The organism is Aliihoeflea sp. 40Bstr573, assembly GCF_024105655.1.
In the GTDB taxonomy this organism is placed as follows: Bacteria; Pseudomonadota; Alphaproteobacteria; order Rhizobiales; family Rhizobiaceae; genus Aliihoeflea.
In genome coordinates this window covers 1-53,933 of record NZ_JAAAMH010000019.1, presented here as the reverse complement: position 1 = coordinate 53,933, position 53,933 = coordinate 1, and the positions used below count along the sequence as shown (strand labels likewise).

The window sequence follows — 53,933 nt, the reverse complement described above, 5'->3', positions numbered from 1 at the left end:
AAATGCTCGGCGGAGCGTTTGCCGCCAGTCGTCTTCGTATTCATGTTCGTTCCTTCGTCTTCGACGAGAACCGAACACTCCTTAAATCACACCCTCAACTCTGTGCCATAGGCGCTGATCCCGAACACGCAACCCGTTCACGCTTGCCCGGCTGCTTTGCAAGCAGTTTCGTGACCACACCTACAGGACTAGCCACGACATAATCGTGAGCGGCACACCACTTCATTACACTGTCGCAGCGTTGCCGCACACGCGACGCCGTCTCTGGCTTGGACAGCCAGATTGGCTTGAGTACTTCTGCAAAATCCACGGCCCGCCCCGATCCGACCCCATTCGAAGGGTTCGGCACGATGGAAGAAAATCGGGTATCGCACGGGGTATCGTCGCGGGTATCACAAAATGACGCGCAGTCCGCCGCGTCGCAGAAGGCCGTCAAGCGCCGCGGCGCGGGGCCCTATCTCGTCCAGTCTGGAAGGAGCTACCCTTTTTCAGATTAAGCTGCCCAAGGAGATCGGCGGCGGGCGCGGATCGCGACCCGTCCGGATCAGTCTGGGACCGATACCCAAACAGCGCGCCCGTATGTACGCCGATCGGCTGGCGTCGATCGCGCGAGTCGAGTTCGACAAATTGGCAACGGTGCAAAATATGAGTGGTGTCGATTCCGAAGCGCCCTTCGATTTAGACCGCAAGACGCACGACGCGTATCTCGCTCGGATTGGCGCCCCCCACTTCGAACCTGATCTCCTGTTTCCAGGCGACAATCCGGTAGCGCAGATTGCCGGAGCTTTGCGCATGGCTTTGCGCACGCTTGAGGCCGGTGCCGTCGAAAACTCACCACTCGGCCACTGCAACGGAGAGCTTCTTCTCGTCGCTGAAAACCGAGCGGACAGCCCGCAAGGTCTACAGGACGAGGGATGACGCCAGGGCCGATGTGTTCGACTACAGCGAGCGCTTCTACAATCCCCGGCGACGGCACTCGACACTGGGCTATATGAGCCCCGTCGAGTTCGAGGACAAAGCTATGCTAGCTTAACCTGGAGTCCGAAAAACCGGCAGCAGACCAGAAGTCCTTAAGTCTGCAGGAGGCGGCCTCGATGCGCCAACGGCCCTTGTAGCGGACCTAATCGTAGTCGATAGGAATCTTCCGGTTCGCGCTCAGGAATGACGGCCTCGGCACCTTTAGCATTTAGACGCCTGCGCAGCGCGTTGGCATCGTAGCCCTTATCTGCGACCAGGCAGCGCACCCTCCCGCCTTGGCTAGTCGGCGACGAATTCCGTGACAAAGACGCTGGGGGCCCTGCTTTTCCAAGCGATCGTCTGGAACACAACGAAACGTGGATTGTCAACTGGCCGAGCATGAAGATCTCGTGGTGCTGAAAGTGCCAGTCCTTCGGGATAGATGCCGACACCGAGGCCGCCGCGGATCAGGCCGAACTGCGCCTGTATGTTGGCGGTCTCGAAGGCCCGCTCCACCGCTAGGCCCTCTCCGCCGAACAACTCGTCGAGATAGAGGTTGTAGTCTCCCCATTCCGCTTGATCTCCGGTTACCAGCCGTGCTTCGGCAATATCAGACAACGCGGGAGCGTCCATCCTCATCAGGGGATTGTCGGGGCGCGCCACAAGGAACAGCCTTTCCGGTTTCAGCGCCCGCGTGCGGAAATCGGGATGCTCGAATCGGCCCAGCATGTAGCCGAGATCGATCTCGCCATTCGCCAGTGCCTGTTTCTGGGCCGCGCTGCGCATATAGGCCAGCGTGACGTGAACGTCTGGCCGCGCCGCTCGGAATCGCGCCACATGCGCGGGAACGGTTTCCGCCCCGGCGAAGGTCATGTAACCGACACTGATCGATCCAGACTTGCCCTGTGCGATGCGCCGCGCGCGGCGAACGGATTCGTCGTACTCGCCGACCAGATGGATGTTGTCCCTGTAAAATGCGCTGCCGGCTGCCGTCAGCCGGACATATCTCGTTGTGCGATCGAGCAGCCGCACCGAGAGCGCATGCTCCAGTTTCTGGATGCGCCGCGTGACCGCCGACTGGTCGATGTTCAGGCGCGATGCGCAGTTGCGGAAATTAAGTTCCTCCGCCAGCACGAGGAAGGTGTGGACGACATCAAGTCCAGCGGCGTTGGGCATGGATGCGCTCGCAAATTCAATTGATGCCTGAATCACATCAATCCATGTCGAGATGTCAATTCTCCATGCCTCGCGTCTTTGCGAATATTTCCGGAAGACGGCCCGGCGGCTGCGCATAAATCCTGTCAAAAAACATGGAGAACTGACGATGACCGACCTGAACTCCAAGGAAGTCGACCGCAAACTGAGCGAGGCGTTCGACATCGCCGCCAGCCTTTATCGCGAGCGGGGCTTTCAGCGCCGCCTCGGATTCGGGAAGCGCCCCGCTCTGATCAGCGTGGACCTTGCCAATGCCTGGACGCGCCCCGGAAATCCGTTCACCTGCGACCAAGAGAAGATGGACAACGAGATCATCCCGGCCATGCAGCGCCTTCTCGAGGCCTGCCGCGCCCATGGACATCCGGTGATCCATGTGACGACCGCCTTCGAGATTGTTGACGAGAACGCAACATTCACCGACATGGGCATCTGGAACGCCAAGATTCCGGCCAGCGTTCTCGACCTTTCGAAGCCCGAACTATGGGCGATCGACAGCCGCATCGCTCCCAGGCAGGGCGAATACACGTTGATGAAGAAGCGGGCGTCGGCTTTCCACGGCACCGAACTCGCCGGCATCCTGCGCGCCAACGACATCGATACGATCCTAGTAACCGGCGTCACCGCGTGCTGTTGTGTGCGCCAGACGATCTGCGATGGCTTGGCGGATGGTTTCCGGCCGATCGCCGTAAGGGAAGCGATTGGCGACCGCATACCCGGAGCCGTCGCCTGGAACCTGTTCGACATCGACGCGAAGTTCGGCGACGTCTGTTCTACCGACGAATGCGTCACCTATCTGGAAACGGTCGGCAGGAACGCCTGATCGACGGCTCCCGCCGACAGCGGAACGTCGCGCACCCTGCCGGGTCGCGCGACGTTCCGCTGTGGATATCGAGCAAGCATGCGCAAGCTCAGGAAAGGAGGCAATGCTCCGCAGCGTCAGGCCGCGTCCTTCTCCCGTTCCTCAGCCCGCCTGTAGGCAAGGATCGCGGCTGCCAAATCCTCAAGCGACGCGCCGACCGACTTGAAGAGCGTGATCTCGGTATCGGCCAAGCGGCCGAGGTGGCGGCCATGGGCGAAGTCGCTCAACTCAGCCCGGATATCCTCGTGCGCCAGAACGCCCGATTGCAGCGGTGCCACGACGTCGCCGGCCTCGACCGTTGCACCCGCGCGCGTATCGACGAACAGTGATGCGCGCCTGATTGCCTCGTCGTCCGCCTCGCGCATCCCCGGCGTGAAGCCCCCGACGAGGTCGAGATGGACCCCCTCACGAAGCCACTCGCCCCGGACCAGCGGAGACGTGCTGAGTGTCGCGCAGCTAACGATGTCGGCGGCCGCTACTTCACCGGCGAGATCATCCACGGCAGTCGCGGAAAGTCCTTCATTGCGCAATGTAGCGGCGAGCTTTTCAGCATTGGTCAGGCTGCGGCCCCACACGCGGATATTCTCGATCGGCCGGACAGCCGAATGGGCATGCGCCAGGTTGGCGGCGACCCTGCCGGTTCCTACCAGCAGCAGGCGTTTTGCATCCTGACGCGCGAGATATTTCGCTGCGAGCGCCGAGGCGCCGGCGGTGCGCCGCGCCGTCAGTTCCCCACCGTCCACGAGGGCCAGCGGCAGACCGGTTTTCGCGGAGCTCAGGAGGTACGTCGCCATCACGGCCGGCAGGTCCCGTCGGCCGTTACCGGGAAAGACGTTCGCGATTTTTACTCCGAGGAACTCCGACGTCCACGCCGGCATCAGCAGCATCGTCGCATCGGGTTCGCTGGAAACGTGGACATTATGGTGATGTCGGACTGGCGTAACGCACCCGGTCCTGAAAATCTCCTCAAGTGCCTCGATCACGGAGGGCCAGTCGAGCAGGTCTCGCACCTCGGCACCGCTCAGCAATTTCATCGTCAACTCCAGTCAGCAATGGGTAGGGTACCGTGGCGCGGTATGTGAATGGCCACGGGGAGAATGCGCTGCCGCTACGCCGGCGTGAAGGATGTGATTGCTGGCGGATGTTGGCGCAAGTTCTCGCGCAGCTCTTCCGTGATCCGCATATCCGGTATTCCGGCTCCGGGCGCGACCGTCATGGCCGAATCGAGCAGAAGCTTCGTGTAAGGATGAACAGGAGCGGAGAATATCGCCTCGGAAACGTTCAGTTCGACGATCCGGCCAAGATACATGACTGCTACCCGGCTTGCCATGTGCTCAATCACCGACAGGTTGTGACTGACCATGACATAGGTCAGGTCGAACTCTTTGCGCAGGTCGAGAAGCAGATTGAGAACCTGCGACTGGACCGATACGTCGAGAGCCGAAGTCGGCTCGTCGCAGATCAGGATATCAGGTTTGAGAATCAGCGCGCGAGCGATCGCGACACGCTGGCGCTGCCCTCCCGAAAGCTGGTTTGGATAGGCGTCGAAGATGCGGCTGGAGAGCCCCACCACGTCGAGCGCCTCGCGCGCCGCCTTCGCTTGCTCCACCGAGGTACCGATGCCGTGGACCTTGAGCGGCTGGCTGATGATGCGGCCGATGGATTGGCGCGGATTCAGGGAGGCGTATGGATCCTGGAAGACGAACTGGATGCGACGTGCGATATCGCGGCGCGACTGCTCCGAAATCGACCTGCCGTCGAGTTCGACCGTACCCGATGTCGGCGTCAGTAGCCCCATCATAATTTTCGATATCGTCGTCTTTCCGGAGCCGGATTCACCGACGATGCCGACGATCTCCCCACGGTGAATCTTGAGCGAGACGTCGTCGAGGGCGCGCACGCTCCTGCGTCCCCAGAACCCGCTTGCCGCGCGATAGAAATGGGAAATGTTGGAGACGTTGAGAACGACTTCAGGCATGGACTTGTTCTCCCTGAGCCATTTTCGCGTGCGCCGCGCTCGTTTGCGCCGGCAGGATACACCGATAGCGGTGAGCCGCCTCGTGCCCTTTCAGTTCGATCTCTTCCATGCATGAGGGCATCGCATAGGGGCAGCGTTCCCTAAAGTGGCAGCCTTTCAGGCCGCCTATCAGCGGTGGCACGGTGCCGGGAATCGAAGGCAGGTGCTGCATCCGTGGATGGTCCGGGCTGGGAATGCAGGCGATGAGGCCCTGCGTGTAGGGATGCAGGGGATTGCCGAAGATCTCGTCGGCGGTGCCATCTTCCACTATCTGACCCGCATACATGACGGCAATTCTGTCAGCGATGCGAGACACTATGCCCAGATCGTGCGTGATGAGCACGAGCCCCATCTCAAACTCCTGTTGCAGGTCGCGCAACAGTCTCAGCAACTCGGCCTGGATGGTAACGTCCAATGCCGTCGTCGGCTCGTCGGCGATCATAAGATCAGGGCTGCACATCAGTGCCATTGCGATCATCACGCGCTGCCGCAATCCGCCGGAAAGCTCGTGCGGAAACTGCCCCAGACGTTCTCTGGCGTTGGTGATCCCCACCTTATTGAGGAGAAACGCCGCGCGTTCCCTGGCTTCGGCCAGAGACACGCGGCTATGAGCGCGCATCACGTCGGTAAGCTGCTGACCGATGGTGAAGACCGGGTTCAGGGACGTCATCGGCTCCTGGAAGATCATCGAGATGCGGTTGCCGCGCAGACGGCGCATGCCACTCTCTCCAAGGGTCGTCATGTCGGTTCCGTCGAACATCATTCGCTCCGCGCGACGCTTGGCGCGCTTCGGCATGAGGCCCATCAGGGACAGCGCCGTTATCGACTTGCCGCAACCAGACTCGCCGACGATGCAGAAGGTTTCGCCCTTGGCGACGCGCAGACTGACATTTTGCACCGCCTTTAGCGGACCGGCTGCCGTGTCGATCGTGACATTGAGCTTTTCTATATCGAGCAGCATGGAATCCATCAGTTTCTGGCCTCCGGAGCGGTAACGTCGCGCAGGCCGTCGCCAAGCAAATTGGTCCCCAGTACGAGTGCGAAGAGGAGGACTCCCGGGATCGTGATCAGCCAAGGATCGAACAGGATAAAGGACTTTCCTTCGGCGATCATCAGTCCCCAGGAAGGCAACGGTGCCGGCACGCCCAAGCCAAGGAACGACAAGGCGGCTTCCAGAACGATGGCTTGCGCCATTTCCAGCGTTGCGACCACCACCAGACTGTTCATGAGGTTGGGCAGTATCTCGTAACGCAACGTCTGGAAGACGGAGCAGCCCTGCACCTGCGAGGCCGTCACAAAATCCGCGTTGCGAATCTGCTGCGTAGCCGCTCGAATGACCAGTGCGAAGCGGTCCCACAATAGAAGACCAAGCACCGTCATCACAATCATCAGCGAGGATCCAGCAAGCGCCACGACGGCCAGAGCGACGAGGATAACCGGCATCGACAGCCGGGCCGTAATGATGAATGTGATGACTGTGTCGACCTTGCCTCCGAAGTAGCCGGCGAGAATACCAAGCGTAGTTCCGATAACGCCTGAGATCAGTGCCGTGCCGACACCAATCAGCAGGGATACCTGCGCGCCGTAGAGGAGGCGCGAGAGGTAATCGCGCCCCAGATGGTCGGTGCCCAGCGGATGCTCCCAGCTACCACCGTCCATCCAGACTGGCGGGACGATGCGGACAAGCAGGTTCTGCTCGTAAGGATTGAATGGCGCGATGAACGGTGCAAGCACCGCCATGATCAGGATGATTCCAAGGATCGTTCCGCCGAGGATGAGACCGGTGTGGGTCAGCCAGCGCCTGTAGTTGCGCCGCGGCGGCGCAATATCGGCCAAGCGATACTCAAGTGTTTGGTCGCTCATGCGTCGCGAATCCTTGGATCGAGCCAGGCGTTGATGATGTCGGCGACCAGGGTCAGCACGACGTAAAACATTGAGAAACACAGCACGAGTGCCTGGATTGTCGGCAAATCGCTTCGCAGGATGCTTTCCCAGACGAGCCGCCCGGCACCGTGAATGGCGAAGACGCTCTCAACCACGACGGAGCCCGCCAGCATAAAACCGAACTGGGCGGCTGCGAGGCTCACCACTGGCAACAGCGCATTTCGGAGCGCGTAGCTGGACAGGATCTTCGACGAAGGAATTCCCATGGCACGTGCAGTGCGGATGAAGTCGGTTTCAAGTGCCGCGATCATGCCCGATCGGGTCAGCCGCATTATGGCGGGTGCCGCAAAGTAGCCGAGCACAATCGTCGGCAGGATCATATGCCGCCACGTCTCGCCGCCCGATGTCGGCAGGATGGGGAACGTGACGCTGAAGAGAATGATGAGAAGCAGGGCGAACCAGAAAGTCGGCATCGCCTGCCCCACGACCGCGAACAGAAGTGCGACGCGATCGACGATGCTGTTCGGCCAGCGGCCGGCAGCAATGCCGAGCGGGATGGCGAGGAGCAGCGCGAAGCAAAGCGCAAGCACGCCGAGCAGCATCGTGGCCTGGAAGCGTTCGATGAGGATAGAGGTCACCGGCTGGTTGAAATAGATGCTCTGCCCGAGGTCACCCTGCAATACGCGCCCGAGCCAGGACGCGTACTGCAGAACGAGGGGACGGTCGAAGCCGTATACGGACCGGATGCGTTCGGCGTCCGCGGCCGTACCACCTTCACCGGCGATGCTAGCCGCGGGATCCCCCGCCGTGAACACGAGCGCGAAGGCGACAAAGGATACGAACAGCATCAGTATCACGGCCGAAGCCAACCGACGCAACGTGTACTGGAGCATGGGGCGCTTCCGTCACTATTTCCAGCTTGCGCTGTAGATTTGCACGAACTCGTCCGGCTGAAGCGACAGTTCGAGATCGGCATTCTGCGCGGTGAAGACGCTGTAGGTCCAAAGCGGCACCCAGTAGGCTTCGTCGGCGATTATCTCCAGTGCATCCGCGTAGAGTTCCGCCCGGCGATCACGGTCCATCGAGGTGTCAGCCTCCTGGAGTATCTTGATCAGTTCCGGGTTCTTCACCACGTCGTCGCCCGTGCCGCCAAAAAACTGGCTCGTGCTAAGACCGACATCGCCCACGCCGTAGGATCCCCAGTTGAGGAGGAACAGCGGAGCACGGTTCTCACGCCAAGTTGTGACGGCAGATCCGTATTGCTGGGGATTCAGGTTGAGCGTGATACCGACGCGGGCAAGGTCGGCCGCGATTGCCTCGGCTTGCACGGTCGGCAGGCTTGCGATCATCAGGTCCATCGTAAACCCGGACTCGTATCCGGCTTCGGCAAGCAGGGCGCGCGCCTTGTCCGGATCGTATTCATATTCCGTGACATCTGTGGCGCAGCCGAATTGGATCGGATTGCAGGCCGAGTTGATGATCTGGGAGGCGCCGCCTACGAGAGCGTCCTTGATGGCGGTGCGGTTAATGGCATGATTGATCGCCCGGCGAACTCGAGCATCGGCGATCGGCGTGTCGCCGCCATTGAACTGCGGATTGAAGCTCATATAGGCAAAGCGCATGATCTCGGCGCTCTTGACCTCCAGTGAAGGCTGGCGCTCCAGATTCGCGGCATCGTCCGGGGGCACGCGCCAGATCCAGTCGAGGCTGCCGTTCAGCAGTTCAGCATACTGAGTGTTGGCTTCCGGGAGAATACGCACGACGATGCGGTCTATAGATGGCATCCCCTTGGGACTGTCCTCGAAGTAATCCTCGAATTTTTCCAACACGAAACGGACGCCCTGCGTCTGCTCGACGAGTTTGTAAGGACCGCTTCCGATCGGCTTGGTCGCCATGCCGCTTGGGCCGGCTTCCTCGTAATAGGCCTTCGGATAGATCGGCAGATTACCCGCCAGCATCTCCAGAGCCAGCGGATAAGGATGCGTCATCTTCAGCCTGACGGTGTTCTCATCCACCTTCTCCACGGAATCGATCCACTCGACCGCGATCTGATATCGGGCATTGTATTCCGGCGACGACACGAGGTTGAGCGTGTAGGCAACGTCGTCAGCCGTCAGCGTCTCACCATTATGGAATTTCACACCCTGGCGGATTTTGAACTCGATGACGTCGTCCGAGATCAGTTCGTAGGATTCGGCGAGCTCGGGCTCGAATTCGCCGGTCTCAAGGTTTTTGGAGACAAGGTTGTCGTAGAGAAGGCGCGCAAGGATGAGGCCCTCACGTCCCGATTCCTGGTAGTTGTCGAGCGTGGCGATCTCGTTCGTGAATGCCACATTCAAGGTGTTGTCGTCTTTACCGGCGTTGGCCGCGCCCGCCCAGCAGGCGGTTGCGACAAGGGTGCTGATGAGCAATCTGCGTATCATGATATTCCCCTTCTTTGTTGCCGCCTTTCGGACCGAGGCGGGCAATCGAGACAGCTATTGACGTGTCTTGTGACAGGACTATAATATGAGAAATTATTTTTCCAATAGGAAATTTTGAGTGGCTGCAGTGGGACGCGCTCATGGACAACTCGCAGTCCGGGAGTCCGGCAAGATAGACGGCTCCTTCGGATTGCGCTTGCGTCGGCTCCGGCTGGGGCAGGCCCTAACTATGCAGCAAGTGGCCGAACGCTCCGGTCTCGCCGCGTCGACGATCTCTAAGGTCGAGAATAATCAGATATCGCCGTCCTACGAGAATCTGCTGCGGCTGGCCGATGGACTTGGGGTCGATGTCGCCGAACTGTTCAATCAGCAGTCGAATGCCATGGCTTCGGGCCGGCGAAGCGTCACGCGTCGCGGCGAGGGTGTGAAGCACGACTCTCCTCAATATGACTATGAGATGCTGTGTGCCGACTTATCCAAAAAGCATTTCATACCGCTGATTACCGTGATCAAGGGCCGGCCGACCGGCACGCCTCCGGAACTTCTTCGGCATGCAGGCGAGGAATTCGTCTATGTGTTGTCTGGCTCGGTTGACGTCTATACGGATCAGTACAAGCCGCTCAGCCTGACGAGCGGCGACAGCTGTTATTTCGACAGCAATATGGGACATGCCCTGGTATCCACCAGCGAGGAGGAGGCCCAGGTCATCTGGGTCTGCTCCCGCGTGACCGCTCCCTTGTCCGAATGAAGTCGTAAGAGCGCTTTCCCCACGGATCCTAATGTCGGCGCGCGCCGCGCGTCTGCGATCTGCGTGCGCGACAAGCCTGACAATCGGATAAGAAATAAATTTGACAAAAGGAAAAATTCTGCCTAGTTTGGCCGCTTCTGCTTCATTGGGGGTTGCTGGCTGTCATGTCTCGTTCCCGGTTACACGGAACCAGCGCCGGCAAGGCCTCGGCTTTCGATTTTCTCGATCGCAACGCAACGGCGCTTGGCGAGCTTAGCGACGCATTATTTTATTTCGCCGAGCCGAGCCTCGAGGAGCACCAGTCGTCCGCCCTTCTCGCGGAGCTTCTGGAAGAAGAAGGCTTCGTGGTGGAAAGGGGAATCTCCGGCTTTCCAACCGGCTTCATGGCCGTCCGGGGAGAAGGCGGTCCGGTCATAGCCCTGCATGCCGAGTATGACGCCTGCCCGCAGAATTCTCAGCGGCCCGGTGTCCTTCACCGCGAGGAGATGGTCGAAGGCGCTCCCGGCCATTGCGAGGGCCACAACGGCAACGGCGCCGTGATGGTGGCTGCTGCGATTGCAGTGAAGCGCGCCATGGACGAGGGCCATGTCCAAGGCACGCTCAAGGTTTTTGGTGCTCCCGCCGAGGAACTGACGCTCAGTCGCCCCTATTTTGTCCGTGACGGATATTTCGACGACGTGGACGCCGCTTTTCACAACCATATCGGCGCCGAGTTCTCGACCGAGTACGGGCTGGCGCAGATTTCCGCCCTGTCGGCCGATTTCGAGTTCGCGGGTACGTCCGCCCATGCCGGCATCTCGCCATGGGAAGGGTGCGACGCACTCGATGCCGTCGTCCTGATGGATGCCGGGATCGCACAGTATCGCGAGCACATGAAGCCGCAGATGCGCGCTCACAGGGTCATTACGAACGGCGGCGAGCAGCCCAATGTGATTCCGAACCGCGCATCTGCCTGGTGGTGCTTCCGCGACCCGACGGCGTCCGGCGTCCGGGAGGTGTTCGAGCGCGCCAAACGGATCGGCCAGGGTGCGGCGATGATGACCGACACCGAACTGACGATAAGGCTCCGCAGCGCGGTGTGGCCCGTCCGTTGCAATGAAACGCTGGCTCGGCTTCTCCAGTCGAACATGGACATCGTCGGCATGCCGGCATGGACTGAAGAAGAGCAGGCGTTCGCCAAGTCGCTGCAGGAGACGATCGGCAAGCCCAGCATCGGGCTGAATGCCGAGATCAACCCGCTTCGAGGACCGCGGTTCGAGCCACTCGCCGCCTCGAATGATTGCGGTGACATCTCGTGGAAGGTGCCCATGGGACGAGTATGGTGGCCGGGAACGGTGCCGGGCACCGTCTTTCATCACTGGAGCGGCGGCGTGCCGCTGACGACGTCGATCACCCATCGCGGGGCGCTCGCCGGCGCGAAGGTACTCGCCGGAGCCGTCATCGACTGCATGGGCGACCCAGCCGTTGTCGAGGACGCGCAGCGCACTTTCCGCAAGGAGATCGCCGACACCCAATACGAGCCTCTGGTTCCCGCCTCGCACCGTCCGGACATCGCCACGCATCGCGGCCTCACGGCGAAATACGGGCCGCTGCAAGAACCCTTCTACCGGACGACGAAGCCGGTGTTTTCGTGACATCGAACCTGCTGCCATGACCGGTCCCGCCAGCAACGCAAAGCATACCCTCATCATTGGCGCCGGCATCGTTGGCGTCGCCTGCGCGCTCGCCCTGCAGGAGCGTGGTCGCAAGGTCACTTTGATCGACAGGCAGGATGCCGGCACTGCGACATCGTTCGGCAATGCCGGCTGCTTCGCCACCGCCGAGATCACACCGATCTCCATGCCCGGCCTGCCGCTGAAAGTCCCGGGCATGCTCCTTGATCCGCTTGGGCCGCTGGCTATCCGCTGGCGACACCTTCCCCACCTGGCGCCCTGGCTGTTGCGGTTCATCTTGGCTGGCCGACGCGCCCGCGTCGACGAGATTACCGCCTCTCTCTCGACGCTAATGAAACGTGTCTGGAGCGACTACGATCCGCTCCTGCGGGGCGCGGCACTGGACCATCTCGTTCGTCGAAACGGCGCGCTCTTCGTCTATTCGAGCGAAAAGGCACTCGCGGCAAGCGCCTATGAATGGCGCCTACGCGCTGAAAATGGCGTACGCATGGAACAGGTCGACCGCGAGCAGATCGCCGACCTGGAGCCAGCCCTGTCGAGCCGTTTTGCCAGCGGCTACTTCGTTACCGACTGGGCGCACACGGTCGACCCGTTCGAGATCGTGACCGGGCTCTTCTCGCACTTCACCGCGAGGGGCGGCGCCTTCCTGCGGGACGAGGTCACCGGCTTTGACTTTGCCGGCGAACGACCGTCATCGGCCCGCCTCTCGAGGGGCGAACCGGTCGCGTTCGACGAGGTCGTTATCTGCGGCGGCGCCTGGTCAAGGAAGCTGGCGGCGGCCCTCGGCTCCCGAGTCCCGCTCGAAACGGAGCGCGGCTACAACACGACCCTTCCCGAGCCCGGCGTCCTGCTTTCGCGGCCGGTCTGCGTCGCAGAGCAGAGCTATGTCATGACGCCGATGTCGATGGGGCTGCGGGTCGGCGGGACAGTCGAACTGGCCGGCCTCGAGGCGCTGCCGGATTTCACCCGGGCGCGCAAGCTCGTCACCCTGTGCAAGGACGCCTTGCCCGGTGTCGATGATGCGGGCGGCAAGGAGTGGATGGGATTTCGGCCTTCCATGCCCGACTCGATGCCCGTCATTGGCCGATCCCCGAGCCATGCCAATGCGTATTTCGCGTTCGGGCACGGCCACCTGGGGCTGACGCTGGCTGCCACCACCGGCCGGCTGGTGGCGGATCTTGCCACCGACACTGCCCCGCCCGTCGACGCGCGCCCGTTTCGACCCGACCGCTTCATTTGAACGCATAAGAAGGAGACGACCGTGACCACTCAGCCCACCTCGCTTCATAACGACGCCATCGTCATAGATGCCGTCTGTCCGCTTCTGCAGGACCCCGTCCATCTCGAGCTTTACAGAAAAGGCGGTGCGACGGCCGTTGCGCCCACCGTTGGCGGTTCAGAAGGCGCGGCCGTCACGTTCCGCACGTTGGGCCGCTGGCTTCGATTGATCGAAGACCGCGATGATCTGTTGCTAATCCGCAGCGGCGCTGACGTCGAGAAGGCCAAAGCCGAAGGCAAGCTCGGCATCATCCTTCACTTCCAAGGCACCGAGCCGCTGGAGGACAGCGTCGATCTGGTCGATGCCTACAAGGCGCTGGGTGTGGGCATCATTCAGCTTGCCTACAATGTGAAGAACCGCGTCGGCGACGGCTGCGAGGAGCGCACCGATTCTGGGTTGAGCCGTTTCGGGGTCAAGCTTATCGAGCGTATGAACAAGGCCAAAGTCATTGTGGACTGCTCGCATACCGGGTATCGCACGACGATGGACGCCATCGAGGCGTCGACCGTACCGGTTGTGATCTCGCACGCAAATCCGAAGGCGGTTCACGACACTCCGCGCAACGTGCGTGACGATCAGATTCAGGCGATCGCTCGTACGGGCGGGCTGGTCGGCGCAGTCGGCTATCCGGCTTTCGTCTCAAAGAAGCCAAAGGCCACGATGGACGACTTCATCGATCACATCGCCTATATGGTCGATCTCGTTGGCAGCGACCATGTCGCGCTTGGCATCGACTATTTCCTCGGCCAGGACCCGATCGCCGAGCTTCCGGCGGCGCGCAAACAGTATGACGAACTCATCGGTTCGGGAGCTTGGAGCCCTGCGAGCTATCCGCCGCCGCCCTACACCTATCCGGAAGGCATCGAGACCCCCGCAGGTTTCCCCAATCTCACGGAGGGCCTCCTTCGCCGCAATTTCAGCGAAGCGGACATCAAGAAGATCCTGGGCGGCAACTGGGTCCGGGTCTACAAGCAGATATGGGGAAGCTGAAGCATTTAGGCTGCAAGGTCGGGCACCGATCCTTGCATGCATGGCGTCAATCGGCGCGCAAAGTTGACCCTGGATCGGCATCTCAATGCCATCCGGGGTCATCCCAAAGGACCATCGCACGTAGAGCGACCTGGCGCGCTGGTCACCAAGGATGAGCTTGTCCAAAAGAAGTGGATACTAAGAGCGTACGGGCGACTGTTGACCCCTTTACAGACATTTGGGTTACCATCGTCGATTCCCCGCCATCAAAGGGCCGATTCTACGACCGGAGGCTGGTGTGCTCGCAGTAGGGCCTTATGGCCTTAAGCATATCTCGGCTGTGTCAACGGCGGAGCAAAAACCGGCCATTGGGCGGCGCAAAACCAGGCCACTGGCGCTGCTGCGAGCGGGGAACGTCGGGAGGGCGTAGCCCGACCAGAGTTTTCCGCTCGCAGCAGCGGCGATCTTATTGGTGAGGGTTGGGGGTTTTTCGTGCCCGGCTTTGCGCGAGGCGATAGCTGTCGCCGTTCATCTCGAGGATGCTGACGTGGTGGGTCAGCCGGTCGAGGAGTGCGCCTGTGAGGCGCTCGGAACCGAAGGTTTGGGTCCATTCGTCGAAGGGCAGATTGCTGGTGATCAGGGTGGAGCCACGCTCGTAACGCTGCGAGATCAGCTCGAACAACAGCTCGGCGCCGGTTTTGGAGAGCGGCACGAAGCCCAGCTCGTCGATGATGAGCAGCTTGTAGCCCGCCATCTGCTTCTGGAAGCGCAGAAGACGGCGTTCGTCGCGCGCCTCCATCATCTCGCTGACGAGCGCGGCCGCTGTGGTGAAGCCGACGGACAATCCCTTCTGGCAGGCCGCCAGGCCGAGGCCGATCGCGACGTGGGTCTTGCCCGTGCCGCTGGGGCCGAGCGCGATGACGTTCTCGCGGCGCTCGATCCATTCGCACCGCGCCAGTTCCAGCACCAGCATCTTGTTGAGCTTCGGGATGGCGGCGAAGTCGAAGCTGTCGAGGCTTTTTGCGGCGGGGAACTTTGCCGCCTTGATGCGGCGTTCGACCATCCGCCGTTCCCGATCGATCAGTTCCAGCTCGACCAGCCGGGCAAGGTAGCGGACATGATCCACGCCCTCGACCGCACATTGCCGGGCAAGTTTGTGGTGCTCACGCAGGAAGGTCGGCAGCTTCAAGGTCTTGAGGTGGTGGGCGAGCAGGAGTTCTGGAGCATCGCTGCTCATGCCGGTTCCTCCTTACGGTCCAGCAGGCGCATATAGGCCTTGGCCGACGTCTTCTCGACAGTGGCTCTGGGCAGATAGGGATAGATGTCGAGGTCCAGCTTTGGTGGCCTGCGTTCGGCCCGGCACAGGACGAGGTGCTTCACGGCGTCGAAGCTGATGGCGCCCAGATGCAGCGCCTGCTTCACGGCTGCGTGCAGATCGGCCAGATCGAAGCTTTCCATCAGGCGCAGCACCTGCACATAGGCGCGCCGGCCCTGCTTGCCCATCCGTGCTTCCATGAGGCGGCGCAGTGTCGTGAACGCCTCCGGCAATTCCCAGCCCTGTAGCGGTGCCGCCTGGTCGAGCGCGTTGATCTTCTGCTCGATCAGCGGCAGGTAATGCAGTGGATCGAAGACAACCTCCTCGCGCTCATAGCTGCGCGGATGACGGGCAATGATCCCCCCGCCACAGCCAATCACCACCTCGCCGACATAGCCACGGATCCAGACGTCCTGGTGGCCGTAGGCGACCGGGACGGAGTAGTCGTTGGTCCTGTAGCGCACCAGCGCCTGCGAAGTGACCCGACCGCTGGCATGGTCGCAAGCATCGAAGGGTGATGCCGGCAGTGGGCGCATCGCCACCAGATCGCGCAGCAAGCGTTCGCCGATCGTCTCGCTCTCGCCGCGCAGCCGGTCACCCTGGCGCTTGCGGCACTGCTCCTCGAGCCACAGATTGAACTCGTCCCACGATGCAAAGTGCGGAATCGGCACCATGAAGTTGCGGCGCACATAGCCGACCAGACCTTCGACGCTGCCCTTGTCATTGCCCTTGCCGGGGCGGCCGTAACGATCCCGGATCAGATAGTGGGACAGGAAGCCGCTGAACAGCGTTGCCCGCTTGCGCGTGCCGTCGGGCAGGATCTTCGCCACCAGGCAGCGGTCGTTGTCGTAGACAATCGACTGCGGCACGGCGCCGAAGAAGGCGAACGCATGGATATGGCCGTCCACCCACGCTTCGGCCACCGCCGCAGGATAGGCGCGCACATAGCAGGCATCGCTGTGCGGCAGATCGAGCACGAAGAAGTGCGCCTTCTGCTCAACGCCGCCGATGACAACGACAGCCTCCCCGAAGTCGGCCTGTGCGTGCCCCGCCGGGTGCGCCAGCGGCACGAACATCTCCTGGCCGCGCAGATCCCGCTTGCGCATATAGTCCTTGATGATCGTGTAGCCGCCGGCAAACCCGTGCTCGTCGCGCAGCCGGTCGAACACCCGCTTGGCCGTATGGCGCTGCTTGCGCGGGACCGCACGGTCCGCATCAAGCCACCGATCGATGACCGCGATGAACGCGTCCAGCTTCGGACGCCGAACCGGAGCCTGCCGCCGATAGCCCGGCGGAACCGAATACGCCATCATCTTGCGAACCGTGTCGCGCGAGATGCCGAAATGCCTTGCTGCCTCGCGCTGGCTCATGCCTCCGTCGCAAGCCACGCGAACCTTCAGATATAATTCCACGGTGTAGATCCCTATTCCCTCCCTACGCCACGCAGAAAAGGGAAAAAGTGGACGACTTTTACGCCGCCCGCAGCCGGACAATCCCGCCGCTACCGTGGTCTAGTTTTCCACCGCCGTTCTCAGGTTGCCTGCGCACTGGAAGAGCGCAGGCTTACGATAGCTATCCGCGACCACGGCGGGCCGCCACGTTTGGCGCAAATGCTGCAAGCTGAACCCGACCGCGGCCTTGGTCTGGTGGGATTGCGCGAACGGATCGAAGCACTTGGCGGTAGCCTCGACATGTGTCGCGAGGTCGATGGCACCACACTCACTATGTCCATTGGACTTGGCGGAGCTAAACGTGATGTCTGACACTGTCTCCATCGTCGTCATCGATGACCATGCGCTGTTTCGCTCTGGAGTGGTCAGTTGCGTCGACGCGCAACCAGACCTTCAAGTCGTCGGAGAAGGCGCGACTGGCACGGATGCGCTGCGCAAAGTCAAGGAACTCGAACCGGACATAGCACTGCTCGACATCTCCATGCCGGGAAACGGCATCGATGCCGCGGCCGCCATCCGCGACGCCGGCTGCCGAACGCGCGTGGTCATGCTGACGGTGTCCGAAGAAGATGACGATATCGTCAGCGCACTGGAAGCTGGAGCTGTAGGCTATTTGCTAAAGGGCATAGGCGCATCTGAACTTGTAGAAGCGCTTCGCCGGATCGCTAAAGGGGAAACGTTCGTCTCGCCAAATCTGGCCGCCAAGGTATTTGCAGGCATGAACACCCGCAGCCGGCCCAACGCGCTGTCGGTCCTCTCCAGCCAGGAGATCAAAGTTCTCAAGCTGGTGTCTCAAGGTCTGAGCAACCGCGAGGTGGCGCTCCAACTCGGAATCCTGGAGAAGACAGTCAAGTTCCACATGTCGCGACTGCTGCGCAAACTCAATGTTCGTAACCGGGTCGAGGCAACAAACGTAGCACGCCGCGAATGGCAATGAGCGGCTCGGTCAGCGGATTCATACACATTGTGCGCAATTCTGGAGGGCTTTAGTGCCCCCAGCGAATGGTGCGTGCATGCTGAAGCCCATTGGCCTCAAGCTTTTGGGCCGCGAGAACAACCTCAATCCGATTTCGCGCGTTAAGTTTTTGCATCAGCAAAGTCATGTAATGCTTAACCGTTTTTTCGCTGATCGCCAAACTGAGCGCGATCTCCTTGTTGGTCTTGCCATGCAGCAAAAGCTTGACGACCTGATCTTCGCGTGAACTGAACTGCGCGGCACGCGACGCGACCTTCCGCAGGGAGGCGGCCCGAAGGGCCGTGATGACGCTCATTGCGAAACTCGGCGTGATGAATGTCTCGCCGGAAAGAACGCATGCGATGCCGCTCACGAGTTCGTTCACAGGGGCCGATTTCAAAATATAGCCATTGGCGCCAGATTCCAGCGACTTGACGGCCGAGTCGACTTCAGTGACGGCGGTATAGACCAGAATCTTGCCCGCAGGATTGAGCCGACGCATTTCCGCAATTGTGGCAAATGCATCGCCCTTGGCAGCGATGTCGATAATCATCACAGCCGGACTCTTGCTTGATGCGATCATGATCGCGTCGGCACAAGTCACACCATTCGCGACAAGGTCGATCGTCTCGATCTCAGCCAAGCATCCGATGATTCCGCGAGCGACTATTGGGTAAGGCTCGACAAATGATAGACTTGTACGCACGGACACCCCCAAAAACCGACGACCGGTCCCCTACCTGTTTGGGATCGACAATATAGACTGAATTTTGCGACGTAAACAAACTGATTAATAATTGGTTAAGGAATGGCCGGCCAATCGATCTGCCACGCACCAGCGCCGTTCCGCGTGCACACCGCCTATTCGAAACGATCCCCGCGATGCGGCCGTCATTCAACCGATGATTTGCGGAAAACTGATTACACTGACTGATTGGGAACGCCGGCCGGGAAAACGTTGCCACAGGAGCCGTAAAAAGCGTTACAGGCTCGTCGAAGGCAGCTCAAACGAGATTTGCGACCACACTGATCCGCGCCGTCTTCATGGACGCACGGATCGGCTGTTTCTGGATTTTAGTAGATCGAGCAATGTCAGCCGTAGGGGGCGGAGGCGGGAAGGCAAACCATACCCGATCAGGCAACCCAGAACGGCAGCTTACCGCTGAGAGTTCGCTCAAAGGAGCCCGTCCGAATCCGGCGCAAACCAAGACGGAAATTGACTTCCGCTCAATGCTGTTCGGACCATGTTTCAATTTCGGCAATGGGGTGGGTTCCTGCCTGTCTGCTTCTGCGTACGGAAGTGGAGAATCAGCCATTCGCGGAGCCACCATCCCAGCACTCATCTAAGCCTAGTCTAGGGGTAGAAGCTTTTGGCGATTGCTTGGCGCCGCTGTGGACGCCAAGCTTGCTGGAAAATGATGGATAGCTGGTTGCGCACCGTCTTCTCGCACTTACCAAGCCGCAATGCGATCGCCCGGTTGTCGAGCCCCTCCGCAACGATGTCGAGCAATATCGCCTCGGCAGGCGTCAGTCCGGGCTCGCGGATTGGATGGGGCTTTTGCAATGCGGCCTGACCGAGGAATGCGCCCAATTCCGCCTGGAAGGTCGTCCCGGCAGCTATTCGATTCTCGAAACCAGCAGCGGACGGTCGGCAACCGGCCCCGGATTTGCCTCTGACTGCTCACCCCGTTGAGCGGTCCGGATATCGGACAAGCGATCCGCACGAGTCGCGGATGACGAGTTCGGTGGGCAATATGATCTCGCGCCCCCCGGCACTCTCAGGGGGGGCCGAGATTCGATCCAGCAGGAGTTGTGCGCAAATACGTCCCCATGCTGGGACGTCCCAGCGTATAGCTGTTACTGGCGGCACGGAAAGTTCGGCGAGATCGGAATTGCAGCCGGCTATGACCGAGACATCCTTCCCGATCTGGAGATTGTGCATCCGGGCAGCCCGCAGAACCGCCGGCAGAAGCGACATCCCCCCAGCGATGATCGCCGACGGGCGCGGCTCCGACGTCAGCACGAGCGAGGCGTGCTGGAATGCCTGTTCCGCGTAGAAGCTCTGCGCCGACACGAGCCGCGGATCGATCGGCAATCCCCGTTCGGCCATAGCTTCCTCAAAGGCCAATAGTCGCTCGCGTGCCGGACGCATCGTCGGGCGTCCCGTCAGAAATGCGATCCGGCTGTGACCCAGCGCAGCCAAATGATGGACGGCCGCCCGGATGCCATGGCGGTGATCGATGACGACCGTGTCGGCAATCGGCGAGGCGTCGCGGTCGATGTAGACGACAGGAATGCCTAGCTTGGTCAAGGCTTCGTCGACGCGCTTGTCGCCATCGGCGCTACGCGTCATCATGAGACCGTCGACACGACGCCGGCCGAGCATGCGGGCGAGATCCCGCTCCTGCTCGGAGCTCTCGTCGATATTGGTCAAAAGTAGAGTATACTCTGCCTGGCGGATGACCGCTTCTGCAGCCCGCACGAACGCCGCGAATTCGGGGATCGAACTGTCGCGAATGGCGCAGGCGATCTGGTGCGTCGCGCGCATCCGCATGGATTGCGCGGAGGCGTCTGGCTCATAGCCCAGCTCGCGCATGGCCGTCTCCACGCGCTCGCGCAGTTCCTGGGCCACCGACGGATGCCGGTGGACGACGCGCGACACGGTGGAAATCCCGACGCCTGCCGCGGCCGCCACATCTCTGATCGTCACAGTGCTGGACATTCGTCTCTCTTCCCTGATTGCGGGCGGCCGCCCGCAATCGCGCTTCCGTTCAATTGAGAATGGCATTCGGCAACCACAAGGACAGTTGCGGGAATACCATGACCAGCACAAGAAGCAGAAACATTAAGACGACGAAAGGCGTCGTACCCTTGATCACATCCCACAGCGGCGCTTTCGTGATAGACGCGAGCACGAAAAGGTTGAGCCCCACGGGCGGCGTCAGCAGCGCAATCTCCATATTGATGACGACGATGATGCCGAAGTGGACTGGATCGATACCGAATGGCTCCAGAAGCGGGATCAGCAGCGGCAGGGCGATAAGCATCACCGAGAAGACCTCGAGGAACATGCCCAGAAGGAACAGCATGACCGAGACCACGACGAGAAAGTGCCAAGGTTTGAGGTCATGCGCTTGCACGAACTGGACGATCGCCGATGCTACTCCGCTCTCGGTTACCCAGTGGCCGAAGACCAGCGCGACCACAATGATGATCATGATGGAGGCGGCCTTATAAGAGGCGCTTGCCAGAAGCGGAACAACATCGGAAAGCGTGACCGTCCGATACACGAACAGCGAAATCAGCAGTGCAGCGACGGCCGAAAGCGCTGCGGCCTCGGTAACCGTGGTGAGCCCGCCATAAATGCCGCCCAGGACGATCGCTGGTAGCGCAAAAGCCGGCAGAGCCCGCACGTTGAGCCGTACGAATTCGTCCATCGTCGCCTTCTCGGTTCGCGGATATCCGCGCCGATTGGCATAATAAATTGCCCACCCTCCCAGGAGCGTCGCCTGTAGCAGACCGGGAATGACGCCAGCCAGAAAAAGCCGGGGGATGGATTCGTCGGCCAATACGCCATAGACGACCATTGCAAGGCTTGGCGGGATCAGAATGCCGAGCGTGCCCGACGCCCCAACCACGCCCGCAGCAAAATGGCGATCATATCCCTGCCGCAGCATGGCAGGGACCAGAATTGTTCCCATAGCCAACGCGGTCGCAACGCTCGAACCAGCCATTGCGGAAAAGAGCATGCAGGCAATTACGCAGACGAGGCCGAGACCGCCACGAACACGTCCAACCCAGCTCATCGCGGCTTCGATGAGCGCGCGCGCAATGCCCCCGCGCTCCATGAAGACGGCTGCCACGACGAAAAAGGGCAATGCGATCAGCGTCTGGGAATTCAACTCGTCGACGATCTTCTGCGTAACGGACACCATCGGTGTCGCGTCCATCCACAACAATGCTGCAGCCGTCAGGCCCAGAACGAGATATATGGGAAATCCGAGAGCCATCAGGCTGCCGAACATCCCGGCGAAAATACCTCCAGCCATGGCTTAGATCTCCTCGCCGATTTGCGGTTTTTCGTCCGTAGGACCGTCGACGATCATTTCCATTGCGGCTCTGGCATGCCCAAGGGCCATCAGAAGCGCGCCAATTGGCAGGGCGGAATAGTAGACCCAGAGCGGAAAACGGATATTGGTCGGCGACAAATCACCGAAATCCCAGGCCTCATAGGCGACCAGATAGCCGAACCATCCGAGGAACAACGCGAAGGCAAATCCCACGACATTGGCAGCGATTTCGCTCAAATGGCGAAGGCGCGGCGGCATGACATGCAGGACCAGGTCGGCGCGCACGTGATTGCGTGAACGGCTCACGCCTCCCCATGCGAGCATAACGGCCCACATGACCGCATAGACGACGATCTCATCGGTGAAGCGCGGAGCATTTGCCGGTGAGACATAGCGCATCAGTACTGTGTAAAAGACAAGCGCCATTGCCGCGCCCATCAACCCGCCGATGACGATCGTTTCTACGCGTGCACGCCACAGATCGAACCGGCCCCGCAGCGCGGAAGAACGACGCAATTCGTCTGAAGGCGCCGAGGCGGTCTCAATCCCCATATCCTCGCTCCTCAAGTTCCTCCAACGCCATGTCGACCAAATCCTGGTCGATGCCGATGGAGGAAGCCAGCCCATCCTGGCTGCTCATGAGCTTTGTGCGAGCTGCCGCAAGCTGCTCCTCTGTCGCCGTCACGATCGCGATTCCGCTGGCTGCAACCTTCTCGCGCGCTTCGAGCTGAGCTTCATCGGCAAGGCGGCGGGTCTCCTCAATCACCTCGGCCCACGCTTGGGTCATCGCCTCCTGCAGATGCGGGCTCAAGTCGTCCCAGAAGCGCTGCGAAACCATCGGCACATATTGGCCGAACCACTGGTTGTCCTCGAAGGCAAAGCGCAATCCCGCATCCCAAAGCTGCGCCGATGCGATGCTTTCGTGCGTGGAAGAAACGGCGTCGACGACATCAGTCGACAGAGCGAGCGGCACATCGGGCCAGGCGATGAGGTTGGGCACGCCACCCATATCCTCGACCCGTTTGGCGTTCGACGTCCCCCCCGATATGCGAATACGCATGCCTGCGAGATCGTCGTGCGCATTGAGAGGACGGCTCGTCGAATAATAGTGCGACATGCCGAGGCTCATCCAAGGGCCCAGGACTTTGACGCGCATTCGCTCCTCGGCTTGCGCGTTGATAGCCTCGCCAAGTTCGCCGTCGATCAAATCCAGAGTGACCTCTTGCGGAACCCCATAGAATGCGGGCAAGGACGTGAGTGCCATTGCAGGCACCATGCCATCCAGAACCCAGGTCCCTGGGACGGCCATCTCCACACTTCCCTGACGCAGGGCACGTCCGACGTCGCGGTCACGGTAGAGCTGCGCGCTCGGGTAAACCTCAATGACCATTTCGTCACCGACACGTTCGCGCAAAGCCTCCACGAAAAGCTCAACCCCTTCGTTTCGCACGTGGCTCGGATTTGTGTCGAGCGAGATGCGCAGCCGCTCGGCCGCCTCGACGAGGCCTGCTCCTGTCAGCGAAACAAGCGCCGTAGCAGCAAGTGCCGAGGCCTGCATTTTCCAGTTCAACCGGTATGGCATGATGTTTCTCCTCCTAGCTTTTGAATCGTCTTACTTGCGGAAATACTTATGGCCGATCCCCACGCGTTCCGGGCTCTCCTCCCCAAACCGTCATGGGTTTACCGTCAATGGCACCTCCCGAACTGAGACAAGGTTCGGCATGTCTCCCAGTGACCGGAACAGCCGTGCTGCATGATCGTCTGACAGATGCGCATGGCAGCAATCCAGGAATTTTTCCTCGAGTTCATCCTCGCTCATGGGGCTTTGCCAGCTTCCCCTGGCATGAACGACAGGGGCGTGAGCCACACGCCGCCCATCGCGCAACCGTACACTGACGGTGTCCGAGGGTGCGAATGGCAACCCAGGCATGGTTTCATCGGTCGTGGTACAGGTCACCTTGCGCATTGCCGCGACAACGTCGCTGCGGCCCACGAAATCGTCGGTGAGTTCGCTCAGCCCGACCTTGCGCTCTACGAGCGCCGACGCCATCGCGAACTCCATCGAGAACTTCGCCTCCAGGCCGGTTTTCGGCGCGACATTGCGCAGCATCAGGCGCTGGGTACGTCCCGTCTCGACGTGAATTTCCTCCACTTCGTCGGGACGAAGGTCATGGCCTTCGGCAAGATCGATCATGGCATCGATAGAGCGGTGCGTCGCATAGCAAATCGGGTAGCGTTTGATGTGAACGCCCTGCTCCTCAAGTCGCCACTCTTGTCCCAAACCCAAATACCCTCGCGCCAAATCAGGCGAGCCGCTGGCCGAATGAGCGCGCAGGAAGCCTGTGCGGTGTTCGAGCGCATCGGAAGAACCGGTGAATCCCGCCTTCGCCAGACGTGCCGCCATCACGCCCGCTTGCGCTGCGCGTCCGGCGTGGAGCGATTTCGTCATGGTGCCGAAATTGGCGACGAGGCCGGATGCAAGTGACGCTGCGATCGCGAGCGCATGGCCGGTCGTCTCGTCATCGAGCCGGTTGAGATAGGCGCAGGCGGCTGCGCTGGCGAGCGTACCGGAGACCGCAGTCGGATGAAATCCGCGCTCATGCATTGCGCCGGGCTCCAGATTTTCGAGAAGCGCCCACACTTCATACCCAGCGACATAGGCCGCCAGCGCCTCGGCACCACCAACATCGAGCGCCCAGCCCTCCGCCAGGATGGCAGGTGTCATGGCAACGCTCGGATGACCATCGAGCCCGACATCGTCGTAATCGAGCACATGACCGGCAACGCCGTTGACAAGGGCCGCATCTGCGGGGGAGAGCCACCGGCCCAGTGGGATCTCTGGAACGCCGTCATTGGCACGCGTTTCGTGAACCGTGTCGGCGACGAGCCGGGGTGCGGGTTCGTTGCGGCCGGCGATCATGACCGCCACGCAGTCACGCATGCCGATCCGCGCCGCGTCCAAGCAACGCGCGGGGATATCTTGCGTCGAAAGCCCGGAGACGAACGCCGCAATGTTCATGGTCAACCCAGTCAAATTTTTCCCTCCCGGACGCAGTGTAGCCAATGCCCTTTCAATAGGATCGCGGCAGACCGAGCACGTGCTGGCCGACATAAGCGAGGATCAGATTGGTCGAGATGGGAGCGATCTGATAAAGCCGCGCCTCACGCCATTTGCGCTCGATGTCGTATTCCTTGGCGAAGGCGAAGCCGCCATGGGTCTGCATCGCCGCCTCCGCCGCGTTCCATGTCGCTTCGGACGCCATTAGCTTGGCGATGTTCGCATCCGCTCCGCACTCGCATCCCGCATCGAAGAGTGCGGCTGCGCGGCGGCACATCATGTCGGCGGCTTCCAACTCCGTGAAGCAGCGCGCAAGGGGGAACTGTACGCCCTGATTGGCGCCGATCGGGCGACCAAAAACCTCACGTGAGCCAGCGTACTCCTTCGCCTTCTTCAGGAGCCATCGCCCATCGCCCAGCGCTTCCGTCGCGACAAGAATGCGCTCGGCATTCATCCCGTCGAGAATGTAGCGGAAACCCTTTCCTTCCTCGCCAATGAGGCTATCGGCGGGAATTGTCATATCGTCGAAGAAAACTTCAGTCGTGTTGTGGTTGATGAGGGCGTCGATGGGATTGATCGTCAGTCCCTTGCCGAGGACCTCGCGCATGTCGACCAGAAAAACAGACAGGCCCTCTGTCTTGCGCTTCACCTCCTCAAGAGGAGTTGTGCGAGCGAGAAGAAGCATCAGGTCCGAATGGCGCGCGCGCGATGTCCACACTTTCTGGCCGTTGATGACATAGGTATCGCCGCGCCGTTCAGCGCGCGTCTTGAGTTTGGTGGTGTCCGAGCCCGTGGTAGGCTCGGTCACTCCGAACGCCTGCAAGCGCAACTCGCCCCTCGCGATAGCGGGCAGGTACGTTCGCTTTTGCGCCTCGCTGCCGTGTCGAAGAAGCGTTCCCATGATGTACATCTGCGCGTGCGCGGGGCTCGCGGTACATCCCGACGCGTTGATCTCCTCAAGAATGACCGCCGCAGCACGAAGTGGCAGGCCGGACCCGCCATAAGTTTCGGGAATGAGGGCACCGAGAAACCCGGCTTTCGTAAGTTCGTCGACGAACTCGCTGGGATATCCGCTTTCGCTCTCCAGCTTGCGCCAGTATTCCGAAGGATAGCGCACGCAGATGCGGCGCACCGCTTCACGCAGTTCGGGATAGTCCTCGCCTAGGGTGACAAAGACTTCGTTCTCTTCCATTTCCCTGGCTAAGGCCTGGTTTGCAGCACTCACGACTATTCCTCCCTCGCAGAGATTTCAGGATCAGGCCGCCTTTTCCACTGGCATGCGGAAGGTCTTGGGGACGCCAGCGCGCGCAATGGCGCCTCCCATCTTCTCCCCGGGCAGCCAGCGTTCGACCTTGGCGCGCAAAGCAATCAGCCTCTCGATGTCGATGCCGGTATCGAAGCCCATGGCCTCGAGCATGAAGACGGTATCTTCGGTATCGATATTGCCCGTTGCGCCGGGCGCGAACGGGCAGCCGCCGAGCCCGCCGAGCGACGCGTCGAAGGCGCGGACGCCTGCGTCCAGCGCGGCAGCGACGTTGGCCAAGCCAAGCCCTCGCGTGTCATGGAAGTGCGCCGCGACCGGCAGTGGCGCGACGGCGCGCACGACCGCGCTCATTAGGCGCTTTACTTGGGCGGGGTCGCCATAGCCGACTGTATCCGCCACGATGATTTCGTCGGCGCCAAGGGCGGCCAGTCGCTCGGCGATCGCGACGACCCTCCGCTCGGAAACGGCGCCCGAAATGGTACAGCCGAAAGAGGTTGCAATCCCTGCGCCAAGCCGCACACCGACGCCCGTGGCGGCATCGCGCAATTGGACGATGCGACCGAAATCGGCTATCGACTCGTCGGTGGACCGACGCACATTCGCCATGTTGTGTTCTTCCGACGCCGAAAGAACGTAGTTCAGCTTTCCGACGCCCAGTTCCATGCCTCGCTGGGCGCCCCTCAAGTTGGGAACGAGCGCGGACAGCGTGCCGTTCGTCCTCGTCTCGTTCGCCCGCCGGAACACCTCATCACTGTCGGCGAACTGAGGGACTATTTTCGCCGGCACGAAGGAAGTCAGCTCGATTTCGCTGATTCCTGCGTCGAGCGCGCCGCAGCACCATTCGAGCTTGCGGTCTGACGACAGCACCGTCTTAACCATCTGCAAACCGTCGCGCAGGCCCACCTCGCGGACATAGGCACGTTCAGTCATCTCTTCCTCCCTGATATTGCACCGGCAACGCCTAGCGCCCTTCGAAGACCGGCCGGCGCTTTTCGTTGTAGGCCAGCACGCCCTCGCGCCGGTCCTTTGTCGACACCAGCCGGTTGTAGGCCTCGATTTCGAAGGCCAGCCCATCGGCGAGCGACATCTGAAGGCCTCTTGCGATCGACTGCTTGGCCTGGCGCACCGACAGCGGCGCGTTACCGGCGATATGTCGCGCAACCGCCACGGTTTCCTCCAGCAGGTCATCGCGTTCGACGATCCTGTTGACGAACCCCCAGTCGAGCGCTTCTTCCGCCGAAAAAGGCCTGCCTGTGAGAATGAGCTCCTTGGCACGGCGTTCGCCGATCGCGCGCGGCAGGTTCTGCGTTCCACCCGCGCCGGGCATGATCCCGAGCGTGACCTCCGTCAGCGCGAAGCGGGCCTGCGGCGCTGCGTAGATGAAGTCGCAGGCAGCCGCGATCTCACACCCGCCTGCGAACGCCGCCCCGTTGACCGAGGCGAGGACGGGAAGCGGGCAGAAGAGGAGCGCGCGCAGCATGCGTTCGAACACGAGATGCTGCGCGCCCCATTCGTCGTCGCTCATGCCCCGACGCTGCTTGAGATCGCCCCCCCCGCAGAACGCCTTTTCTCCGCGCCCGGTCAGAACCACTGCACGCGCGCCTTGCGGGTCCAGCGCCAGCGTCTCGAACACATGCATGAGGTCGTGCCCCATCTGCGTGTTCATGGCATTCGAGACATCGGCACGGTCGAGCGTGACGATCAGCACATGCGCGTCGCGCCACTCCAACGTGATCGTTTCATAGCTATCCTGCAGCATGACTGCTCCTCCGGTCATCGCTTTCCCCCAAGAGCGGCGCGGGACGCATGTTTCGCGGACGCGCGCCGTCGAACGATATCGGAATGCCCATGAGCGGCAGCGTATCGCCCTCCACCGGCTCGACCATGCGCAAAGCCTTGGTCTGAGGGTGGTCCATCACCTGGTCCACGGTCTGGATCGGCGCGTTGGGAACACCGGCCGCATCTAGGAGGGCCGCGAGCGTCTCCGTATCATGGGCTCGCGCACTCGCCTCGATTTCGCTCAGAAGCTCTCCCCGACGGGCGACGCGGCCCGCATTCGTGGCGTAGGTGGGATCGGCTGCGAGATCTTCCCGGCCGATCGCCCCGCAAAGCTTGCGGAAGAGGTTGTCGTTGCCGGCCGCCACCATCAGCCAGCCGTCGGCGGTGCTGAAGGCCTGGTATGGTACGATCTCGGCCACACCCGAGCCGAAAGGCATGCGTACCTCGCCAGAGGCACAGTAGCCGGCAAGATGCCCCGTCATCCAGGCCAGCCCCGTCTCGTAGAGAGAAGTCGAGACCTGTGCGCCCCGACCGGTTTTGCCGCGCTCGATCAACGCCGTGAGTATGGCAATCACCGCCCACATTCCCGCGGCCATATCCATGACCGAGACCCCGACGCGGATCGGAGGACGCCCGCCCTCTCCCGTCACGCTCATGACACCCGAAAAGGCCTGCATAAGGGGATCGTATCCCGGACGACCGGCCAGCGGGCCCTGCGAACCGAAGGCGCCGATATCGCACCAGACCAACTCGGGCGCTTCATCGCTGAGGCGATGCGGGCTCAGGCCGTAGCGATCGAGAATACCGGGGCGCAGGTTTTGGATGACGGCATCGGCCTCCGCGACTATCCGTCTCCGCAACCCCTCCGCCTGGGTTGGGTCAGAAAAATCTACAGAAATGCTCTCTTTTCCCCTGTTCATAGCGAGAAACGTCGTTGCCGCATCGTTCCAGAAAGGCGGGCCCCATCCCCGCGCATAGTCGCCACCAGACGGATTTTCCACCTTCACCACCCGCGCGCCCAGATCAGCAAGAACCAGCCCCGCATATGGTGCGGCGATGCTATGGCCTAGTTCGTACACGGTAATTCCTGAAAGTGGCTGCGGTCGCTGCATGATTCCCAAGTCACTTCCCTCGTGCTGTTGTCAGGGAAACGCTATTGTGGGATTGTCGGCATGTCAAGAAAACGTTTTCTCGAAATCGGAGGATAGAGATTTGGATCGGATAGCGTGGGGGCGGGAGTTCTCGTCGTTGTCGCAGCGCTATGCTGGGCGCGTCGCGGTCACCGACGACGAGGGAACAATGTCCTATCAGGAGTTGTTTTCCCGCGCCGCCGGATTGGCCAATCTGCTGCGGAAGCGAGACCTGCCCCCGGGCACTCCGGTCGCGACCTATATTGCAAACTCCCGCCAGGCCGTATGGGTCAGCTACGGGGCGATCGCAGCCGGCATCGCGGAAGCCTCGATCAACCCCATGCTCGTTGCCGACGACGTGGCCCACTGCATCGAGACCTGCGGCACCAGACTGCTGCTGACAAGCCGCGCACGCATCGACGGGCTCGCTTCGCTGCGGCAGACGATCCCCGGTCTTGAGATCGTCGCGATCGATGATATCGAAAGCGGCTGCACGACGGGGCTGGCCGGCTTTTCGGCCGAATCCGAGGCGCATGGCAAGATCATCTTCACCTCGGGAACGACCGGGCGTCCGAAGGGAGTTGTCTACACGCATCGGGGTCGCTGGCTCGCCAACATCCTGTTGCGCGCCAGCCTTCCGGTCGCGCCCGCTCCCGGGATGGACGTACTGCTTCTGACGCCGTTCTCCCACGGGGCCTCGCTCATCACCTATGCCTATCTTGATGGAGGCGCGCAGGTAACACTGCTGGACGGCGTGGACGTCGACAAGGTGGAAGCCATACTGAAGAACGGGCAGGTCGGCCAGCTTTTCGCGCCGCCAACCGTCCTCGCCAAGCTGATGACCCGGCTCGACGGGACGCGGATCGAATCGATCCACACCATCTTCTGCGGCACCGCTTCCCTGTCTCCGCAGCTTTACGACCGTGTCCGTGCGTGTTTCGGTCCTGTCGTTCGGATTACCTACGGCAAATCGGAGACTTTCAATCCCATCACCATATTGACGCCTTCGGAAACCGATGCGTGGTATGCGGACGATGCCGCGGCGCGCACGACCTGCGTCGGCTGGCCGGCCAGCGGCATTGAAATAGCCATCGCGGATGAGGAGAACGAGGCAGACGGGGCCGACACTCCCGTGGGGCCCGTCATGCTGCGCGCCCGCCACCAGTTCGCCGGCCTAATGGTCGACGGCAGGTTCACGCCCCACCCCGCCGACACCTTCCACCGCACGGGTGATGTCGGTTTTCTCGACATGCACGGGCGGCTGCATCTGGTGGGGCGGGAATCCGACCTCATCAAGACGGGCGGCTATCGGCTCAGCCCGGAAGAAGTCGAAGCCAGCCTTGGCAGCAAGCTTCCCACCTGCGAATTCGTAGTCGTGGGCCTTCCTTCCGCCTATTGGGGAGAGGTGGTGACGGCGGTTCTGATTGCGCCCGGCGCGGGTGAGTTGAACCATCTTGCGGAGGCGGCCGCGCAGATGACGCCCTACAAGCGCCCGCGCCTCTTTGCCGTTCTGGACGAGATGCCGCGCAACGCTATGGGGAAAATCGTCCGGTCGCGCGTGCGCGACGCGGTGCTCGCCCGCTACGAATTGTCCGATGGCAGTCATCCGGAGCTGCGGCAGCGGGCCTAATGTCCAAGGCACATTGCACACAAAATTACAGGATGACGCACCTTGCCCCATCCATCGATCGAAAAAATGAACCTGGAATAAAACTCATCCAGAAGTTGCCTGTCGACTGCCTCCCAGCGGTGAAGAGTGAGGTCGTTTCCGACGCGAGACCATCACTGGAGAAGCAACTGCGGATGAGATCTGTCAAGCCAACCCTCTTGGGAAAGGATACTAAATGAAATTGCTAAGATACGGGGACGTAGGTTCTGAAAAGCCAGCCATCCTGGATAACGATGGCATTGTCAGGGATTTGTCCGGGGTTGTGCCGGATATCGGGGGCATCCATCTCGATGACGCAACGATAGAGCGCATTCGGATGACTGATTTGACTCGGCTTCCCGAACTGCCCCGCGGGGGTCGGATCGGGGCCTGCGTTTCGACGCCTACGAACTTCATCGCGGTTGGCCTGAACTACGCGGACCACGCGGAAGAATCCGGCATGGCAATCCCGGCCGAGCCGATCCTGTTCTCCAAGGCCCCCAACTGCATCGTGGGGCCAAATGACGATGTCGTCGCACCGGCCGGATCGGCAAAACTTGATTGGGAGATCGAACTTGCTTTGGTGATCGGAAAGAAAGCCCACAACGTGCAGAATTCGGATGCCATGTCGCATGTCGCAGGCTTCTGCATTTGCAACGATATCTCCGAGCGTGCTTGGCAAATCGAGGGGACGGGACAGTGGCTTAAAGGAAAGAGCGCACCAACCTTCGGTCCTCTCGGACCGTGGCTGGTAACGCGAGACGAGATCGGTGATGTCGGTAACCTGCCCATGGAATTGAAGGTGGACGGCAAGACGATGCAGTCGGGCTCGACGAAAACCATGATCTTCGACGTTCCATACTTGGTTTCCTATATCAGCAAGTTCATCGAATTGATCCCGGGTGATGTTATCACAACAGGAACGCCGCCCGGGGTCGGAATGGGCAAAAAACCGCCGGTCTACCTGAAGTCCGGCGCAACGATGGAATCGTCTATCGTGGGTCTAGGAACGCAAAGGCAGATTGTGCGCGCCGCTGGAAATACGGGCACTGGCTAATCCGGCGGTATTGGTTGTCAGTGGCTCGAACCTCCGTGGTGCCGGTGCAGCGCTCGGGCAGTGCGGTCATCTTGGGTCGCCGAAAACGGTGGACCATTCGCCAACGCAACCCCGCCGCCCTCACAAGCTGGCGGCCGCGTTTCCGCGAGCCCGGCGAGCAGATTGTCCAGCCGTTTGTTGACGCCATTGATGTTGAAGGCGGCGATCTTCACCGGGCGATGATCCGGCGCGCCCAGGCAGCCGCAGCCTCGGCCATGGTTGCAAGGTGATCGGCGTGGGTGAAGCCGGAGATCGACTTGCGCGGTTTGAGATCATGGTCGCCATCCTCGAGCCAACGGATTTCGATGGATGCGGGCAGGTCGTAGCCGGCGACCTCGTCCTGCGTGCCGAACGGATCGCGTGTGCCCTGGCAGATGAGCGCCGGCGTCCTCAGATCCCTCAGATGCGCCGTGCGCAAATGATCCGGCTTGGCCGGCGGGTGGAATGGATAGCCCAGACAGAAGAGGCCGGCGACCTCGCCGCCGACATGAAGCCGTCGCGCGTCAGGGCCGCGAGGTCCATCGGGTAGGTTGCCGCGGCGCTCAGGACCGTGTCCGCATCGATGCCGGTTTTAGCGTCGATCAGCTCCGCCAACATCGGCCACGACGTCGTCAGGCCCGTCATCGCGATTGGCAGCCGTCGCGGCGTCCATCTCTGAACTCGGGCGATGGGTGTCGGATACGCCGCCCGCAGACGGTCGACCAGCACCGCCTGCACCGCAACGCCGAAGCGGGGCTTCAGATCTCGCAGCGCCGCCCCTGCCCCATCGATGCGCAGGAAGGCGTCGAGAGCATTAATGCCGAACACATCCGGGTCGGAAAGCTCCGCTTGACCCGACAGATCAAGGATGGCCGCATGGTAGGTCCGCCCCCCGTCGATCTGGTGACGGGTGCGCAGAAGGTCCGGAGCGACGACGGCACAGACAAAAAGCGGCGCCTTCAGCCGCCAGAGCTTGGCGGCGTTGTAGGAAGCGATCGACCGCTTGACGTCGCAGACGACGGCATAGCGCCGCGCCTCGTCGACGATGACAAGGTCGGCTTTGTAATGCTCCCGCGCAAAGACCTCGGCTGCGAGCCGGATGCCGGAGAGTTCGGTCGGCCGGTTCCGGGCGATCAACGCCTGTGCGGCTTCGGTGACCGGAAGCTCGACGTCGCGCGTCAGGACGGTCAGGTCCGGATGCGCCGCGGCGATCAGCGCCAGCCCTGCCTGAAGCATCAGCCCGTCATGACAGCGGGCCGAATGAATGAACAGCGCTTGAAGCGCATGGCGATTGCTCCCTAGCGGCGCACCTTGCCGCATCAATGACATGCCTCCGGTGATCCGTTCAGGCCCGGCGCATCTTCATTGAGTTCTCGGAGCGCGGGACCAGCTTGGCATTGTCTCCAAGGAAACGAAGCAAAGACCTGCCCGGCATGAAAAAGTACCCGCCGCCGCGAACCCGGGCAAAGGTCGACAGGCCGGTCAACACCACTGGTCCATTGGCGGTGGGAATGGTGAAACTGCCGACTTCGCCGGAATGGAGCAGCGGGTCAGGTTCGTTGCGTAGTCCGTGGAAGCTTGACGCGTTGATCCAAGTCTGTTGGACGAATTCGAACTGCCGCTCGATGCTGGCGTTCATCGCGATGAACAAGAGGCCTTCTGCAGGCCCGTCTGTCGCTTCCGGCCCTTCGCCGTCGCCAGCGGGAACTTGGGCGCGACCATCCCTCAGATCGACACCGCGATAGCTGCGCCCGCGGCGCAGGATGCGGTGTCTGTTGGTGATTTCCATCTCCACCTTTGTATTCGGACCGAAGGAATCGCGTGGGTTTGCCCGACGTATGTGCGAGCCGAAGGGGCACCGGATTCCTTGCGGGTCTTCCTGGCCATAGAGAAAGCCGTCCTCGTGCCGATCGTAAGAGCCTGCCCGTCCCGTCGCCGGGTAGCGAACCAACGGCGCCCCGTTGCGCCAGCGCCCCATGATCTTTGCCGCGAGTGCCGGAGCTGTGATGAGGTTGCCCAGAGCTTGCGCTTTCTCATCCAGCTGTCGATTAAAGCCCCTTTCATCGAGCTCGATCTGGCGGACAGCAATGTAGGTGCCGTTGCGCCCGAGATCGCGCAGCGCATCATTTCCTACGCCAAAGGCGGGATAGGTGTGCGGCATCCGCTCGGGCAATTCCGGCAGTTCGGCCGCAGGATCGCGAGCGGCCGCGATGCTCGGGCTGGGCGGGAAGACATCACGATTGTCGCGGTAGCCCAGGATGATTTCGCCAGGCTCGACACGGTCGTGCCAAGGAGCTGGAAGCGTGGATCGAAAAGTTCCCCTCAACACAGGCTGAGAGATACCGTCCTTGAAGCCGAGTGGATCACTGACATGTCCGTTCCCCCTGTCGCAGGTTGTGCCGTCAGGTTCGACCAGCCCGGTCATTACTTTGGCGACGCTGACGGCGCAGTCGCTCCATGCAGCACTTAACGCACGGATGAGCCCTTGGAGTTCGTCGGCATTCCTGGCCATAGGCAGAAGAAGCATGTCCGTGCGACCATCATCGGGGTCTCCTTCCCGTCGGTCGTACCAGTCCCAGCCATCGGGCGAATTCTTGCCTTCGTCGCCGAGCGCGCGCGCGCGCACGCCCATTCCCGAGATGAATGCAGCCGAAAAGCTGTCCAGTTCCAAATTACGTCTGGCCGCCTGCAATCCCAGGCGGGCCAGACCCTCATGGGAGAAAGCAACGAACAGCGCATCCTTCTCATACTGCACGTCGCCGAAACCCACCGCGGGGATATCGGTCTGGTGGGGCAAATTCTGCTCTTCCGCCCACCGTTGGGTCGCCGGCGCGACCTTTCCTGCCAGCATGCTGACAAACCTGCGGCGTTCTACCATCAAGCGTGCGTCGTTTTTGTCGCCGGTGAACTGCAGGGCTATGCATGCGGAATGCTTTAGACATTTCTGCGCGTTGAAGATGAGGGACTGGATTTCGTCCGTCTCCAACGAGGTTCCCGGCCGAGGCTTCGATCCAAAGAAGCTGATCCAGGCGCGCGCCTCGGACTGCGTCCGAGCCTTCGCCAACCCGTCGCGCACCAGAGCGTTGATGCGGATTTGCGTGTTGGACAGTTCGGGAAAGCGGCTGTACCAGAACGGCGTGACGATTTGCTTGCCGCGCACCCAACGCTTGAACTGGTCGGCGTTGCGAGCACCGTCCAGGACCATGAAGCGCGTCCTTATGAAGCCTTCACAATGGCTCCATACGGCATTTTGTCCTCGGTAAGCCTTGTTGGCGAAATCCTCCAAGTAGGCCTCCCAGCTCCCGTCAAAATTGGCCTGAAAGACCAGTTGGTCAGTACCTTTCACCCGAAACCATTTCGCGTGCCGGATCGTGCCGATATCGACGACGAACCCCGACCTAAACCAATGGCGAACCTGCCATCCGATCCCGAACAAGGCGAGCGCGAGCAAGCAGATGCGCAAGCGCCCGGGCTTGAGTGTGTTGACCGAGGTCATCTGGTTCTGAATCCAGCCAGGATTATCTTCATAGGCTTCGATCGTCGCGACCTCATCCGGCGGCGTGAGATTCAGATCTTCCGTATCGGTGCGCTCCCTATGCCGGAGCAGAGCCACCAGTGCGGCAACGGCAAGCACGACAACGACAACCATAGAAATGAGGAGCGCAGTGAACACCGCGAGGAAGGAAATCAGGTTTGACAGCGCGCTTGCTGGTTCGGCCGGTCGCCATCCAAGGTGGAACGCTGAGAATGCGGCAATGATGGCCAGCCACAAGGGCGCAGACATGATCAGTAGCTGCTTCGGCCGCTTGATATGGGTCAGGATGGCGGTGGCGAGCGACTTATCGGTGTGATCGGCTATCTTCGGAACGCGTCCCGGCGGGCGGTACAAGAGGGGCTCCAGTGAGCGCAGCGCTGCAAGATTCTGCTCGGCAGGTCCTTCCACTTCGGGGCTGCCACCTGTCTCCATGTCACCGGAGCGGAAAGGAGGGCGATCGCCGCACATGAGATCTCGCACTTTTTCGATCGTTACGTCGGCCATGTCACCAACTGTGAGGTTTCTCGCGGCCGCGTCGTGGACGATTGGCGCGACCGCCTCATACAGCTTCTGCTCTTCCGCGATCTGTCGGACTGAAAAATCGCCGAGGCCGTTGAAGTTGAGGCCAATGTTGTTCCACGGCTTGGCGTGCAGCCTGACCTGATGGCGCGCCAGAAAGGTCGGCAGTCCCACGCCAGACTTCTTCCCCGCGAGGGTCATGAGGTTCCCCAGGTCCGACGGTGCGTGTTTTTCGAGCGCCGCGTAGATCTGCTCAGGTGTTCCGTCGGCGTTTAGTTCGAAGAGCAGTGTTGGTCGCTTGTGTCCCTCGCTGGTCAGCCAGGCAATGCACATGGTGGCATTGTGGACAATGCCGGTGGCCTCAAGCGCATCGTGCATAGGCGTGCCTCGATGAGCCGGATTGCCGAAGCTTGTCTTGAGCAGCTCATCGATCCTCTTCGTGGCCGCGGGGTCAAGGGGAACAGCAATCGTCAACATTGACTGCTGTGGCGCTACGGGCGGGTCGAACGCCATGTGGAAATGCCACGGGAAGGGCCCGGCGCGCCGCATGAGAAGCGATCTGCGTGCCAGACCGGGCCGCGCGAAGAGGGCAAGAAAAATCTCGGTAATGACATCCGTTGCCATGTCTCTGCCGAGACAGGAATGATGGTCGTGGCCGAACATGAAGTTTGGCTTGGCCGGGCACCCGGGCTTGAAGTCGTGGGGGTCCTTGCGCGCGGAGACATCCATCATGGCTGCGCCAGTGGCGAGCAGAACGAGTTCTCCTGCCTGAAAACGGCGAGCCCTCTGGCCAGAACCTGGGAACTGGAAGTCTTTGGTCACCACCCTGAAATGGCCGGGGGCGCCGGCGGGCCGGAACCGCGCCGCCTCCATCACGATATCGCGCACGGCTGCGCGATCGCCTGCCGCCGCGGCGTGGGCAAGCGCCCCGTACCTCTGGCGTCTGCCGACGAGCGCGGTGAGCAAATTGCCGGCGGCCAGGATTGTCGTTGGCACGAAGCCGCTCGACATGCCGGCCATGATAGCCCTGATCCTGTCATCAGTGAGATAGCTGGCCAACACGGTCCCATCATGCAGAGTATGACCCGGATCACGCAGACCGAAGAGATGCCCGATCAGTGTCGTATCGGAAGTCGCGTGCGCTGCCCTCAGCTCTGCGATCTTGGCCTCCATCGATGCTTCGATGCAGCTGTTGAGGTTCCGGGATGCTGCGGCCACCAACTCGAGTTCGTCTTCGGAAGAGCCTTGCGGTCTACCGAACAGTTGGTAGCTGACCGCCATGTTCCACTGCGCGAATGCCACAGGATCCTTGCACTTCAATCCGAAATGGCGAATGCAGGTCTTCGAGATGACCGGAACGAACAACTCGCTGACAACGTCGATCCGCCCGCCGCAATCATCCAGGATTGCGTTGGTCATCATGCGGATTCGGTCCAATGCCGCCTGATCGTGGGTTATCGGATCCTTCGCGGTAAAGCTCGCCATCACCTCTCGCTGCCGCCGATGCTCGTCGTCATCGAGGCCGAGGGCGAAAGTCACCGGTCCAGCCAAGGCTTGCATCTCCGGGCCGAAAGGAACCGAGAATATCTGTGCCTTGCTGAACGCCGCCGCGACCTCCTTCTTGCTGGCAAGAATCGTAAACGGGATCAGGGGAAACCGTCCAAGTCCGGTTCTTCGGGCGATCGCGGCGGCTAACCGCAGATAGGCCGCTATCAGCACCCCACCCATGGCGCCGAGCCGGCTGGCAACGATGCGTTCGAAATCGAACGTGGCGTCAGCCTGCAGTTCCTTGATCTGCCTTATTTCGTCTTTGACGCCCCCATCGTATTTCGAAGCCAATGACCCCTCCCGAGATGATGGCTGCCGACTGGCTGCCTCTGCAATCAAAGCGCGGCGTGTCTCTTAAGTTCTGCTACCCATTTCTGGTCCTTGAACGGTACCCATTCGAAATCTCGCTCGGTGAGTCTGATGCCGGAATCCGCGAAGACGCGGCGGGCCGCCTCCAGCGCGCCCCGATCGCCCGACCGCTCGATCGAGGCGAGCCTCACCACGTGCGCGTACCAGTAGTGCGGTCGATATGTGAGGGCACGCGCCGCGAAATTCATGGCTTCGATGTGCTGCCCGAGCATCAGATGCGCCATCGCAAGCTCGCCGAAGGAGACGAACAGGTGCGGATCACTCGGGCTGAGCCGTATCGACATCTCCAGATGCGGAATGGCCTTTTCGGGCTCGTCGACGAGATAATGGCAGGTGCCGATTTGCTGATAGGCCTTGACCAGGCTGGGATTGATCTCGATCGCCTGACTCAGGTTGCCGATGGCCTGCTCCTGGTTGCGCAACCATGACTGTGCGATCGCCATCAAGGTGTAGCCGCGTGCGTCACTCGTGTCAGCTTGATACGCGCGCTTCAAGTCCGGCATGATGGTTTTGACGTCTTCCTGACTGCCACGAAGGGTCCAGATATGCCACAAGTGCCAGAGTCCACTTTGGATCAACGCCTCGGGAGCTTCTGGGTTGGTCAACAAAGCAAGATCAAAGTAGTGCCGCGCGATCTCGGCATCTCTTCTGGTCAACTTGTTCAGGTGCCAGCGACCCCGCCAGACATGCTCGTCATACGGACTGCCTAGCCGTGCGCCTTCTATGGCGCGTCGCTGTTCACAAAAGTCGATATTCGTCTCTATGCGCCCGACAATGTCTGCCAGCACTTCTTCAAGCGCATCTGTATCGATGGCGACTGGGAGATCGAAGGTGCTGGACGATAGTACGACGCCGGCTTCAGCATTGTTGAGATCGACTCGCAATACGTAACGGTCGCCCTGCATCGAGACGCTTCCGTCGATGAGGTAACGGGCCCCCAGCCGCTGCGACATGGTAGCGTGACTGTTAGCGATGCCCGCGACGGTGAACGATGAACTGCGAGCGATGACCGGCAACCAACGCACGCGCGACAGGCGCTCAACGAGGTCTTCCGACAACCCATCCGTGAAGTACGCCAAGTCAGCGTTGCCAGTCTTGTTCTGGAACGGCAAGACTGCAACAGCCAGTCGCCGCAAAACCGGGTCACTGAGTCTCGCAATGATCGTGTCGAGAAAGTCGTCAGTCTGCGGCAGCGATACCGTTCGGGACGGCTCGAGCTCCGCAACCGAGTGGATGCCACTATGCAGGCGTAATTCGGCGCGGGCGCGCTGGGACTTGTCGCGCAAACGGTCGCGCCAGTACTCCCTCTGCTCGCGCAACCATTCTTCGAATTCGTCGTCTCTGATATCTATGCCCTCCAGGAATTCTGGAGGTTCGCCGGCAAATTGCTCCAATGCGTCGTCCAGGTTTACATCGATCAGGAGGCGCGTGGTATCCAAGCTGACAACGAAGGTGTCGGCCTCAAGAAGGTCCCGGTGATCTCCCAGCGATTGGCGTATCTCGTAGAGCGCATGTCGCAAGCTCGCGGCGCCTTGTGCTCCGTCGCGATCGCTCCAAAGCCGGTCCTGCAGCCATTTACGACTGCGCCGGGCCTGCGGGCCCGTCGCTAGCATGGCGAGAATGGCGCACGCCTTGCGGCCACGCGGCGCAATCTCCCGTCCTTCCGCGTCGAGCAGGGAGAATGGACCCAGAAGAGACATCTTGAGGGACTTGGTCGCCTCCACGACAGCACCTCCAGAAGCATCATTGTAAAGCGCCTGATAGAGAATAGCACCTTTTTGAACGAAAACTTCGGTCCGATGATTGTGACGACCGACTGACGCGCGAGATGAGCGGCTGCGAACGAGAGTCTTCGAGACTCGGAACTGGGCGAGCGGCAGAGTATTTATCAACAGCGGTTATGGTGACGTTTGCCGACAGGCGCATTGAAAAGGCGAATGGCAGTCCCGAAAAATGGCTGCCAGCAACCCATCCATTCCCCGTCGCCTATTGACGACACTGCGGAAATATCCAGCCGGCGCGATGCTCCAAAAAGAACGCCGCCCGCGGTGTCGACGGGCGACGCAAGTCACAGATCAGTGCTCCGGTCTTCGCCGAGTTTCACCTCCCCCTACCCGCGGGATCAACGCAAATCGTGCGCTCGTACGTTGGCTGAATAGTTTCCAAACACGGGCTCCTCGATGAACCGCGGCCGCGGGAACCGCAGCGGTTCGCGATCATAGGCGAACGTCGCCGTTTCGTTCTCGTCGATAGCCGGGTCCACCGGTGCAGCCTCGACCGGCTCCATTCCCAGGTCCCAGAGGCGCTCAGTGTTGGCCGAGTACTTGCCGGCGACATAAGGCGCTTCCTGGCTGACGGCCGATCCGCAAAGCGCGAAGCCGGCGAGCGAAGCCGCGACCAGCTTGATGGCGGTGTGGTGGTAGGTCATTTCAATCTCCCTGATTTGGTGGCCTGCTCGTGCAAGCCAGGAGAGATTGCCCTTTGGAGAGTGGTCTGAACGTGAAACAGCCGTCAAAGGAATGTCAAATGATACACGGAACGGCGAAAACCGCCCAGCAGTCAGGCTTGGCCGCCCGCTGGGCGGCATCGCAAGTTCGACAAGCGAACTCGCGCTTCCCCATCGCATCCGGGCGCTATGTGCGCTTGCTGACTCGCCAGTCCGTCTCTCAACATACCGACCTGAAACAGCCCGGTGCCGCTCCGGCACAGTCAGCGTGACGCGCACGCTGCAATGATCCTAAACGCTTGATCTCCGAGGCCCAAGGTGCGACTTCGTCTCGCGCCTCGATCTCATACGCGCGCCAAACCCGACTGGAACGTGTCGTTGGTTAGCGCCTTCGCGCCGGGCGGGTCCGGCTAAACAAGCTTGTGTCGAGGCATCTTGTTTCGCGTAGCCGACGCGCAGCATTGGACAATCCGACTGGGAAAGCAGACCATGCCGACAATTCCTGAGCCGATCTCCGGGGAGATCAAAGCCGTGTCATCACCACAATGGGAGAGAGCAGGTTTCGGGGAGCGTGTGCGCAGCATACGCAAGGCAGCCGGTTGGACGCTGGCCGAGCTGAGCGCCCGGAGCGGCCTCGCGCTGTCGACGATCTCCAAGGCCGAGCGTGGCCTGATCGCGCTCACCTATGACAGTATCCTCCGGCTCGCCTACGCCTTCGACATGGAGATGAGTGAACTGCTGAGCGATAAGCCGTCTCCGGGCCTATCGCAGTTCGTGACGGTCGAGAGAAAGGGACAGGCGCAAACGGTCGAGAACGACTATTACATCATGGACATGCTGTGCTCTGCGCGCACCCACAAGCGCATGATGCCGGTTTTTGCGACGATCAAGGCACACAGCGTCGAGGAATTCACCCGCTTCATCAACCATCCCGGCGAAGAGTTCGTCTACGTGCTCGACGGCCAGCTCACCTTCCAGATCGAGGGCGAGCCGCCTCGCGTGCTGGAGCCGGGCGATAGCCTGTATTTCGACAGCGGCCTCGGTCATGCATACCTGAGCACCGGCGCGGTGGAAGCCCGGCTCATCGTGGTCTGCTGGCATCCGCTGCCCGGGGAAGGCAATCATGTTGGCAGCGAGACAGACGGGCTGGTGATGTAGCGGCGAGGGCCTGGCTCGCTGGCAGTTCATTTTTTTCCTTTATGAAAATTCTGCTTGTCACATAGGAAAAACCCTGTTCAGATCGGTTCATGATCGAGCGGGTAGATTTCGTCGTCATTGGAGCCGGGATAGCGGGCGCTTCGCTCGCCTACGAACTGTCCAAGACCGCCTCGGTCGTGCTGGTCGAGCGCGAGCATCAGCCGGGTTACCATTCGACGGGGCGTTCGGCGGCGGTGTTTACCGAGATCTACGGCAATGCCGCAATCCGGGCACTAACGGTCGCCAGTGGGTCGTTCTTCGCCAATCCTCCCGCCGGCTTCAGCGAGCACCCTCTCTCGACGCCACGGCCGTTGATCATGGTGGCGTGCAGCGACCAGCGAGCGGAACTGCAAGCGCTTTATGATGAGGCTGTCCTGCTGGTGCCGACGCTGCGGATGCTGGATGCGGCCGAAGTGCTGCAACGCGCGCCGATGCTGAGGGCCGACTATGTCGATGGTGGCCTGCTCGAGGAAACGTCCAGCGATCTGGACGTCCACGCAATCCATTCGGGCTTCCTGCGTGGGGCGCGGTCGCGCAAGACCCGTGTCGTCCAGAACGCGGAAGTCGTGGGGTTGGCAAGGAGCCGCGGCGGGGACTGGACGGTGGAGACATCCGCCGGCTCGATTGGCGCCGGGGCCGTCGTCAACGCCGCCGGCGCATGGGCCGACGAGATCGCGGGCCTCGCGGGTGCGCGCCCTATCGGACTTTTGCCGAAGCGCCGCAGCGCCTTCATCTTCTCCTTCGACCCGCCGCAGCCGGTCGAGGCCTGGCCGACGGTCATCGACATTTCCGAGAAGTTCTACTTCAAGCCCGATGCCGGAAGGCTGCTGGGATCGCCTGCCGACGAGACCCCGTCCGCGCCCTGCGATGCACAGCCCGAAGAGATCGACATCGCGATCGCCATCGACCGGATAAGCCAGGCGGCCGATTTCACCGTGCGCTCTGTCGATCGCAAATGGGCCGGGCTACGCAGTTTCGTCTCCGACAAGACGCCTGTGGTTGGTTACGACGACGAGGTGGAAGGCTTCTTCTGGCTCGCCGCCCAGGGTGGCTACGGCATCCAGACCTCGCCGGCCCTGGCGCGCGCCGCCGCCGCGCTGATCACCGGTGCATCGATGCCCGAAAACATCGCCTCCCTGGGGGTTGGCAGCGCAACGCTTTCCCCGGTCAGGCTGCGCAGCGGACGTGCATGAAGAGTTTTTCGGCAAGCAAATAATAAAAGGGGTGAACAATGAAAATGAGATATCTGGCGAGTTCAATCCTGATGGCGGGCTTTGTGTCCGCTGCACAAGCTCAGGAAACCAAGCCCATCATTATCGGCGCAGCGATTGCCCAGACGGGGTTCATCGCAGCGTATGACGCCGATCCGGCCAAAGCTGCCGAAATGGCGGTGAACGAGATCAATGAAGGCGGCGGCGTTCTCGGCCGTCCCCTCAAGCTCATCTATGCCGACACCAAGAGCGAGATCCCGCAGGGCGCGGTCGCGGCGATGGAAGTGCTCGACCAGGGCGCCGACATCGTGATCGTAACCGGTGACTTCGACTTCGGCGGTACCGCCGCGCGCACCGCCAACAGTCAGGGCAAGGTTGCCATCGCGCCCTTCGCTGCAGATCCGAAGTTCGGCGTCGAGGGGATCGGACCCTACGCTTTCAGCTTTTCGACCGCCAGCGACACGGTCGGGACAGTATTGGCCGAGTTCGCGACCGCGAAGGGCTGGAAGACAGCCTACGCGCTGACGCAGACAACCATCCAGTACGATCTGTCGGTGAGCGCCGCGTTTCAGGCGAGGTTCAAGGAACAGAACGGCGACGCCGCGCTGGTCGGTGTCGACACATTCACGATGGATGACGCGTCGATCGCCACCCACATCACGCGCATCAAGGCGCTGGACCCGCAGCCGGACGTCCTGCTGCTCTCGACCCTCACGCCGGCTGGCCCAGGTGCTCTGAGGCAACTGCGCACTGCGGGTCTCACCATGCCCATCCTCTCGGGCGAGGACATGGATGGTGACTACTGGCTCGAGAGCGTGCCCGACCTTTCGAACTTCTACTTCGCGGCCATGGGCTCAATTTTCGGCGACGACCCGCGTCCTGACGTCAAGAAGTTCATCGATGACTTCACCGCCCTGCATGGCAATCATCCCTCGACCGCCCACACGCTGACCGGCTACTCGGTGATCCAGGGCATCAAGGTCGCGGCCGAGCGGGCAGGCTCGATCGAGTCCGACGCAATCAAGGCGGAGTTCGAGAAGTTCAAGGACGAACCGCTGCTGGTGGGTCCGACCAGCTTCGACGAGAACACCCACATCAACTTCGAGCGCCCCATGGTCATCATGCAGGTTCAGGACGGCAAGCACAGCGCCGTCGAGCTGCGGGCCCCAGAGAAGATTCCAGGCCGCTGAGAGCGACAGGAAAGGATCTGGCCATGGAACGGAATGCCGGCGACACACGCAACTCATTGACAGCGCGCGGCGTCGGCGTTCATTTCGAGGGCCTCCGCGCCCTCGAGGGGATTGATCTCGACCTGGCTCGAGGAGAGATTCTCGGGCTGATCGGTCCGAACGGTGCCGGCAAGACGACGCTGGTCAACGTCCTGAGCGGCTTTCAGGAGCCGAGCGTGGGCACCGTTGAGCTCGACGGCCAGCCGACGACCGGCTGGGCGCCGCACCAGTTCCCGCGCCGCGGTCTCGGGCGCACCTTTCAGGCCGCGCGGCTGTTCCCCGACATGACGGTCCTTGAAAACGTCGAAATGGCGGGCGTCGGGATCGGCCTGTCGCGTTCGCAGGCCCGCGATGGTGCAGCAGAAATCCTGGACTACCTTGGCATCGCCGCACGGCAACACGTCACGGCCAGCGCTCTTGCCTATGGCGAGCAGCGCCTTGTCGGCATCGGACGGGCGCTCGCGATAACGCCGCGCTACCTATTGCTCGACGAACCGGCAGCTGGCCTCAGCCCTCAGGAGGCAGCCGATCTCCTGACCCGGATCACTGCCATCCGCGACCGCTATGACTGCGGGATTCTGGTCATCGAGCACAACATGCAGCTCATCATGAAGCTCTGCGACCGTGTCCAGGTTTTGGCGCGCGGCAAGACCATTTCGAAGGGAAGTCCGACACAGGTCCAGACCGACCAGACGGTGCGAGAAGCCTATCTTGGCGCCACCCACCAGACGGGCACGCGCGTTCGCGAGCGCGTGCAAGCGACGGTCATCCAGGATACCGCGCCGCTGCTGAAAATCGAGGACCTGGTCGTCGACTACGGCTCCGTCCGTGCCCTTTCGAACGTTTCGATAGCAGTCGGCGACGGTGAATTCGTTGCCGTCATCGGCCCAAATGGCGCCGGCAAGTCGACGCTCCTGTCGGCCATCGCAGGTCTGACCCGCGCCGGCTCCGGCACGATCTCCTATAACGGTGGTCCGCTTGCAAGCGAGCGGACGGCGGCGCGCGTCGAAATGGGCATTGCGCTGGTGCCGGAAGGTCGGCGAATCCTTTCGAACCTGACGGTCGAGGAGAACCTGCGCATCGGCCAGACCACGCGCCGCTCGGAACTGGACGCTGCAAGGCGCTTCGAAGACGTGCTCGAGCGCTTCCCCGTCCTCCGGTCTCGGCTCAAGGGCTATGCCGGCAAGTTGTCGGGCGGCGAGCAGCAGCAACTGGCCATCGCCCGCGCCCTTCTGGCGGAGCCGAAGCTGCTTCTCCTCGACGAGCCGTCGCTTGGCCTTGCGCCGCTAATGATCGATAGCGTCTATGAGACCCTGTCCGCGCTGAGCGAGGGCGGTCTTACGATCCTGCTGATGGAACAGAATGCCAATCGGGCGCTGATGGCCGCCGACCGTGCCTATGTGCTTCGTCACGGCACGGTGGAACTCGATGGTCAGGCCGACGCTCTGCGGGTCGACCCGGCGTTCGACCGTGCCTATTTCGGCTTCGACACACGCGAGGGGGTCGTCACCAATTGATCGCCCTCCAATACATCCTCGACGCGATCAACATCGGCGGACTCTACGCCATGATGGCGCTGGGTATCGGCCTCATCTTCGGCATCATGCGGCTGATCAACTTCGCCCATGGTGAAGTGGTGATGGCCGGCGGCTACGCCATCGGTTTGCTGGCGACGCTCCCGGGGCCGCTGGTGATCGTGCTGTCGCTGGCCTTCATCATCGCGCTGGCGCTGCTGATCGAGCAGACCGCTTTCCGCCCCTTGCGCGGTCAGGATCCTGCGAGCCTCCTGGTTGCGTCCTTCGCCGTTTCCTACTTCCTGCAGAACCTGACGGTGATGATCTTCGGTGCGCGCCCGCTGCCATTCACCTTCGCGCCTGTACTTGCCGAAACCATCGAGGTTGCAGGGCTGCGCCTGCCGCTGCTCCAATTCGTCTCGCTCGGGCTGATGATCATCGCGCTGGCCGGTGTCGCCGCGCTGCTGAAGCGCACGGCTCTCGGAATCCAGCTGCGCGCAGCCGCCGAGGACGTGGTCACGGCACGGCTGTCCGGCGTCAAGGTCAATCGGGTCATCGCATTCGCATTCGTCATGAGCGCCGTGCTGGCCTGGATCGTCTCACTGATCTATTCGGCGCAGATCGGACAGCTCAGTCCGGCCATGGGCGTCCGTCCCCTGATCATCGGCTTCGTTGCGACGATTCTGGGAGGACTGGGCAGCCTGCCCGGCGCCGCTCTCGGAGGCTTCGTCGTCGGTGCCATTTCGGTGCTGCTCGACGCAGTCCTGCCTGCCGACTTGCGGCCGTTCCGCGAAGCCTTCCTGTTCGGATTGGTATTCGTCATCCTGGTGGTGCGGCCCGACGGCCTGCTGCGCGTGCGCGCCATGCAGGAGAGGGTCTGATGGCCAGATACCTGTCACCCAAGGCCGCTTCTCTGGTGCTTGCGGTCCTGCTCATCGTCGCCGTCGCCGTGGTAACGCTCGTGTGTTCGCAACTGTCGGGCGGCAGCCAGCGGGTCGCGACCGACGCGATGATCAAGCTGACCATCGTCGTCGGCATGTACATGTTCGCCGGAAACTCCGGCGTCCTGTCTTTCGGCCACATCAGCTTTCTCGGGCTAGGCGCCTATTCGGCCGCCTGGCTGACAATCTCGCCTTCGATCAAGGCATCGCTGATGCCGGGCTTGCCCGCATGGCTGATCGCGCTGGAGCTCCATCCCGCAGCGGGGACCGTCGCAGGGGGCCTCCTCGCCTCCGCGGTCGCCCTTCTGTTCGGTCTTCCGCTCACGCGACTTGCCGGAATCGCGGCGTCGATCGGCACGTTCGCACTGCTGGTCATCTTTTACGCGACTTTTTCCAACTGGACACCGGTGACCGGCGGACAGGGCTCTCTCTACGGGTTGCCGACGTTCACCAACCTGCCGATCGCGGCAGGCGTCGCGTCCCTGACGATCCTGGCGGCGGCACTCTATCAGGCAAGCGCGGCGGGCTTCAGGCTGCGCGGCTCCCGGGAGGATCCGATCGCAGCCAGGGCTGTCGGCATCGACATCCGCCGCGAGCGGCTGATCGCTTTCGTCATCAGCGCGTTCTTCGTGGGCATGGCGGGCGCACTCTATGCCCATTTCCTCACCGTCGTCGTTGCAGGCGAGTTCTACCTCAAGCTGACCTTCATCACGGTGGCGATGCTGGTCATTGGCGGCATGCGTTCGCTCACAGGCGCCGTGGTCGGAACTGCCTTCGTGACGCTGTTTTCCGAATTGCTGCGCCAGACGGAGCGCGGTTTCGATCTCGGCTTCGTCGTCGTCGGTGGGCGGCTCGGCCTGCAGGAGGTGGGACTGTCCGCCGCGATGCTGCTCGCGCTGATCTTCAGACCCCGAGGGATCACGGGCGGTCGTGAGCTCGGCGGACTGGGAACGTCGCGATGAACATACAATCAAGAATTGGCCGGAGAAAACTATGAAACTTTTTGGTGTCGACGTCGGCGGCACGTTCACGGACGTCATGTACTCGGACAGCGTCGCCGGGACGGTAATCATCCACAAAGTGCCAACCACCGGCGACGACCCTTCGCGCGGCGTCATGACAGGCATAATCGAACTCTGCGAGCGCAACGGCATCGACCCAGCGCAGATCGACTATGTGTTCCACGGCACTACGATCGCAACCAACGCCATCCTGGAGTATCGCGGCGCCGAAGCCGGGATGATCACCACAAAGGGATTTCGCGACATCATCCACATCGGCCGCCACCAACGGCCGCAGCATTACTCCATCATGCAGGAAATCCCCTGGCAGAACCGGCCGCTCGTCAAGCGCCGCTTCCGAAAGGTGGTGACAGAGCGGCTGGCGCCACCCAATGGCGACGTGCTGGTTGCGCTGGACGAGGACGAGGTACGCGTCGCCGCACGCGAACTGAAGGCCAGCGGCGTGCAGTCGATCGCCATCTGCTTCCTCTTCTCCTATCTCAATCCGGACCATGAGGCACGCGCGCGCGCAATCGTGCTGGAGGAGTATCCCGAAGCCTTCGTGACGACCTCCAGTTCGGTGGTCTCGCAGTTCCGCGAGTTCGAGCGGTTCACGACCGCGGCCATGAATGCCTATATCGGCCCGCCCGTTCGGAACTACATCCGCCAGCTCGACAACGCATTGCGTGGTGCGGGCATGAAGGCGGAACTGCGCATCATGCGGTCGAACGGCGGTGTGGCAACGCCTGCGACGATCTCGGAATTTCCCGTTCTGACCCTGCTGTCCGGCCCCGCGGCGGGTGTGCTGGGAGGCGCTCTTTGCGGCCAGCTGTCGGACCGGCGCAACCTGATCACCTTCGACGTCGGTGGCACCAGCGCCGACATTGGTGTCACCAACGAAGGCCGGTTCAGTGAAGCGTCCGCGCGCGACACCACCATCGCCGGCTATCCGGTGCTGGTGCCGATGATCGACATCCACACGATCGGCGCGGGCGGCGGCAGCGTTGCCTTCGTGGACGCGGGAGGCGCATTCCATGTCGGTCCGCGCAGCGCCGGGTCGGTGCCTGGCCCGGCCGCCTATTCGCGTGGTGGACAGGAACCGACCGTCACCGACGCCAACGTCGTGCTCGGACGCCTGGACAAGGACAATTTCCTCGGCGGCGAGATGAGCCTCGACGGGGCCGGCGCGCAGAAGGTCGTGGGCGAGATCGCCGAGACGCTTGGACTTGACATCGACGAGGCCGCGGTCGGCATCATAACGATCCTGAACAGCAACATGGCCAATGCCATTCGTTCGCGCACCGTGCAGAAGGGCATCGACCCGCGCGACTTCTCGCTCATGGCGTTCGGAGGCGCCGGTCCGCTTCACGGCGCGGAGGTGGCGGATATGCTTGGCATCCCGGAGGTGATCGTCCCGGCCTATCCGGGCATCACATCCGCGCTCGGGCTGCTTGCCAGCGAACTCAAGTATGATTCGATCCGCACGCAGTTCCAGGTGTCGGACGCCCTCAATCTCGAACGTCTGAACGCGGACTTCCTCCAGATGGAAGAGGACATCAACCGACAGTTCGAGGCAGACAGCGTCGCCGCGGCCGATGTCACGGTCATGCGCTTCGCCGATGCACGATATATCGGTCAGGGCTATGAACTGCGCGTCGATATTGCAGGCGGCTCAATCGACGCGGACAGCATGGAGCGGACCTTCGAGCAGTTCCACCGCGCCCACGAGGCCGAGTATGGCCACGCCTTCCCGCAGAGCCCGATCGAAATCGTGAACGTGCGCGTGACCGGCACGGCTCCCAGTCCCCAGCTCGAATGGCCGAAGACCAAGGGCGAGGGCAGCCGGGACAAGGCGCTGGTCAAGACCGCCAAGACGAAGTTCCGGGTCGACGGAACGCTGCAGAGCTTCGACACGGCGTTCTACCGCCGAGCCGACCTGCCGGTCGACTCCTCGATCGCCGGTCCAGCGATCATTCTGCAATTGGACACCACCACCGTGGTGCCGCCGAACTGGTCGTTCACGGCCGATCCGCACGGGAACCTGATCCTCACCGCTGGAGTCGCATCATGAGCAAACACGGGACGCAGGGCCGCATCGACCCGATCACCGCAAAGGTCATCCAGGGCGCGCTTGAGAACATTGCCATCGAGATGGGCTACAAGCTGATGCGCATGAGCCACTCCTCGATCATCCGCGAATCCGAAGATTTCGGTGCCGCACTGATCGATGCGGACTGCCGACAGCTGGCTGAAGCCAAGCAGAGCACGCCGCTCCAGTCGGGGCCGATCCCCGGCTATATCCGCGGCATGCTCCGCATGCTCGAAGAGCGCGGCGAAACGATCAAGCCGGGCGACGTCATCATGCATAACGATCCCTATGGCGGCGCAACGCACGGGCCGGACGTCGCTTTCATCGTGCCGGTCTTCCACGAGGGAATGCTCGCCGGCTATGCGGTGACGACGGCGCACCACCTCGACATCGGTGCCCATACGCCGGGCAGCGGCGGCATCGTCGATGCGATCGACTGCTACGCAGAGGGCCTGCGCTTCCAGGCGATCAAGGTCTATGAGGAAGGGCGGCGCAACCAGCAGGTCTGGCACATGCTTCGCACCAACATCCGGCTGCCGGATCTCGTGCTGGGCGACATGGAGGCGCAGATCGCCGCGTCCCGCATTGGCGCGCAGCGCCACCTGGAGCTGATCGAGCGCTACGGGCTGGAGACGGTAACTGCCGCGACGGAGGACATGTTCGACGCCTCCGAGCGCCTGCTGCGCAGCGCGATCGCCAAGTTGCCGGACGGCGAATACTCCGCCACTACCTATATTGACGGCTTCCTGGACGACCCGGATCCGGCACGCCGCGACCTGCCGATCAAGGTCACGATCCGGATTTCCGGGGACGAGATGCATGTCGACCTCACGGGCACGGCGCCGCAGGTCTCCGACCGTCCGATCAACATGCCGTTCAAGGGGACGGTCGACTGCGCCATCTGGCTGTCCGTGCGATCGGTCCTGCTCGACTCGGCGGTGCATGGAGAAATCCAGCAGAACGAGGGCCTGACGCGGCCGATCCGCATATTCGCTCCCGAAGGCACCCTGGCCAACCCGATCTTCCCGGCACCGGTGATCGCCCGCTTCTGTCCGGGCATCGAACTTTCCAACGCCGTCGTGCAGGCGCTGAGCCAGGTTGTGCCACGGCAGGTCTGCGGCAGTTGCGGCAATGGTGGCGGGCTTCTGCTGGCTGGCCAGCAGGGCGAAAACTTCTGGCTCCAGGTAGAGTTGTTCTCCGGCAGCTATGGCGGCCGCTGGCAGATGGACGGCATGGATTCGGTCGACGTCCTCTACGCCAACACCCGCAACAATCCGATCGAGGACATCGAATCGCATGTGCCGCTCAGGATCGAGCGCTATGAACTTCGCGAGGACGTTGCGGCGGCGGGACGCTGGCGTGGGGGCATCGGGTCCATCCGTCATCTGCGGTTCCTGTCGCCGGGCAGCGCCTCGGTCGAGAGCGAAGGCCACAAATATGCGCCGAAGGGTCTGTTCGGCGGTGCCGACGGCACGCCTTCGCAGTTGATCCGCGTCAAGGCCGACGGCAGCGAGATCCAGCTTCCGTCGAAGGTGCCGCACCACCCGTTCGGCGAAGGCGAATCCATCATCGCCATCCGTGCCTGTGCGGGCGGCTACGGCAATCCCCACGAGCGCGATCCGCAGGCCGTGCTCGCCGACGTCCTGGACGAATACATCACCGCCGAACAGGCCTTTTCGCAGTACGGCGTCAAGGTCGCCGACGGCAAGGTCGACCTCGCCGCCACCAGCGCCGCGCGCGCAGCCTAGGAGAACCAAATGGCACGCTTCATCAACATCGCCGGTGCACAGCTCGGCGGCATCGCCCGCGACGAAAGCCGCCGGCACGTCGTGGAACGCATGATCGCGCTGCTTAACGATGCCCACAAGCGCGGGGCGGAAGTCGTGGTCTTCCCGGAGCTTGCGCTGACCAGCTTCTTCCCCCGCTGGTGGATGACCGACCAGGCAGAAATCGACGCCTTCTTCGAGACGGAGATGCCGAACCCGGCCACGCAGCCACTCTTCGACGCGGCCAAACGGCTCGGCATCGGATTTTACCTCGGCTATGCCGAGTTGGCGCAGGAAGCCGGCGGGACGAAGCACTACAACACCGCGATCCTGGTCGACAAAACCGGCGCCATCGTCGGCAAATACCGCAAGGTGCATTTGCCCGGCCACGCCGACCACCGTCCGCACATGCCTTATCAGCATCTCGAGAAGCACTATTTCGATGTTGGCGACATCGGTTTCGGAAGCTGGGATTTCGCGGGCGGCAAGTTCGGCATGGCGATCTGCAACGACCGCCGCTGGCCGGAAACCTACCGCGTCATGGCCTTGCAGGGCGCCGAAGTGGTGGTGCTAGGCTATAACACGCCGACCCACATTCCATGGGAGCCGGTCTACGATCACCTGAGCGCGTTCCATAACCACCTCGTCATGCAGGCGTCGGCCTACCAAAACTCCATGTATGTCGTGGGCGTGGCCAAGGCCGGCAAGGAAGAGGGTTCAAACCTCCTTGCTGGCAGCTGCATCGTCGCCCCGTCCGGTGAGATCATCGCCATGGCGTCGACGGCCGGGGACGAGGTGTTCGTGGCGAAATGCGATCTCGACATCTGCCTCTACAATCGCAAGGCAATGTTCAACTTCGCAGAGCACCGGCAAGTTCATCACTACAAGAAGATCACCGATAGAATGTAGCTGGTGACCGGACCTCGCTGGCGCATTCGACAAAGTTCCTAGCGACCACGACCTTGTGCTGAGAAAAGGTGGCAAACCAGGCTTGGCCTCATCGGCTAAGCCTGGTTTGCCCGGCATCCAGTTTGGTCTGGCCGAGTTCTGCTTCCTCCAGCCAACGGAAATATCCCACCGCGAAGGTTGAACCGTCGCGCTGTTCCCCTTTCAAGGTCGTCGCGACCGATATGGATCGGTCTCGTCAAATACCTACCGGCGGCCGCGGCGGCTCTTGCAACTCCCGATGCCTCCGGAATTGCCGCTGACACCCGCGCATTTGCCGTTGCAATCTGGATGTCGCGCCGATCGGTTAGGCCATTCAGGAACGGCTGATCGCGGCCAAAGAAAATCCCGCCGACCGGGAGCGCATCATTCATGAAGTTTCGACCGAGATGACGAGCGCCATCGAGGATAATCCAGGCGTCTCGCTCCAGGAATACTCGACACTTGCACAAGCGCCTCACATGCTGCCAAGCTAGACGCGACCGCTCCGCGGTCGAGCGGCCGCCGATTGGTGAGTTAGAAAATCAGCATCAAAATGCCGATGATGACGAGCAGCCCCACGAGAAATATGAAGCCTATTCCCCCGCCGATGAACTTGAGCATGGTGTCTCTCCGTTGAGCTACTTTGATCGAACGCACCACCTATGAGTTGGTTTCGAAATTCCATCAGTTAGCGTCTTCCTTGTGTCAACGAGGACGAGGCTGAACCTTAATCCCGAGGTCTGCTTTCCTGTTCAAGCTCGGGGGCCACCTGACCGAAATTCAAGCAGGCGACCAAGGTTACCCCGCCCAAAGTGTTGCCGAGCAGCGTGGGGACAAAGAGCGGAAGGCGTAATCAGCCAGCGATGCTTCGCCCAGATGAACGAGAAACGACGCTTCCACCGATCCAGCAATGATATGCGCCAAGTGAGCGAGCGCTACGACATAGGTCACCAAGGGCTTGGCATCACCCGCTGCCGGCATGAGCCAGACCATCAAGGCGACGAGCCAGCCCGCGAACACGGCCTTGAGAAAAGTTGGCCAGAAGTCGTACTGGATGGCAGTTTGCGAAAATGCCGCGATCGCAGCTCGTATCTGGGGGTCGAATACAGGCGTGTGAGCCAATACTGCTGAAAAAACCCAGGTCGCCGCGATGTTGGAGACAAGTACGATGGACCAAAGACGAAGCACTTGGCCCAGGTGATGGCGATCACGAAACTTGAGAAGTGGCAGAACAGGTGTGAGCGTGTTTTCGGTGAATAGCTGCTGTCGGCCCAGGACCACGATCAAGAATCCCACGGTGTAGCCGAGCGATGTCAACAGATGCTCCCAAGAGGTATCCGGGAGTGCCACCATCAAAATCGCCGGCACGACAACTGAAAAACCAATCGATAGCCCAGCCGAGAATCCGGACAGCATCAGCGCCACACCGCTGCGGTTGAGCTCCCTCTCTCCCTCCGCCCGAATGGTCTCGTGGATCAGTGCCGCGCTGGGGCGACTTTGCTGATCTACGGCCTTCTTTTCGCGTTCGTTGAGATTGGACAGTTCGGAGGCAGGAGTGAGGCGGTTCTGATCGGTATCGTCTTGCACGGAATTGGCCTTTGCTCTGGAGCGCTGCACTGGCGCTGCTCAGCGAGACCTTTTTAGGCCGATCAGCACTAGAGCCTACCGAACCAAGGAAGCTCGATATCACGGCTGCCGGCATGTGAAGTGTTCTAGTCCAAGATGCAGGAATAACTGCAATCAGATGGACACTTCGAACTACCGGCATTTAGTAGACCGTAGGGCCGCGATTTGAGTTCTGCACGGCCTGACATGTGGCTGCGGCTTCGGCATCGGTCATCTGGGTTGGTGCGGGGCACCGATTTTCGGCGT

General features: G+C 61.6%; 45 protein-coding genes and 2 pseudogenes. 19 read left to right on the top strand and 28 right to left on the bottom strand.

The features are described from left to right. Nucleotides 1-94: 94 nt before the first annotated feature. Complete coding sequence (locus tag GTK01_RS21125) at nucleotides 95-310, bottom strand: hypothetical protein (RefSeq protein ID WP_371924387.1); 216 nt, start codon at nucleotides 308-310, stop codon at nucleotides 95-97. Between the two features lie 269 nt (nucleotides 311-579). Between GTK01_RS21125 and GTK01_RS17520 the strand changes: the two genes are divergently transcribed. Together GTK01_RS17520 and GTK01_RS17515 are read left to right on the top strand one after the other, a co-directional pair. Beyond that, complete coding sequence (locus GTK01_RS17520; RefSeq protein ID WP_252928429.1) at nucleotides 580-918, top strand: hypothetical protein; 339 nt, start codon at nucleotides 580-582, stop codon at nucleotides 916-918. Continuing rightward, a pseudogene (locus GTK01_RS17515) lies at nucleotides 848-1,033 on the top strand (IS3 family transposase); the annotation flags it as partial. The gene GTK01_RS17520 and the pseudogene GTK01_RS17515, both read left to right, overlap by 71 nt. 224 nt (nucleotides 1,034-1,257) lie before the next feature. On the opposite strand, the gene GTK01_RS17510 reads toward GTK01_RS17515, so the two are convergent. Further along, complete coding sequence (locus GTK01_RS17510; protein ID WP_252928426.1) at nucleotides 1,258-2,337, bottom strand: LysR family transcriptional regulator; 1,080 nt, start codon at nucleotides 2,335-2,337, stop codon at nucleotides 1,258-1,260. On the opposite strand from GTK01_RS17510, the gene GTK01_RS17505 reads away from it, so the two are divergent. Further along, nucleotides 2,282-2,992: an isochorismatase family protein gene (locus tag GTK01_RS17505; protein WP_252928424.1), complete on the top strand. Its 711-nt coding sequence runs from the start codon at nucleotides 2,282-2,284 to the stop codon at nucleotides 2,990-2,992. The genes GTK01_RS17510 and GTK01_RS17505 overlap by 56 nt on opposite strands. Before the next feature lie 116 nt (nucleotides 2,993-3,108). Here the strand turns inward: GTK01_RS17505 and GTK01_RS17500 are convergent, their stop codons facing one another. The 6 genes from GTK01_RS17500 to GTK01_RS17475 all read right to left on the bottom strand — a co-directional run bounded on the left by GTK01_RS17500 (nucleotide 3,109) and on the right by GTK01_RS17475 (nucleotide 9,400). Next, nucleotides 3,109-4,065 carry an ornithine cyclodeaminase family protein gene (locus GTK01_RS17500; protein WP_252928422.1) on the bottom strand — a complete coding sequence of 319 codons (957 nt, stop codon included), beginning with the start codon at nucleotides 4,063-4,065 and terminating at the stop codon, nucleotides 3,109-3,111. A 74-nt stretch (nucleotides 4,066-4,139) separates the two neighbouring features. Then, nucleotides 4,140-5,009 (bottom strand): ATP-binding cassette domain-containing protein, encoded by an 870-nt coding sequence (locus tag GTK01_RS17495; protein ID WP_252928420.1) that lies wholly within the window; start codon nucleotides 5,007-5,009, stop codon nucleotides 4,140-4,142. Continuing rightward, the gene (locus GTK01_RS17490) at nucleotides 5,002-6,018 is read right to left on the bottom strand and encodes an ABC transporter ATP-binding protein (RefSeq protein WP_252928418.1); all 1,017 of its coding nucleotides are present in this window, start codon (nucleotides 6,016-6,018) and stop codon (nucleotides 5,002-5,004) included. The genes GTK01_RS17495 and GTK01_RS17490 overlap by 8 nt, the downstream gene beginning before the upstream one ends. After that, the gene (locus GTK01_RS17485) at nucleotides 6,018-6,911 is read right to left on the bottom strand and encodes an ABC transporter permease (RefSeq protein WP_252928416.1); all 894 of its coding nucleotides are present in this window, start codon (nucleotides 6,909-6,911) and stop codon (nucleotides 6,018-6,020) included. Before GTK01_RS17485 ends, GTK01_RS17490 begins: the two co-directional genes overlap by 1 nt. Then, the gene (locus GTK01_RS17480) at nucleotides 6,908-7,825 is read right to left on the bottom strand and encodes an ABC transporter permease (protein WP_252928414.1); all 918 of its coding nucleotides are present in this window, start codon (nucleotides 7,823-7,825) and stop codon (nucleotides 6,908-6,910) included. The genes GTK01_RS17485 and GTK01_RS17480 overlap by 4 nt, the downstream gene beginning before the upstream one ends. A gap of 15 nt (nucleotides 7,826-7,840) precedes the next feature. Continuing rightward, nucleotides 7,841-9,400 carry an ABC transporter substrate-binding protein gene (locus GTK01_RS17475; RefSeq protein WP_252928412.1) on the bottom strand — a complete coding sequence of 520 codons (1,560 nt, stop codon included), beginning with the start codon at nucleotides 9,398-9,400 and terminating at the stop codon, nucleotides 7,841-7,843. Between the two features lie 73 nt (nucleotides 9,401-9,473). Between GTK01_RS17475 and GTK01_RS17470 the strand changes: the two genes are divergently transcribed. The 4 genes from GTK01_RS17470 to GTK01_RS17455 all read left to right on the top strand — a co-directional run bounded on the left by GTK01_RS17470 (nucleotide 9,474) and on the right by GTK01_RS17455 (nucleotide 14,045). Beyond that, nucleotides 9,474-10,103: a helix-turn-helix domain-containing protein gene (locus tag GTK01_RS17470; RefSeq protein ID WP_252928410.1), complete on the top strand. Its 630-nt coding sequence runs from the start codon at nucleotides 9,474-9,476 to the stop codon at nucleotides 10,101-10,103. A 164-nt stretch (nucleotides 10,104-10,267) separates the two neighbouring features. After that, the gene (locus tag GTK01_RS17465) at nucleotides 10,268-11,737 is read left to right on the top strand and encodes an amidohydrolase (protein WP_252928408.1); all 1,470 of its coding nucleotides are present in this window, start codon (nucleotides 10,268-10,270) and stop codon (nucleotides 11,735-11,737) included. A gap of 16 nt (nucleotides 11,738-11,753) precedes the next feature. Beyond that, nucleotides 11,754-13,016 (top strand): FAD-binding oxidoreductase, encoded by a 1,263-nt coding sequence (locus GTK01_RS17460; protein WP_252928406.1) that lies wholly within the window; start codon nucleotides 11,754-11,756, stop codon nucleotides 13,014-13,016. Nucleotides 13,017-13,037: 21 nt separating this feature from the next. Beyond that, a complete protein-coding gene (locus GTK01_RS17455) occupies nucleotides 13,038-14,045 on the top strand; it encodes a membrane dipeptidase (protein ID WP_252928397.1) in 1,008 nt (335 codons plus the stop codon). A gap of 445 nt (nucleotides 14,046-14,490) precedes the next feature. Here GTK01_RS17455 and istB read toward each other — a convergent pair whose 3' ends face one another. Both istB and istA read right to left on the bottom strand, forming a co-directional pair. Then, nucleotides 14,491-15,261 carry an IS21-like element helper ATPase IstB gene (gene istB, locus GTK01_RS17450; RefSeq protein WP_173194433.1) on the bottom strand — a complete coding sequence of 257 codons (771 nt, stop codon included), beginning with the start codon at nucleotides 15,259-15,261 and terminating at the stop codon, nucleotides 14,491-14,493. Then, on the bottom strand, nucleotides 15,258-16,751 hold the full coding sequence (gene istA / locus GTK01_RS17445; RefSeq protein WP_371924388.1) for an IS21 family transposase: 1,494 nt from the start codon (nucleotides 16,749-16,751) through the stop codon (nucleotides 15,258-15,260). The genes istB and istA overlap by 4 nt, the downstream gene beginning before the upstream one ends. 343 nt (nucleotides 16,752-17,094) lie before the next feature. On the opposite strand from istA, the gene GTK01_RS17440 reads away from it, so the two are divergent. Next, on the top strand, nucleotides 17,095-17,727 hold the full coding sequence (locus tag GTK01_RS17440; RefSeq protein ID WP_252928393.1) for a response regulator transcription factor: 633 nt from the start codon (nucleotides 17,095-17,097) through the stop codon (nucleotides 17,725-17,727). A gap of 49 nt (nucleotides 17,728-17,776) precedes the next feature. Here GTK01_RS17440 and GTK01_RS17435 read toward each other — a convergent pair whose 3' ends face one another. The 11 genes from GTK01_RS17435 to GTK01_RS17385 all read right to left on the bottom strand — a co-directional run bounded on the left by GTK01_RS17435 (nucleotide 17,777) and on the right by GTK01_RS17385 (nucleotide 29,028). Continuing rightward, a complete protein-coding gene (locus GTK01_RS17435; protein ID WP_252928392.1) occupies nucleotides 17,777-18,388 on the bottom strand; it encodes a response regulator transcription factor in 612 nt (203 codons plus the stop codon). Nucleotides 18,389-19,099: 711 nt separating this feature from the next. Further along, the gene (locus GTK01_RS17430; protein WP_252928390.1) at nucleotides 19,100-19,336 is read right to left on the bottom strand and encodes a hypothetical protein; all 237 of its coding nucleotides are present in this window, start codon (nucleotides 19,334-19,336) and stop codon (nucleotides 19,100-19,102) included. Between the two features lie 90 nt (nucleotides 19,337-19,426). Continuing rightward, nucleotides 19,427-20,467, bottom strand: a complete 1,041-nt coding sequence (locus GTK01_RS17425; protein WP_252928388.1) for a LacI family DNA-binding transcriptional regulator — start codon at nucleotides 20,465-20,467, stop codon at nucleotides 19,427-19,429. 49 nt (nucleotides 20,468-20,516) lie between these two features. Next, nucleotides 20,517-21,794, bottom strand: a complete 1,278-nt coding sequence (locus tag GTK01_RS17420; protein WP_252928387.1) for a TRAP transporter large permease — start codon at nucleotides 21,792-21,794, stop codon at nucleotides 20,517-20,519. Between the two features lie 3 nt (nucleotides 21,795-21,797). Next, the gene (locus GTK01_RS17415) at nucleotides 21,798-22,253 is read right to left on the bottom strand and encodes a TRAP transporter small permease (RefSeq protein ID WP_252928385.1); all 456 of its coding nucleotides are present in this window, start codon (nucleotides 22,251-22,253) and stop codon (nucleotides 21,798-21,800) included. A 103-nt stretch (nucleotides 22,254-22,356) separates the two neighbouring features. Further along, nucleotides 22,357-23,373, bottom strand: a complete 1,017-nt coding sequence (dctP, locus tag GTK01_RS17410) for a TRAP transporter substrate-binding protein DctP (protein WP_256483937.1) — start codon at nucleotides 23,371-23,373, stop codon at nucleotides 22,357-22,359. Between the two features lie 114 nt (nucleotides 23,374-23,487). Further along, nucleotides 23,488-24,927: an MmgE/PrpD family protein gene (locus tag GTK01_RS17405; RefSeq protein ID WP_252928381.1), complete on the bottom strand. Its 1,440-nt coding sequence runs from the start codon at nucleotides 24,925-24,927 to the stop codon at nucleotides 23,488-23,490. Next, the gene (locus GTK01_RS17400; RefSeq protein ID WP_252928427.1) at nucleotides 24,887-26,065 is read right to left on the bottom strand and encodes an acyl-CoA dehydrogenase family protein; all 1,179 of its coding nucleotides are present in this window, start codon (nucleotides 26,063-26,065) and stop codon (nucleotides 24,887-24,889) included. Before GTK01_RS17400 ends, GTK01_RS17405 begins: the two co-directional genes overlap by 41 nt. Nucleotides 26,066-26,128: 63 nt before the next feature. Further along, the gene (locus GTK01_RS17395) at nucleotides 26,129-27,067 is read right to left on the bottom strand and encodes a hydroxymethylglutaryl-CoA lyase (RefSeq protein WP_252928379.1); all 939 of its coding nucleotides are present in this window, start codon (nucleotides 27,065-27,067) and stop codon (nucleotides 26,129-26,131) included. Nucleotides 27,068-27,098: 31 nt separating this feature from the next. After that, nucleotides 27,099-27,896, bottom strand: coding sequence for an enoyl-CoA hydratase/isomerase family protein (locus GTK01_RS17390; RefSeq protein ID WP_252928369.1), 798 nt, complete (start codon nucleotides 27,894-27,896; stop codon nucleotides 27,099-27,101). After that, nucleotides 27,883-29,028, bottom strand: coding sequence for a CaiB/BaiF CoA-transferase family protein (locus GTK01_RS17385; protein ID WP_256483935.1), 1,146 nt, complete (start codon nucleotides 29,026-29,028; stop codon nucleotides 27,883-27,885). The genes GTK01_RS17390 and GTK01_RS17385 overlap by 14 nt, the downstream gene beginning before the upstream one ends. Nucleotides 29,029-29,164: 136 nt before the next feature. On the opposite strand from GTK01_RS17385, the gene GTK01_RS17380 reads away from it, so the two are divergent. Together GTK01_RS17380 and GTK01_RS17375 are read left to right on the top strand one after the other, a co-directional pair. Then, entirely contained in the window at nucleotides 29,165-30,676 is a 1,512-nt protein-coding gene (locus GTK01_RS17380) for a class I adenylate-forming enzyme family protein (RefSeq protein WP_252928365.1), read from the top strand. Between the two features lie 214 nt (nucleotides 30,677-30,890). After that, nucleotides 30,891-31,751: a fumarylacetoacetate hydrolase family protein gene (locus tag GTK01_RS17375; RefSeq protein ID WP_252928363.1), complete on the top strand. Its 861-nt coding sequence runs from the start codon at nucleotides 30,891-30,893 to the stop codon at nucleotides 31,749-31,751. Between the two features lie 17 nt (nucleotides 31,752-31,768). On the opposite strand, the gene GTK01_RS17370 is transcribed toward GTK01_RS17375, so the two are convergent. The 6 genes and pseudogenes from GTK01_RS17370 to GTK01_RS17345 form a co-directional block, all read right to left on the bottom strand. Continuing rightward, nucleotides 31,769-31,963, bottom strand: coding sequence for a hypothetical protein (locus GTK01_RS17370; RefSeq protein ID WP_252928361.1), 195 nt, complete (start codon nucleotides 31,961-31,963; stop codon nucleotides 31,769-31,771). Next, a pseudogene (locus GTK01_RS17365) lies at nucleotides 31,960-32,283 on the bottom strand (alpha/beta family hydrolase); the annotation flags it as partial. The pseudogene GTK01_RS17365 and the gene GTK01_RS17370, both read right to left, overlap by 4 nt. Continuing rightward, nucleotides 32,190-33,005, bottom strand: coding sequence for a hypothetical protein (locus tag GTK01_RS17360; RefSeq protein WP_252928351.1), 816 nt, complete (start codon nucleotides 33,003-33,005; stop codon nucleotides 32,190-32,192). The gene GTK01_RS17360 and the pseudogene GTK01_RS17365, both read right to left, overlap by 94 nt. A gap of 109 nt (nucleotides 33,006-33,114) precedes the next feature. After that, nucleotides 33,115-37,662 carry a hypothetical protein gene (locus tag GTK01_RS17355; protein WP_252928349.1) on the bottom strand — a complete coding sequence of 1,516 codons (4,548 nt, stop codon included), beginning with the start codon at nucleotides 37,660-37,662 and terminating at the stop codon, nucleotides 33,115-33,117. A gap of 44 nt (nucleotides 37,663-37,706) precedes the next feature. Next, complete coding sequence (locus tag GTK01_RS17350) at nucleotides 37,707-39,464, bottom strand: hypothetical protein (protein ID WP_252928347.1); 1,758 nt, start codon at nucleotides 39,462-39,464, stop codon at nucleotides 37,707-37,709. 398 nt (nucleotides 39,465-39,862) lie between these two features. Further along, nucleotides 39,863-40,168, bottom strand: coding sequence for a hypothetical protein (locus tag GTK01_RS17345; RefSeq protein ID WP_252928345.1), 306 nt, complete (start codon nucleotides 40,166-40,168; stop codon nucleotides 39,863-39,865). 507 nt (nucleotides 40,169-40,675) lie between these two features. Between GTK01_RS17345 and GTK01_RS17340 the strand changes: the two genes are divergently transcribed. From GTK01_RS17340 to GTK01_RS17300, 9 genes are all read left to right on the top strand, one after another. Further along, nucleotides 40,676-41,344 (top strand): helix-turn-helix domain-containing protein, encoded by a 669-nt coding sequence (locus GTK01_RS17340; protein ID WP_252928342.1) that lies wholly within the window; start codon nucleotides 40,676-40,678, stop codon nucleotides 41,342-41,344. 89 nt (nucleotides 41,345-41,433) lie between these two features. Next, nucleotides 41,434-42,576, top strand: coding sequence for an FAD-binding oxidoreductase (locus GTK01_RS17335; protein WP_252928340.1), 1,143 nt, complete (start codon nucleotides 41,434-41,436; stop codon nucleotides 42,574-42,576). A 38-nt stretch (nucleotides 42,577-42,614) separates the two neighbouring features. Next, nucleotides 42,615-43,784: an ABC transporter substrate-binding protein gene (locus GTK01_RS17330; protein WP_252928337.1), complete on the top strand. Its 1,170-nt coding sequence runs from the start codon at nucleotides 42,615-42,617 to the stop codon at nucleotides 43,782-43,784. A gap of 23 nt (nucleotides 43,785-43,807) precedes the next feature. After that, nucleotides 43,808-45,340: an ATP-binding cassette domain-containing protein gene (locus GTK01_RS17325; protein WP_252928335.1), complete on the top strand. Its 1,533-nt coding sequence runs from the start codon at nucleotides 43,808-43,810 to the stop codon at nucleotides 45,338-45,340. Further along, nucleotides 45,337-46,218, top strand: a complete 882-nt coding sequence (locus tag GTK01_RS17320) for a branched-chain amino acid ABC transporter permease (protein ID WP_252928333.1) — start codon at nucleotides 45,337-45,339, stop codon at nucleotides 46,216-46,218. The genes GTK01_RS17325 and GTK01_RS17320 overlap by 4 nt, the downstream gene beginning before the upstream one ends. Then, entirely contained in the window at nucleotides 46,218-47,240 is a 1,023-nt protein-coding gene (locus GTK01_RS17315; protein ID WP_252928331.1) for a branched-chain amino acid ABC transporter permease, read from the top strand. The genes GTK01_RS17320 and GTK01_RS17315 overlap by 1 nt, the downstream gene beginning before the upstream one ends. Before the next feature lie 31 nt (nucleotides 47,241-47,271). Next, nucleotides 47,272-49,350 (top strand): hydantoinase/oxoprolinase family protein, encoded by a 2,079-nt coding sequence (locus tag GTK01_RS17310; protein ID WP_252928329.1) that lies wholly within the window; start codon nucleotides 47,272-47,274, stop codon nucleotides 49,348-49,350. Then, entirely contained in the window at nucleotides 49,347-51,116 is a 1,770-nt protein-coding gene (locus GTK01_RS17305; RefSeq protein ID WP_252928327.1) for a hydantoinase B/oxoprolinase family protein, read from the top strand. The genes GTK01_RS17310 and GTK01_RS17305 overlap by 4 nt, the downstream gene beginning before the upstream one ends. Nucleotides 51,117-51,125: 9 nt before the next feature. Further along, entirely contained in the window at nucleotides 51,126-52,043 is a 918-nt protein-coding gene (locus tag GTK01_RS17300) for an N-carbamoyl-D-amino-acid hydrolase (RefSeq protein WP_252928325.1), read from the top strand. Nucleotides 52,044-52,859: 816 nt separating this feature from the next. Here the strand turns inward: GTK01_RS17300 and GTK01_RS17295 are convergent. Beyond that, a complete protein-coding gene (locus GTK01_RS17295; protein WP_371924386.1) occupies nucleotides 52,860-53,648 on the bottom strand; it encodes a formate/nitrite transporter family protein in 789 nt (262 codons plus the stop codon). Between the last annotated feature and the right edge of the window lie 285 nt (nucleotides 53,649-53,933).

Bases quoted from the DNA above. Each gene is read 5' to 3' on its own strand.
- GTK01_RS17520 (WP_252928429.1), top strand. From the start codon at position 580: ATGTACGCCGATCGGCTGGCGTCGATCGCGCGAGTCGAGTTCGACAAA.
- GTK01_RS17505 (WP_252928424.1), top strand. From the start codon at position 2,282: ATGACCGACCTGAACTCCAAGGAAGTCGACCGCAAACTGAGCGAGGCG.
- GTK01_RS17510 (WP_252928426.1), bottom strand. From the start codon at position 2,337: ATGTCGAACGCCTCGCTCAGTTTGCGGTCGACTTCCTTGGAGTTCAGG.
- GTK01_RS17500 (WP_252928422.1), bottom strand. From the start codon at position 4,065: ATGAAATTGCTGAGCGGTGCCGAGGTGCGAGACCTGCTCGACTGGCCC.
- GTK01_RS17495 (WP_252928420.1), bottom strand. From the start codon at position 5,009: ATGCCTGAAGTCGTTCTCAACGTCTCCAACATTTCCCATTTCTATCGC.
- GTK01_RS17490 (WP_252928418.1), bottom strand. From the start codon at position 6,018: ATGGATTCCATGCTGCTCGATATAGAAAAGCTCAATGTCACGATCGAC.
- GTK01_RS17485 (WP_252928416.1), bottom strand. From the start codon at position 6,911: ATGAGCGACCAAACACTTGAGTATCGCTTGGCCGATATTGCGCCGCCG.
- GTK01_RS17480 (WP_252928414.1), bottom strand. From the start codon at position 7,825: ATGCTCCAGTACACGTTGCGTCGGTTGGCTTCGGCCGTGATACTGATG.
- GTK01_RS17465 (WP_252928408.1), top strand. From the start codon at position 10,268: ATGTCTCGTTCCCGGTTACACGGAACCAGCGCCGGCAAGGCCTCGGCT.
- GTK01_RS17460 (WP_252928406.1), top strand. From the start codon at position 11,754: ATGACCGGTCCCGCCAGCAACGCAAAGCATACCCTCATCATTGGCGCC.
- istB (WP_173194433.1), bottom strand. From the start codon at position 15,261: ATGAGCAGCGATGCTCCAGAACTCCTGCTCGCCCACCACCTCAAGACC.
- GTK01_RS17440 (WP_252928393.1), top strand. From the start codon at position 17,095: ATGTCTGACACTGTCTCCATCGTCGTCATCGATGACCATGCGCTGTTT.
- GTK01_RS17425 (WP_252928388.1), bottom strand. From the start codon at position 20,467: ATGTCCAGCACTGTGACGATCAGAGATGTGGCGGCCGCGGCAGGCGTC.
- GTK01_RS17420 (WP_252928387.1), bottom strand. From the start codon at position 21,794: ATGGCTGGAGGTATTTTCGCCGGGATGTTCGGCAGCCTGATGGCTCTC.
- GTK01_RS17415 (WP_252928385.1), bottom strand. From the start codon at position 22,253: ATGGGCGCGGCAATGGCGCTTGTCTTTTACACAGTACTGATGCGCTAT.
- dctP (WP_256483937.1), bottom strand. From the start codon at position 23,373: ATGCAGGCCTCGGCACTTGCTGCTACGGCGCTTGTTTCGCTGACAGGA.
- GTK01_RS17405 (WP_252928381.1), bottom strand. From the start codon at position 24,927: ATGTCGGCCAGCACGTGCTCGGTCTGCCGCGATCCTATTGAAAGGGCA.
- GTK01_RS17400 (WP_252928427.1), bottom strand. From the start codon at position 26,065: ATGGAAGAGAACGAAGTCTTTGTCACCCTAGGCGAGGACTATCCCGAA.
- GTK01_RS17395 (WP_252928379.1), bottom strand. From the start codon at position 27,067: ATGACTGAACGTGCCTATGTCCGCGAGGTGGGCCTGCGCGACGGTTTG.
- GTK01_RS17390 (WP_252928369.1), bottom strand. From the start codon at position 27,896: ATGCTGCAGGATAGCTATGAAACGATCACGTTGGAGTGGCGCGACGCG.
- GTK01_RS17385 (WP_256483935.1), bottom strand. From the start codon at position 29,028: ATGCAGCGACCGCAGCCACTTTCAGGAATTACCGTGTACGAACTAGGC.
- GTK01_RS17375 (WP_252928363.1), top strand. From the start codon at position 30,891: ATGAAATTGCTAAGATACGGGGACGTAGGTTCTGAAAAGCCAGCCATC.
- GTK01_RS17360 (WP_252928351.1), bottom strand. From the start codon at position 33,005: ATGCTTCAGGCAGGGCTGGCGCTGATCGCCGCGGCGCATCCGGACCTG.
- GTK01_RS17345 (WP_252928345.1), bottom strand. From the start codon at position 40,168: ATGACCTACCACCACACCGCCATCAAGCTGGTCGCGGCTTCGCTCGCC.
- GTK01_RS17340 (WP_252928342.1), top strand. From the start codon at position 40,676: ATGCCGACAATTCCTGAGCCGATCTCCGGGGAGATCAAAGCCGTGTCA.
- GTK01_RS17335 (WP_252928340.1), top strand. From the start codon at position 41,434: ATGATCGAGCGGGTAGATTTCGTCGTCATTGGAGCCGGGATAGCGGGC.
- GTK01_RS17330 (WP_252928337.1), top strand. From the start codon at position 42,615: ATGAAAATGAGATATCTGGCGAGTTCAATCCTGATGGCGGGCTTTGTG.
- GTK01_RS17325 (WP_252928335.1), top strand. From the start codon at position 43,808: ATGGAACGGAATGCCGGCGACACACGCAACTCATTGACAGCGCGCGGC.
- GTK01_RS17315 (WP_252928331.1), top strand. From the start codon at position 46,218: ATGGCCAGATACCTGTCACCCAAGGCCGCTTCTCTGGTGCTTGCGGTC.
- GTK01_RS17310 (WP_252928329.1), top strand. From the start codon at position 47,272: ATGAAACTTTTTGGTGTCGACGTCGGCGGCACGTTCACGGACGTCATG.
- GTK01_RS17305 (WP_252928327.1), top strand. From the start codon at position 49,347: ATGAGCAAACACGGGACGCAGGGCCGCATCGACCCGATCACCGCAAAG.
- GTK01_RS17300 (WP_252928325.1), top strand. From the start codon at position 51,126: ATGGCACGCTTCATCAACATCGCCGGTGCACAGCTCGGCGGCATCGCC.